This window comes from Mesorhizobium sp. LEGMi-168a, from assembly GCF_058312955.1.
The window spans coordinates 1-54028 of the sequence record NZ_JBZEGV010000029.1 but is presented as its reverse complement, the minus strand read 5'-3'; the positions used below and the strand labels follow the sequence as shown (position 1 = coordinate 54028).

65 protein-coding genes (1 of these 65 cut by a window edge) are annotated in these 54028 nt (G+C 64.5%); 42 read left to right on the top strand and 23 right to left on the bottom strand.

Annotation, left to right across the window (positions count from 1 at the left end):
* Positions 1–857, top strand: the 3' portion of a protein-coding gene (locus AC4FWB_RS27930; protein WP_491029457.1) for a cytochrome-c peroxidase. The gene continues 391 nt to the left of window position 1, outside the view; 857 of the gene's 1248 nt are visible here — the last part of the coding sequence; the start codon falls outside the window, past its left edge; it ends in the stop codon at positions 855–857.
* Between the two features lie 145 nt (positions 858–1002).
* Positions 1003–1197 carry a hypothetical protein gene (locus tag AC4FWB_RS27925; RefSeq protein ID WP_491029456.1) on the top strand — a complete coding sequence of 65 codons (195 nt, stop codon included), beginning with the start codon at positions 1003–1005 and terminating at the stop codon, positions 1195–1197.
* An 89-nt stretch (positions 1198–1286) separates the two neighbouring features.
* Here AC4FWB_RS27925 and AC4FWB_RS27920 read toward each other — a convergent pair whose 3' ends face one another.
* Positions 1287–1874 (bottom strand): dihydrofolate reductase family protein, encoded by a 588-nt coding sequence (locus AC4FWB_RS27920; protein ID WP_491029455.1) that lies wholly within the window; start codon positions 1872–1874, stop codon positions 1287–1289.
* A gap of 102 nt (positions 1875–1976) precedes the next feature.
* Here AC4FWB_RS27920 and AC4FWB_RS27915 point away from each other — a divergent pair, with 102 nt between their 5' ends.
* The 5 genes from AC4FWB_RS27915 (at position 1977) to AC4FWB_RS27895 (ending at position 8661) form a co-directional block, all read left to right on the top strand.
* A complete protein-coding gene (locus tag AC4FWB_RS27915) occupies positions 1977–2393 on the top strand; it encodes a winged helix-turn-helix transcriptional regulator (protein ID WP_491029454.1) in 417 nt (138 codons plus the stop codon).
* A gap of 261 nt (positions 2394–2654) precedes the next feature.
* Positions 2655–4772 carry a TonB-dependent siderophore receptor gene (locus AC4FWB_RS27910; protein WP_491029453.1) on the top strand — a complete coding sequence of 706 codons (2118 nt, stop codon included), beginning with the start codon at positions 2655–2657 and terminating at the stop codon, positions 4770–4772.
* Between the two features lie 22 nt (positions 4773–4794).
* On the top strand, positions 4795–5679 hold the full coding sequence (locus AC4FWB_RS27905; RefSeq protein ID WP_491029452.1) for an iron-siderophore ABC transporter substrate-binding protein: 885 nt from the start codon (positions 4795–4797) through the stop codon (positions 5677–5679).
* Positions 5669–7618, top strand: coding sequence for a Fe(3+)-hydroxamate ABC transporter permease FhuB (gene fhuB / locus AC4FWB_RS27900; RefSeq protein ID WP_491029451.1), 1950 nt, complete (start codon positions 5669–5671; stop codon positions 7616–7618). Before AC4FWB_RS27905 ends, fhuB begins: the two co-directional genes overlap by 11 nt.
* A 320-nt stretch (positions 7619–7938) precedes the next feature.
* A complete protein-coding gene (locus AC4FWB_RS27895; protein WP_491029450.1) occupies positions 7939–8661 on the top strand; it encodes a 3-keto-5-aminohexanoate cleavage protein in 723 nt (240 codons plus the stop codon).
* A gap of 6 nt (positions 8662–8667) precedes the next feature.
* On the opposite strand, the gene AC4FWB_RS27890 is transcribed toward AC4FWB_RS27895, so the two are convergent.
* The 3 genes from AC4FWB_RS27890 to AC4FWB_RS27880 all read right to left on the bottom strand — a co-directional run bounded on the left by AC4FWB_RS27890 (position 8668) and on the right by AC4FWB_RS27880 (position 11027).
* The gene (locus tag AC4FWB_RS27890; protein ID WP_491029449.1) at positions 8668–9069 is read right to left on the bottom strand and encodes a GFA family protein; all 402 of its coding nucleotides are present in this window, start codon (positions 9067–9069) and stop codon (positions 8668–8670) included.
* 24 nt (positions 9070–9093) lie between these two features.
* Positions 9094–10152, bottom strand: a complete 1059-nt coding sequence (locus AC4FWB_RS27885) for a Gfo/Idh/MocA family protein (RefSeq protein ID WP_491029448.1) — start codon at positions 10150–10152, stop codon at positions 9094–9096.
* 89 nt (positions 10153–10241) lie between these two features.
* A complete protein-coding gene (locus tag AC4FWB_RS27880) occupies positions 10242–11027 on the bottom strand; it encodes a ThuA domain-containing protein (protein ID WP_491029447.1) in 786 nt (261 codons plus the stop codon).
* A gap of 444 nt (positions 11028–11471) precedes the next feature.
* Between AC4FWB_RS27880 and AC4FWB_RS27875 the strand changes: the two genes are divergently transcribed.
* Complete coding sequence (locus tag AC4FWB_RS27875; protein ID WP_491029446.1) at positions 11472–12227, top strand: bestrophin-like domain; 756 nt, start codon at positions 11472–11474, stop codon at positions 12225–12227.
* 2 nt (positions 12228–12229) lie between these two features.
* Here AC4FWB_RS27875 and AC4FWB_RS27870 read toward each other — a convergent pair whose 3' ends face one another.
* The 7 genes from AC4FWB_RS27870 to AC4FWB_RS27840 form a co-directional block, all read right to left on the bottom strand.
* A complete protein-coding gene (locus tag AC4FWB_RS27870) occupies positions 12230–13471 on the bottom strand; it encodes a glycosyltransferase (protein WP_491029445.1) in 1242 nt (413 codons plus the stop codon).
* Positions 13472–13760: 289 nt separating this feature from the next.
* Entirely contained in the window at positions 13761–15389 is a 1629-nt protein-coding gene (locus AC4FWB_RS27865; protein WP_491029444.1) for a DUF2778 domain-containing protein, read from the bottom strand.
* Between the two features lie 653 nt (positions 15390–16042).
* The gene (locus AC4FWB_RS27860; protein ID WP_491029443.1) at positions 16043–16522 is read right to left on the bottom strand and encodes a DUF2231 domain-containing protein; all 480 of its coding nucleotides are present in this window, start codon (positions 16520–16522) and stop codon (positions 16043–16045) included.
* A 154-nt stretch (positions 16523–16676) separates the two neighbouring features.
* Positions 16677–17936 (bottom strand): NAD(P)/FAD-dependent oxidoreductase, encoded by a 1260-nt coding sequence (locus tag AC4FWB_RS27855; protein WP_491029442.1) that lies wholly within the window; start codon positions 17934–17936, stop codon positions 16677–16679.
* Complete coding sequence (locus AC4FWB_RS27850) at positions 17933–18634, bottom strand: methyltransferase domain-containing protein (protein WP_491029441.1); 702 nt, start codon at positions 18632–18634, stop codon at positions 17933–17935. Before AC4FWB_RS27850 ends, AC4FWB_RS27855 begins: the two co-directional genes overlap by 4 nt.
* The gene (locus tag AC4FWB_RS27845) at positions 18631–19698 is read right to left on the bottom strand and encodes a type III polyketide synthase (RefSeq protein ID WP_491029440.1); all 1068 of its coding nucleotides are present in this window, start codon (positions 19696–19698) and stop codon (positions 18631–18633) included. The genes AC4FWB_RS27850 and AC4FWB_RS27845 overlap by 4 nt, the downstream gene beginning before the upstream one ends.
* Before the next feature lie 283 nt (positions 19699–19981).
* Positions 19982–20140: a hypothetical protein gene (locus AC4FWB_RS27840; protein WP_491029439.1), complete on the bottom strand. Its 159-nt coding sequence runs from the start codon at positions 20138–20140 to the stop codon at positions 19982–19984.
* Between the two features lie 160 nt (positions 20141–20300).
* On the opposite strand from AC4FWB_RS27840, the gene AC4FWB_RS27835 reads away from it, so the two are divergent.
* From AC4FWB_RS27835 to AC4FWB_RS27750, 18 genes are all read left to right on the top strand, one after another.
* Positions 20301–20960: a cation efflux transmembrane domain-containing protein gene (locus tag AC4FWB_RS27835; protein WP_491029438.1), complete on the top strand. Its 660-nt coding sequence runs from the start codon at positions 20301–20303 to the stop codon at positions 20958–20960.
* A 31-nt stretch (positions 20961–20991) separates the two neighbouring features.
* Entirely contained in the window at positions 20992–21459 is a 468-nt protein-coding gene (locus AC4FWB_RS27830; RefSeq protein WP_491029437.1) for a hypothetical protein, read from the top strand.
* A 126-nt stretch (positions 21460–21585) separates the two neighbouring features.
* A complete protein-coding gene (locus AC4FWB_RS27825; protein WP_491029436.1) occupies positions 21586–23022 on the top strand; it encodes a multicopper oxidase family protein in 1437 nt (478 codons plus the stop codon).
* Positions 23023–23053: 31 nt separating this feature from the next.
* Positions 23054–23494: a DUF411 domain-containing protein gene (locus AC4FWB_RS27820; RefSeq protein WP_491029435.1), complete on the top strand. Its 441-nt coding sequence runs from the start codon at positions 23054–23056 to the stop codon at positions 23492–23494.
* A 37-nt stretch (positions 23495–23531) separates the two neighbouring features.
* Positions 23532–23972 (top strand): DUF411 domain-containing protein, encoded by a 441-nt coding sequence (locus AC4FWB_RS27815; protein WP_491029434.1) that lies wholly within the window; start codon positions 23532–23534, stop codon positions 23970–23972.
* Between the two features lie 102 nt (positions 23973–24074).
* Positions 24075–24722, top strand: coding sequence for a DsbE family thiol:disulfide interchange protein (locus AC4FWB_RS27810; protein ID WP_491029473.1), 648 nt, complete (start codon positions 24075–24077; stop codon positions 24720–24722).
* 13 nt (positions 24723–24735) lie between these two features.
* Positions 24736–25134: a hypothetical protein gene (locus AC4FWB_RS27805; protein ID WP_491029433.1), complete on the top strand. Its 399-nt coding sequence runs from the start codon at positions 24736–24738 to the stop codon at positions 25132–25134.
* A gap of 13 nt (positions 25135–25147) precedes the next feature.
* The gene (locus AC4FWB_RS27800) at positions 25148–25498 is read left to right on the top strand and encodes a hypothetical protein (RefSeq protein WP_491029432.1); all 351 of its coding nucleotides are present in this window, start codon (positions 25148–25150) and stop codon (positions 25496–25498) included.
* 45 nt (positions 25499–25543) lie between these two features.
* The gene (locus AC4FWB_RS27795; protein WP_491029431.1) at positions 25544–26218 is read left to right on the top strand and encodes a TlpA family protein disulfide reductase; all 675 of its coding nucleotides are present in this window, start codon (positions 25544–25546) and stop codon (positions 26216–26218) included.
* A gap of 25 nt (positions 26219–26243) precedes the next feature.
* Positions 26244–26870: an SCO family protein gene (locus tag AC4FWB_RS27790; protein ID WP_491029430.1), complete on the top strand. Its 627-nt coding sequence runs from the start codon at positions 26244–26246 to the stop codon at positions 26868–26870.
* Between the two features lie 10 nt (positions 26871–26880).
* Entirely contained in the window at positions 26881–27357 is a 477-nt protein-coding gene (locus tag AC4FWB_RS27785; RefSeq protein ID WP_491029429.1) for a copper chaperone PCu(A)C, read from the top strand.
* 49 nt (positions 27358–27406) lie between these two features.
* Complete coding sequence (locus AC4FWB_RS27780; RefSeq protein ID WP_491029428.1) at positions 27407–27979, top strand: SCO family protein; 573 nt, start codon at positions 27407–27409, stop codon at positions 27977–27979.
* A gap of 59 nt (positions 27980–28038) precedes the next feature.
* Positions 28039–28824, top strand: coding sequence for a DsbA family protein (locus AC4FWB_RS27775; RefSeq protein ID WP_491029427.1), 786 nt, complete (start codon positions 28039–28041; stop codon positions 28822–28824).
* A gap of 28 nt (positions 28825–28852) precedes the next feature.
* Positions 28853–29587, top strand: a complete 735-nt coding sequence (locus tag AC4FWB_RS27770) for a cytochrome c biogenesis CcdA family protein (RefSeq protein ID WP_491029426.1) — start codon at positions 28853–28855, stop codon at positions 29585–29587.
* A gap of 20 nt (positions 29588–29607) precedes the next feature.
* Positions 29608–30165 carry a hypothetical protein gene (locus tag AC4FWB_RS27765; RefSeq protein WP_491029425.1) on the top strand — a complete coding sequence of 186 codons (558 nt, stop codon included), beginning with the start codon at positions 29608–29610 and terminating at the stop codon, positions 30163–30165.
* Positions 30166–30882: 717 nt separating this feature from the next.
* Complete coding sequence (locus AC4FWB_RS27760; protein ID WP_491029424.1) at positions 30883–32403, top strand: multicopper oxidase family protein; 1521 nt, start codon at positions 30883–30885, stop codon at positions 32401–32403.
* Positions 32400–32963 carry a cytochrome c gene (locus AC4FWB_RS27755; RefSeq protein WP_491029423.1) on the top strand — a complete coding sequence of 188 codons (564 nt, stop codon included), beginning with the start codon at positions 32400–32402 and terminating at the stop codon, positions 32961–32963. Before AC4FWB_RS27760 ends, AC4FWB_RS27755 begins: the two co-directional genes overlap by 4 nt.
* A 184-nt stretch (positions 32964–33147) precedes the next feature.
* Entirely contained in the window at positions 33148–33570 is a 423-nt protein-coding gene (locus AC4FWB_RS27750) for a hypothetical protein (protein WP_491029422.1), read from the top strand.
* Positions 33571–33700: 130 nt separating this feature from the next.
* Here AC4FWB_RS27750 and AC4FWB_RS27745 read toward each other — a convergent pair whose 3' ends face one another.
* Positions 33701–34183, bottom strand: a complete 483-nt coding sequence (locus tag AC4FWB_RS27745) for a DUF2127 domain-containing protein (protein WP_491029421.1) — start codon at positions 34181–34183, stop codon at positions 33701–33703.
* A gap of 105 nt (positions 34184–34288) precedes the next feature.
* Here AC4FWB_RS27745 and AC4FWB_RS27740 point away from each other — a divergent pair, with 105 nt between their 5' ends.
* From AC4FWB_RS27740 to AC4FWB_RS27715, 6 genes are all read left to right on the top strand, one after another.
* On the top strand, positions 34289–34765 hold the full coding sequence (locus AC4FWB_RS27740) for a phosphatase PAP2 family protein (protein WP_491029420.1): 477 nt from the start codon (positions 34289–34291) through the stop codon (positions 34763–34765).
* A 95-nt stretch (positions 34766–34860) separates the two neighbouring features.
* On the top strand, positions 34861–35094 hold the full coding sequence (locus AC4FWB_RS27735) for a hypothetical protein (protein ID WP_491029419.1): 234 nt from the start codon (positions 34861–34863) through the stop codon (positions 35092–35094).
* A 104-nt stretch (positions 35095–35198) separates the two neighbouring features.
* Positions 35199–35345: a hypothetical protein gene (locus tag AC4FWB_RS27730; protein ID WP_491029418.1), complete on the top strand. Its 147-nt coding sequence runs from the start codon at positions 35199–35201 to the stop codon at positions 35343–35345.
* 85 nt (positions 35346–35430) lie between these two features.
* On the top strand, positions 35431–35985 hold the full coding sequence (locus AC4FWB_RS27725) for a dihydrofolate reductase family protein (protein WP_491029417.1): 555 nt from the start codon (positions 35431–35433) through the stop codon (positions 35983–35985).
* 586 nt (positions 35986–36571) lie between these two features.
* On the top strand, positions 36572–36787 hold the full coding sequence (locus AC4FWB_RS27720; protein WP_491029416.1) for a hypothetical protein: 216 nt from the start codon (positions 36572–36574) through the stop codon (positions 36785–36787).
* Positions 36788–36898: 111 nt separating this feature from the next.
* On the top strand, positions 36899–37603 hold the full coding sequence (locus AC4FWB_RS27715) for an SOS response-associated peptidase (protein ID WP_491029415.1): 705 nt from the start codon (positions 36899–36901) through the stop codon (positions 37601–37603).
* On the opposite strand, the gene AC4FWB_RS27710 is transcribed toward AC4FWB_RS27715, so the two are convergent.
* Positions 37600–37860 carry a hypothetical protein gene (locus tag AC4FWB_RS27710; RefSeq protein WP_491029414.1) on the bottom strand — a complete coding sequence of 87 codons (261 nt, stop codon included), beginning with the start codon at positions 37858–37860 and terminating at the stop codon, positions 37600–37602. The genes AC4FWB_RS27715 and AC4FWB_RS27710 overlap by 4 nt on opposite strands.
* Before the next feature lie 4 nt (positions 37861–37864).
* On the bottom strand, positions 37865–38125 hold the full coding sequence (locus AC4FWB_RS27705; RefSeq protein WP_491029413.1) for a hypothetical protein: 261 nt from the start codon (positions 38123–38125) through the stop codon (positions 37865–37867).
* A gap of 137 nt (positions 38126–38262) precedes the next feature.
* Between AC4FWB_RS27705 and AC4FWB_RS27700 the strand changes: the two genes are divergently transcribed.
* Positions 38263–38442, top strand: a complete 180-nt coding sequence (locus tag AC4FWB_RS27700; RefSeq protein ID WP_491029412.1) for a hypothetical protein — start codon at positions 38263–38265, stop codon at positions 38440–38442.
* 68 nt (positions 38443–38510) lie between these two features.
* Here AC4FWB_RS27700 and AC4FWB_RS27695 read toward each other — a convergent pair whose 3' ends face one another.
* The 3 genes from AC4FWB_RS27695 to AC4FWB_RS27685 form a co-directional block, all read right to left on the bottom strand.
* The gene (locus tag AC4FWB_RS27695) at positions 38511–39950 is read right to left on the bottom strand and encodes an FAD-binding oxidoreductase (RefSeq protein ID WP_491029411.1); all 1440 of its coding nucleotides are present in this window, start codon (positions 39948–39950) and stop codon (positions 38511–38513) included.
* 203 nt (positions 39951–40153) lie between these two features.
* Positions 40154–40627 carry a nuclear transport factor 2 family protein gene (locus AC4FWB_RS27690; protein ID WP_491029410.1) on the bottom strand — a complete coding sequence of 158 codons (474 nt, stop codon included), beginning with the start codon at positions 40625–40627 and terminating at the stop codon, positions 40154–40156.
* Positions 40628–40695: 68 nt separating this feature from the next.
* Positions 40696–41343 carry a hydrolase gene (locus tag AC4FWB_RS27685; RefSeq protein WP_491029472.1) on the bottom strand — a complete coding sequence of 216 codons (648 nt, stop codon included), beginning with the start codon at positions 41341–41343 and terminating at the stop codon, positions 40696–40698.
* 126 nt (positions 41344–41469) lie between these two features.
* Between AC4FWB_RS27685 and AC4FWB_RS27680 the strand changes: the two genes are divergently transcribed.
* The gene (locus AC4FWB_RS27680; RefSeq protein WP_491029409.1) at positions 41470–42399 is read left to right on the top strand and encodes a LysR family transcriptional regulator; all 930 of its coding nucleotides are present in this window, start codon (positions 41470–41472) and stop codon (positions 42397–42399) included.
* A gap of 107 nt (positions 42400–42506) precedes the next feature.
* Here AC4FWB_RS27680 and AC4FWB_RS27675 read toward each other — a convergent pair whose 3' ends face one another.
* Both AC4FWB_RS27675 and AC4FWB_RS27670 read right to left on the bottom strand, forming a co-directional pair.
* Positions 42507–43439 carry a dimethylarginine dimethylaminohydrolase family protein gene (locus AC4FWB_RS27675; RefSeq protein ID WP_491029408.1) on the bottom strand — a complete coding sequence of 311 codons (933 nt, stop codon included), beginning with the start codon at positions 43437–43439 and terminating at the stop codon, positions 42507–42509.
* A 24-nt stretch (positions 43440–43463) separates the two neighbouring features.
* Positions 43464–45056, bottom strand: coding sequence for a zinc-binding metallopeptidase family protein (locus tag AC4FWB_RS27670; RefSeq protein WP_491029471.1), 1593 nt, complete (start codon positions 45054–45056; stop codon positions 43464–43466).
* A gap of 83 nt (positions 45057–45139) precedes the next feature.
* On the opposite strand from AC4FWB_RS27670, the gene AC4FWB_RS27665 reads away from it, so the two are divergent.
* The 5 genes from AC4FWB_RS27665 to AC4FWB_RS27645 all read left to right on the top strand — a co-directional run bounded on the left by AC4FWB_RS27665 (position 45140) and on the right by AC4FWB_RS27645 (position 50303).
* Positions 45140–46036 carry a LysR substrate-binding domain-containing protein gene (locus AC4FWB_RS27665; RefSeq protein WP_491029407.1) on the top strand — a complete coding sequence of 299 codons (897 nt, stop codon included), beginning with the start codon at positions 45140–45142 and terminating at the stop codon, positions 46034–46036.
* A gap of 314 nt (positions 46037–46350) precedes the next feature.
* Entirely contained in the window at positions 46351–47445 is a 1095-nt protein-coding gene (locus tag AC4FWB_RS27660; RefSeq protein WP_491029406.1) for an ABC transporter ATP-binding protein, read from the top strand.
* A gap of 81 nt (positions 47446–47526) precedes the next feature.
* The gene (locus tag AC4FWB_RS27655) at positions 47527–48639 is read left to right on the top strand and encodes an ABC transporter substrate-binding protein (protein ID WP_491029470.1); all 1113 of its coding nucleotides are present in this window, start codon (positions 47527–47529) and stop codon (positions 48637–48639) included.
* 22 nt (positions 48640–48661) lie between these two features.
* Positions 48662–49495 (top strand): ABC transporter permease, encoded by an 834-nt coding sequence (locus tag AC4FWB_RS27650; RefSeq protein WP_491029405.1) that lies wholly within the window; start codon positions 48662–48664, stop codon positions 49493–49495.
* Positions 49496–49499: 4 nt separating this feature from the next.
* Positions 49500–50303 (top strand): ABC transporter permease, encoded by an 804-nt coding sequence (locus AC4FWB_RS27645; protein WP_491029404.1) that lies wholly within the window; start codon positions 49500–49502, stop codon positions 50301–50303.
* Positions 50304–50380: 77 nt separating this feature from the next.
* On the opposite strand, the gene AC4FWB_RS27640 is transcribed toward AC4FWB_RS27645, so the two are convergent.
* From AC4FWB_RS27640 to AC4FWB_RS27630, 3 genes are all read right to left on the bottom strand, one after another.
* On the bottom strand, positions 50381–50521 hold the full coding sequence (locus AC4FWB_RS27640) for a hypothetical protein (RefSeq protein WP_491029469.1): 141 nt from the start codon (positions 50519–50521) through the stop codon (positions 50381–50383).
* Positions 50522–50614: 93 nt separating this feature from the next.
* Complete coding sequence (locus AC4FWB_RS27635; RefSeq protein WP_491029403.1) at positions 50615–51154, bottom strand: cytochrome b; 540 nt, start codon at positions 51152–51154, stop codon at positions 50615–50617.
* Positions 51155–51385: 231 nt separating this feature from the next.
* Positions 51386–51745 (bottom strand): ArsR/SmtB family transcription factor, encoded by a 360-nt coding sequence (locus AC4FWB_RS27630; RefSeq protein WP_491029402.1) that lies wholly within the window; start codon positions 51743–51745, stop codon positions 51386–51388.
* Positions 51746–52193: 448 nt separating this feature from the next.
* Here AC4FWB_RS27630 and AC4FWB_RS27625 point away from each other — a divergent pair, with 448 nt between their 5' ends.
* Together AC4FWB_RS27625 and AC4FWB_RS27620 are read left to right on the top strand one after the other, a co-directional pair.
* Positions 52194–52391: a hypothetical protein gene (locus tag AC4FWB_RS27625; protein ID WP_491029401.1), complete on the top strand. Its 198-nt coding sequence runs from the start codon at positions 52194–52196 to the stop codon at positions 52389–52391.
* Positions 52392–52514: 123 nt separating this feature from the next.
* Positions 52515–52760 (top strand): DUF982 domain-containing protein, encoded by a 246-nt coding sequence (locus tag AC4FWB_RS27620; RefSeq protein WP_059186167.1) that lies wholly within the window; start codon positions 52515–52517, stop codon positions 52758–52760.
* A 251-nt stretch (positions 52761–53011) separates the two neighbouring features.
* On the opposite strand, the gene AC4FWB_RS27615 is transcribed toward AC4FWB_RS27620, so the two are convergent.
* Positions 53012–53176: a hypothetical protein gene (locus tag AC4FWB_RS27615; RefSeq protein WP_491029400.1), complete on the bottom strand. Its 165-nt coding sequence runs from the start codon at positions 53174–53176 to the stop codon at positions 53012–53014.
* Between the two features lie 295 nt (positions 53177–53471).
* On the opposite strand from AC4FWB_RS27615, the gene AC4FWB_RS27610 reads away from it, so the two are divergent.
* Entirely contained in the window at positions 53472–53714 is a 243-nt protein-coding gene (locus tag AC4FWB_RS27610) for a DUF982 domain-containing protein (RefSeq protein WP_126101033.1), read from the top strand.
* Positions 53715–54028: the final 314 nt, after the last annotated feature.

The following is a 54028-nucleotide window of genomic DNA, read 5'->3' as shown; positions in this document are numbered from 1 at the left end:
CGACCGGCGGGCTGACCTGGGATGGACGCGCCGACCATGGCAGGGACCAGGCGAGGATCCCGCTGCTCTCGCCCTTCGAGATGGGCAATGAGGACGAAGCCGCCGTGATCGCAGCGCTTCGCAAGGCGCCTTACGCCGATGCCTTCAAGGCGGCGTTCGGCGCGGATGTGCTCGACCATCCGCAAGATGCCTTCGACGCCGCGGTCGAGGCGCTCGGCACCTTCGAGCAGAGCAGCGCCGATTTCTATCCCTATTCCAGCCGCTACGACGCCTTCCTTGCCGGCAAGGCCCAATTGACAGCGCAGGAGCTGCGCGGCCGCGCGCTGTTCGAGGATGAAAACAAAGGCAATTGCGCGAGCTGCCATTTGAGCGAGCCGGCCAATGACGGCGAGTCGCCGCAATTCACCGATTTTGGCCTGATCGCGATTGCCGTGCCGCGCAACCCGGCGATCCCGGCCAATGCCGATCCGAACTATTTCGATCTCGGGCTCTGTGGCCCGCTGCGCACCGATTTCAAAGGGCATAGCGAATATTGCGGCCTGTTCAAGACGCCGACACTCCGCAACGTCGCGCTGCGCAAAAGCTTCTTCCACAACGGCTATTTCCACACGTTGCGCGAGGCGGTGGCCTTCTACGCCAGCCGCGATAGCGACCCGGGCCGCTGGTATCCGAAGAACGCCGACGGCACGATCAACAAATTCGACGACCTGCCAAAGGCCTACCGGGGAAACCTCAATACCGACCCGCCCTTCAACGGCAAAAAACCCGGCGACAGGCCGGCGCTGACCGACACCGAGATCGACGACATCGTCGCCTTCCTCGGCACCCTGACCGACGCCGACCAGGCGGGGCAGTGAAGGCGGCGCGTTGTCCGAGCGCATTGTGCGGATTTGCCGTCCGGCATCGAATCGAAGTAATCGGACGAAAGCGTATGTGGGCTAGATCATAGGAACGCCGTGAAACGCCTGCAATATTAGAGGCTCTTCATGGAAGGAGTCTCGGATGAGATTCGTCGCGTTACAGGACCCGACCGACCGTTGGACGGTGTTTGATACGGCCAATGAGGAGCCCGCCGAATTTGGCGGCCGCGTACTCATTGGCCTGACGTCGCATGAAGCCCTGCGGCTCGCGGCCGCGGCCAATGATGAGGCGGGATGCCGGAAAATCAATGTGCTGGGGTCCCGTCAAGGCCAGTAAGGGGGATCCCGGACAGTTCCCTCTCCTCCCGGAAAAGCGCAAGCGAACAAGCGGTTGAGACGGCGCGCTGCCAGATCGATTCAGGTCACTCATCCGGCCGGCGCGTAGCGGTTCACCACCATGCCGCAGGCATAGGCTTTCGAGCCGATGAGCTTCAGCCCGGCGAAGCCGCCCTGGTCGAAGATGCGGCGACCGCTGCCCAGCACGGCCGGGTTGATGAAGAGCTGGAACTCGTCGACCAGGCGGGCGGCGATCAGCGCCGAGGCGAAGCCGGCGCCGCCGAACACGGCGATGCTACCGCCTTCGCCCGCCGTCAACGCGTTCACCTCGCGCGGCAAGTCACCGCTGGCGACCCGCGTGCGCTCCCATCGCGACGCCTTCAGCCTGTCGCTCAGCACCACCTTCTCAGCTTCGACGATGCGCTGGGCAAAGGCATAGAAGCGGTCCTTTGGGTATTTCCTTGCCGCATTGCCCCAGTGGTTGAGATAGCCCTCCTCCGCCATCTTGCGGCTGAGCAGAATGGTGTCGGCGGTTTCGAACACGGCGTTGAAGTCCTGCTTCAACTCGTCGTCCCAGTCGCTCTCGTCGCCCCATTCCCAAAGTTGCCAGCGATGGTCCTCATCGGCGCCGACGAAGCCGTCGACCGACATCTGCATCTGCAGGATGAGCTTTTTCATCCGGAATCCTCCTCGTTGAAAATGATTTACTTTCGGAACCATTTGACGCATGGCGATAAATGATGTCAATAGTAAAGTGATTTAAAAATGGAACCATAATCCATGTCGACCCGGGATCGGTCGGGCTGCCCGATCAGCCTCTCGCTCGAACTTTTAGGCGACCGGTGGACGCTGCTTATCATCCGCGACATGGTCTTCGCCGGGAAAAAGCACTTTCGCGAGTTCCTGCTGTCGGACGAAGGCATCTCGTCGCGGACGCTCGCCGAACGGCTGCAGACGCTGCAGGACGAAGGCATCCTCACCCGCACCGAAGATCCCTCACACGGGCTGAAGGCGATCTACCGGCTGACCGAGGCCGGCATCGACCTGCTGCCGGTGCTGGCGACGCTGGGCGCCTGGGGGAGCAAATATCGCAAGGCGGACGGTGAGTTGGCGCGGATCGCCAAGGAACTCTCGGCCGGCGGCGAGCCGGCGCTGGAGCGGATGAAGGAAAAGCTCAGGGCGGAGCATTTGGGGTAGGCCGAGGCGCTGCGCTGCTAATCTCCCCCCTCGAGGGGGAGATGTCGCCGAAGGCGACAGAGGGGGTCGCCGGGCGTGGAGCGCCGACGCCTTCTTTCACCAAAAGGCGCCGAGCCCAGTCTGACCGCCCCCCTCTGGCCTGCCGGCCATCTCCCCCTCAAGGGGGGAGATCGCCAAACCCTTTTTGCCCGACAAATTAAAAGTTGACTCTTTTACTCATCTTGCATAGCGCTGCGCGCAGCGAAGATGGGGATCAGGGTGATGACGAACAGGCGCGTTCTGGCGGGGCTTTTGCTGGCGACGACTTTCCTGCATGCGCCGCGGGCGCTGGCGCAGGAGAAGCAGGAAGTGCTTGCACCGATCCAGGTCGAGGGCCAGGCCGGCGATGGCAGCGCCGACTTCGACGGCTACAAAGCAAAGAAGGACGCCGGCGCAAACAAGTCCGACCAGCCGCTGGAAAAGACGCCGCAGGCGGTGAGCGTCATCGGCACCCGGCAGATCGAGGACCAGGCCGCGCGGTCAGTCGTCGAAGCCACGCGCTATTCGCCGGGCATCCGCTCCGAAACCTTCGGCAACGACACCCGCAACGACTGGTTCCTGATCCGCGGCTTCTCCTCGCAGGTCAGCAGCTACTTTCTCGACGGGCTGCAGCTGCAGTCGAGCGACAGTTTCGCCACCTGGAAGGCGAACCCTTATCTGCTCGACCGCATCGATGTCTTGCGCGGACCGTCCTCGGCGCTCTACGGCGCCTCGAATCCGGGCGGCCTCATCAACCTCGTCTCCAAGCGGCCGGCCTTCCAGAACCGCGGCGAAACGGCGATCGGCGTCAACGAGTTCGGCAATGTCTGGACCGGGCTCGACGTCGAGGGCGTCAACAAGGACGGCACGCTCGCCTACCGCTTCATCGCCACCGGCAATTACGGCGGCACCCAGGTCGACTATACCGACAATGACCAGTTCGCCATCATGCCGGAGGTGACCTGGAAGCCGGACGAAGACACCAGCCTCACCGTCTACGCCAACGTCTCGAAGCTGAAGACGCGCGGCCAGAATTTCCTGCCCTATGTCGGCACCGTCGTCGACGCGCCCTTTGGAAAAATCCCGCGCGACCTGTTCACCAGCGAACCCGGCGTCGACAAGTTCGAGCGCTCGCAGCAGATGATCGGCTACGAGTTCGAGCACCGCTTCGACAATGACGTGACGGTCCGGCAGAACCTGCGCTACGGCCATCTCGATGTAGACTTCCGCAACGTCTATGGCGAGGGCTGGCTGAACAACGATCCGGCGAGCGGCATGCTCGACCGTGCCAATTTCCTGTCGAAGCCGGACCTCGGCCTGTTCACCGTCGACAACCAGGTCGAATGGAAGACGTCCACAGGACCTATCGACCATACGCTGCTTCTCGGTCTCGACTACAAGCGCTTCGACCTGCATGACGAATCGGGCTTCGAGGATGCGCCGCCGTTCGATGTGCTCGATCCGGTCTATAACGGCGCGCCGCCGGTCACCTCGCGTTACGACCAGTCGAACACGCTGCAGAGCCAGACCGGTCTCTATGCGCAGGACATGATGCAAATCGACCGGCTGAACCTGGTGTTCAGCGGCCGCTACGACGATGTCCAGACCAAGGTCACCGACCGCCCGACCGGCGTGCGCACCAGCTATTCCGCCGATGCCTTCAGCGGCCGCGCCGGCGCGATCTACAATTTCGACAACGGCATCTCGCCCTATGCCTCGATCTCGCGCTCGTTCCTGCCGCTGACCGGCACGGACACGGCCTCCGGCGATGCCTTCAAGCCGGAAACGGCGGTGCAATACGAGGTCGGCGTCAAGTATCAGCCGACATGGCTGAGCGACGTGATGCTCACCGCATCGCTGTTCGACCTGACGCGCGAAAATGTCGTGACCAGCGACGGCGTGCTGTTCAACCGGCAGATCGGCAAGGTCAATTCGCGCGGCATCGAGCTCGAGGCCGTCGGCCAGCTCACGCCCGACCTGAAGCTGACCGGCGCCTATACCTGGTATGACCTCAAGATCAAGGAAGGCAACCCGGCCGAGATCGGCAAGGTGACGACCGGCACGCCGGAACAATTCGGCTCGCTTTGGCTCGACTACGCCGTCCCGTCCGACCGGCTTCAAGGCGTCACCCTTGGCGGCGGCGTGCGCTATGTCGGTTCCTCTTTCGCCGACGCGGCCAACACGCAGAAGGTGCCGGACGTCGTGCTGTTCGATGCCGCGATCCGCTACGAGAAGGACAATTTCAAGGCCGCGCTCAACGTCTCCAACCTGTTCGACAAGGCCTATGTCGCCTCCTGCAACATCACCTGCTTCTACGGCGAGAGCCGCGAGATCAGCCTGACGATGGGCTACAAATGGTGACGGCAGCAGCCGGTCGGCGCTCGTGATCGCAAGGCTTCTGGCATTCCTGATTGCGTTGCTGGCGGCGCTGCCGGCGGTGGCTGCAGAGCCCGTGCCTACGCATGCCAAGCGCGTCGCGACCGTCGACTGGGGCACGGCCGAGACGCTGCTGGCGCTGGGCATCACGCCGCTCGGGCTTGCCGAAACCGCCGGCTACCGCGACTGGGTCGGTGCCCTGCCCCCCGACATCGCCGAGCTTGGCCTGAGAGCCACGCCCAGCCTCGAATATCTGGCGGCGCTGAAACCCGAGGTGATCCTGTCGACGCCGCAATTCACCGCCATCGAGCCGGTGCTCGGCAAGATCGCGCCGGTCATCAGCCTCGCCACTTTCACCGACGATCTTGAGCCCTACCGCCATGCGCAGGAGAACACGAGACGGCTCGGCGCACTCACCGGTCGCGAGCAGGCGGCGGGCGATCTCATCGCCGCCACCGACGCCCGGATCGCGAAGCTGAAGGATGCTGTCGGCACGACGCAGACCAAGCTCGTGCTGGTGCTCTACTTCCAGGACGACCGCCACGCCTGGGTATTCTGCCGCGGCAGCCTCTTCGACGACGTGATGAAGCGCGCCGGACTGACGAATGCCTGGATGGGCCGTGGCAATTTCTGGGGTTTTGCCAATGCCGGCGTCGACCAGCTTTTCGCCATCCGCGACGCCGCCGTGCTGGTGATCGAGCCGGTGCCGCCCGCTGTCCGCGCCAAGCTTGCGGCGCGCGACGGGCTGCTCGGCCAGTTGCCGGCCTTCGCGCCCGGCAATTATGAAATCCTGCCCAGCGTTTGGGGTTTTGGCGGCCTGCCGTCCGCCGTACGCTTCGCCGATCTGCTTCTCCAGCACATTGAGCTTTTCGGGCGCGGCCATGCTTCATGACCGCCGCCGTCTGGCGGTCTTTTTCGCGGGCGGCGCCTATCTGCTGCTGGTCGCCGGGCTGATCGTCCATAACATCGCCGATATCCAGGGCAGCGAGGCGGTGCGCGCGCTGCTCCTCGATTACGCCTATTGGCCGCGCCTTACGGTTTCGCTGCTGGCGGGCGCGGCGCTCGGCCTGGCCGGCGTCTTGATGCAGCAGGCGCTGCAGAACCCGCTTGCGGCGCCGGAAACGCTCGGCGTCAATGCCGGCGCGCATCTGGCTTTGACCGTCGGCCTGCTCGCCGCGCCCGCCCTGCATGCCGCGCATCCCGAGTTGCTGGCGATCGCCGGCGCCTTCGCCGCCTGGGGGCTGATCGCGGCGATCGGCTGGCGGCGCCGCGCCGACCCGACGGCGCTGATCCTCTCAGGCTTCGTCGTCAGCTTCGCGCTGGGCTCCATTTCAAGCCTCTTGATGCTGCTCAACCAGCAATATCTCGCCTCGATGTTCATCTGGGGCGCCGGCTCGCTGGTCGAGGACGGCTGGACCGGGGTCGAGCAATTGGCGCTGCGTGTCGCCATCGGCGCGATCCTCATTGCCGCCCTGGCGCGGCCTTTGCTCATCCTCGGCTTCGGCGACCAGCAGGCGAAAAGCCTTGGCCTGTCGAAGCTCCTGAAGCCGCTGCTCATTGCCACCGCCGTGCTGCTCTCGGCAAGCGTGGCGGCCGCCGTCGGCATCATAGGTTTCGTCGGGCTGGCGGCGCCGCATCTGGCGCGGGTGCTCGGCGCGGGAAAACTCGGCGAGCGGCTTGTCGCCGCGCCGCTGGCTGGCGCTGCGCTCGTGCTCCTCGTCGACCAACTCATCCAGCGCCTGCCGCCCGACCAGGCTGCAAACCTGCCGACCGGCGCCGTCACGGCGCTGATCGGCGCGCCGATGCTGATCTTTTTGCTGCGGCGCGTGCCGCGCCTGATGCTGGAGACAGGCGGCGGGCTTGCGGCGAGCCTCGGCAACGGCGGCGCAAAGCGGTCGGCGGTTGTGCTCGCCGCACTGGCGACCGCGCTGGCGCTGGTGCTTGCGCTCGCCTTCCTCCTCGGTCGCGGGCCGGACGGCTTCGGCTTCTATCCGGGAGCCTTCCCCTGGCGCCTGCCGCGCGTCGTGGCGGCCTGCGGCGCGGGTCTCGGCCTCGGCGTCGCTGGCTGCCTGGTCCAGCGGCTGTTCGCCAATCCGATGGCGAGCCCGGAAATCCTTGGCATCGGCGGCGGCGTCGCCATGGGGCTGATCGCGGTGCTGCTGCTCTTCGCCGATGCCAGCGCCGGGCTTCAGCTTTTTGGCGCAATTGTCGGCGCGTTGGCAGTGACCGGAGCGATCCTTATGCTTGGCCTCGACCGCGGCTTCACGCCGGAGCGACTGCTTTTGACCGGCATTGCCATCACGGCGCTGCTCGACGCGTCGAGCCTGCTGTTCCTCGCGCTCGGCGATCCGCGCTCGGGCCAGGTGCTCGCCTGGCTGAGCGGCTCGACTTATTGGGTGGAGTTGAATTTCGCTGTTGTCGTGCTCCTGGCCGGCCTCGCCGGGCTGGCGCTCTCGGCGCTTGCATGCCGCTGGCTGGAGATCCTGCCGCTAGGGTCGAGCGTGGCGACCAGCCTCGGTATTCCGCTGCACGCGGCGCGGCTCGCCGTGCTGGTGCTGGCGGCGATCACGACGGCAGCCGCGGCGCTGGTCGTCGGCCCAATGAGTTTCGTCGGGCTGCTCGCGCCGCATCTGGCCGGGCTGATGGGCCTGCGCCGCGCCGGCCCGCAATTGTTTGGCGCCGCGATGGCGGGGGCGGCGCTGGTGGTGTTCGCCGACTGGATGGGGCGCATCGTGTTTGCACCGACGGAGCTGCCGGCAGGGGTGCTGTCGGTGCTGATCGGGAGCTTGGCGGTGATGGGCGTGGTGATGGGGAGGCGGGCGGCGCGCTGAGTTTGCGAGCGTCCGCGCTGCCAAGGTTCGTGCTCTACGGCGCCCCCCTCTGTCCTGCCGGACATCTCCCCCACAAGGGGGGAGATTGGCAGCTTAGGCGCCGGCCATCTTTCTGCAAACGTTAGAGATTGGCGAAAGCCGAGGCGACATCCGATCTCCCCCCAAGTGGGGGAGATGTCCGGTAGGACAGAGGGGGGCGCGAAGGATCGCGGCGTTGCTGGGATTGCCGCACAATATCCCAGTCAGCAGTGTTCACTATCTCCATTCCTGCCAAACCCACTCTGCGCTAGACTACAACAGCCGCAAAGGACAGCTTCGCCATGATCGTCCAGGCCTGCATCAACGGCGCGCGTACTGCCGATTTCCACCCTGCCCTGCCGCTCGACCCCGACGCCATGGCGCGCGACTGCGCGGCCTCGATCGCGGCGGGCGCGGCCGAGCTGCATGTGCATGCGCGAGGCGCCGACCGTCAGGAAAGCCTCGCCCCGGAGCCGATGGATCGGACGGTGGCGGCGCTGCGCCGCGCCTGCCCCGGCACGCTGATTGGCGTCTCAACCGGCGCCTGGATCGAGAAGGACGACAGGCGCACGCTTGCGGCGATTGCCGGCTGGCATGAGCTGCCCGACTATGCCTCGGTCAACCTCAGCGAGGCGGCTGCGCCCGAAGTGATGGAGACCCTGCGTAGCCGCGGCGTCGGCATCGAGGCCGGGCTCGCGTCGATCGGCGATGCGCTCCGGCTCGCCAGCCTCGACCATGGCGGGCGGGTGCTGCGCGTTCTGATCGAGATTTCCGAGCAGACGCTGGACGAGGCCTTCCCGGTTGCCGAAGGCATCGAAAAGGTGCTGCAGCGCGAAGGCATCCGGCGCTCGATCCTGCTGCATGGCGAGAACGCGACGGTGTGGCCTTTCGTCGAGCGCGCAGCGGCACGGAAGTTTTCCACCCGTGTCGGGCTGGAGGACGGCAAGGAGTTGCCGGACGGCAGTGTCGCGGCAGGCAACGCCGCGCTGGTTGCGGCGGCGGTGGGGATTTATCGCAGGACGTAAATTGGCTCAGCCGATCTTTGCCAACGGCTCGGCGTTTATCTCGACCCACTCGCAGCGCCGGCTGTCGTGGTAAAAGGACTGGAAGGGCGGCGGGAACGACGGGTCGGCGAAGGCGCCTACCGGAATGGCGGTAAGGCCGGGCTGCGTGTCTATCCGGTAGTGGACATTGCTCCCGCAGTCCGGGCAGAAGCTGTAGATGACGCGGCCGCCCTGCTCGCCGACGCGCGTGAATTGCGCTGACCGCCCCTCGATCGAAACGTCACCTTCCGCAAACCGGACATTGTAGCTGAAGGCGCTGCCGGTGCGCCGCTTGCAGTCGAGGCAGTGGCACACCGAAATGCGCACCGGCTCGCCCACGCAAGTGGCCGACAGTTGACCGCAGGAACATTCGGCGCGACGCGTGACCATTCTGGCTCCTCCCCTCTTCACACGCTACTGCGTGTCGGCGTTGGCTCTCAGCTCGGCGCGCTTCTCATCCGACACTACGGCAAGGTCGAGCACCTTCTGCAGGCCCGCCGCGTGGCGGAAGTTCGGCTCGGTCTGCGCGCCGCTCTTCACCGCATCGACGAAGCGCTGGTAGTTGGTGGGCACCGTGCCGGCGTCGAGCTTTTCCCACTTGGCGTTCTCAACATTCTCGCCAACGCAAGCCTTCAGCATCGAACCATCAAGGTTGTGCACCACCTCGATGCCGCCCTTGTCGCCATAGATGCGCAGCCTGAGCTCATTGAGGTGGCCGGTCGCCCAGCGGCTGGCATGCACCAAGCCGAAGGCGCCGTTGGCGAAATCGAGCGTCATTGCGAAACTGTCATTAGCGTCAAGGCCGTATTCGCCGATGCGGTTGCCCGGCGCCTTGTCGAAGGCGCGCAGGCGGCAGAAGACATGGTCGATGTCGAGGGCGGCGCCATAGCTGGCGAAATCGAGGATGTGGATGCCGACATCGCCGAGCACGCCGTTCGAGCCGTGGCCGCGCGACAGCCGCCACAGCCATTTCGTATCGGTGCGCCAATCGCCCCAGAATTTCGACACCAGCCAGCTCTGCAAATAGGACGCCTCGACATGGCGCACCGTGCCGATCTCGCCCGCCTGCACCATCTGGCGCGCCTTCTGCAAGGGCGCGACATTGCGATAGGTGAGGTTGACCATGTTGACGACGCCGGCGGCTTCCGCGGCATCGGCCATCTCGCTCGCCTTGCCGAAATTTTCCGCAAGCGGCTTTTCGCATAGCACCGGCTTGCCGGCGGCAATCAGCGCCATGGTGGTCGGGTGATGGATGCGGTCGGGCGTGACATTGGCGACCGCGTCGAAATCGCCCCAGTCGAGCGCCGCCTCCAGCGAGGTGAAGCGCTTCGGGATCTTGTAGGCGTCGGCGTATTCGCCGACACGGGCCGGATCGACATCGACCGCGCCGACGATGTCGACGCCCTCTATGGCGCTGAAGCGGCGGGCATGTTCCTGCGCCATCCAGCCGGTACCAAGTATCAAAAGCCGCATTTTGTTTCTCCGAGCGAATTGGTTCGATTCAATGATAGGAGGCGGACATGGTTTATTCCAGACGGAAAACCGCTGCGCATCTTATGGAATTAGCGGAATCCGCCCTCGCCGGCCGCGTGCAGCTTGCCGCCGCGCTCGACGATCGGCTCCAGCGCCTTGTCGACCGGCACGTTCGGCGCGGTGAGGATGGCCGGCTTCGCCCCTTGCGGGTTATGCGCCCACCTCACCGCGTTGCGCAGCACCTTCTGCACCGTCGCGTCGTGATAGGTCGGATAGGTCTCGTGTCCAGGGCGAAAGTAGAAGACGTTGCCGGCGCCGCGCCGGTAGGTGAGGCCCGAACGGAACACCTCGCCGCCCTGGAACCAGGAGATGAACACCGTCTCCAGCGGCTCCGGCACGGCGAACTGCTCGCCATACATCTCCTCGTATTCGATCTCGAAGAACTCGCCGATGCCTTCGGCGATCGGATGGCTGGGACTTGTCACCCACAGCCGCTCGCGCTCGCCGGCCTCGCGCCATTTCAGCGTGCAGGGCGTGCCCATCAGCCGCTTGAATATCTTCGAGAAATGCCCGGAATGGAGCACGATCAGCCCCATGCCTTCGAAGACGCGGCGCGCCACGCGCTCGACCACTTCGTCGGCCACCGCGCCATGGTCCTTGTGGCCCCACCAGACCAGCACGTCGGTCTCGGCGAGGCGGGCCTCGGGCAGGCCGTGCTCGGGCTGCTCGAGCGTCGCGGTCGAGGCGGAGATCGCCTTGTCGGCGGCGAGCGCGTTGGCAATGGTGGTGTGCATCCCTTCCGGATAGATGCCGGCGACCACCTCGTTGGTCCGCTCATGGATGTTCTCGCCCCAGACGACAGCGCGTATTGTCATGGATAGCCTCGTGAATGATTGTGAGGGTGGAGCCGCCCCGCGCCATAGATAGCGTCTTCGGCCGGTATTGGAAGCGGTTTTCGACGATCGGTTGTTCGGCCAAGGCGTGCGGAGAAAATCTGAAAGGTTGGCGGGACAGCGCCCCCCTCTGTCCTGCCGGACATCTCCCCCACTTGGGGGGAGATCAGACGTCACGCCGACTTTCGCCAATTACTGGCGTGGCAAGAAGAGCGAGGCGCAAAAGCTGCCAATCTCCCCCCTCGTGGGGGAGATGTCCGGCAGGACAGAGGGGGGCGCGAAGGAACGCTACCTTTACAAATTTCCATGCTGACGTGGACCCGAAACCACCCTTCCCGACCAACAACATACACCCTTATGCTCCCGCTTTGATTCAACCTCCTCCACCCAATTGGCAAGCGTCCCTTCCCGTGCGCAATATCAGGCATGGGCGAAGTGCTTGTAGGAGCAGCGATCTTTGCTTGTCTGGCCGGGGCGTCGCTGGTCAGCCTAATGGTACACGAGCGCTTCCCCGCTCACCACTTGCAGGACGACACCAGCGTGGTGGTGCGGCTTGCCGCGAACCTTTTCGTGGTGATGTCCTCGCTGATGCTCGGCCTGATGATCAACTCGGCCAAGAACACATTCGAGGCCATCAACGGCAACGTCCACACCTTCGCGACCGATATCATCCTGCTTGACCGAACGCTCCGACACTACGGACCGGAGGCGGACAGCGCCCGGCAATCGCTCACCGCCTATGTTCAGCGCGTCGTCGACACCTCGACCGCCGACAGCGACACAACCGTCGTCCCGAACAGGTTGTCGGAACTGCTGCTCAATCAGGTCGGCGATATACTGGCGGGATTGACGCCCACGGATGCCAAGCAGACAGCCGCGCAGCAGGCCGCGACACAGCAACTGCAGAAGCTGATCGAGCAGCGCTGGATACTGGCCGAGCAGTCCGAAGGCGCCATACCGGCGCCGCTGATCGCCCTGCTTGTCGCCTGGCTGACGTTGATCTTCGCCAGCTTCGGCTTCCGGGCGCCGCGCAACGGCACCATCGTCTTTACGTGCCTCATTTCCGGGGCGCTGGTGGCGGCGGCGATCTATCTGATCATCGACATGGACAGCCCCTTCTCCGGCCCGATCCAGGTCTCGCCGGCGCCCCTGCAGAGGGCGCTGGCGGAACTGACGCAGTGAGATCACTGGCGGTTTAACATATCGACCAGCAGCTTCGCCGCCGCCGCCGCGCCATCGGCGCGGACCGAGCGGGCGACCGCGCTTGCGCGAGCCCGGGTTTCCGATGCAAGCGCCACCTCGAGCGCCGCAGCCAGTGACTCCACCGTCGGCGCCGGCCCGTCATGCGCGACGCCGATGGCAAGCTCGGCCACCCGCCGCGCCCAATAAGGTTGGTCGCCGATCTGCGGCACCACCACTTGCGCAGCCCCTGCCCGCGCGGCGGCGACGGTCGTGCCGGCGCCGCCGTGATGCATGACGGCGGCGGCGCGGCCGAACAGCGCCTGCTGGTTGACGTCGCCGACGGCAAAGCAATCTTCGCGATCGTCGATCAGGCTGAGCCCCGCCCAGCCATGCGCGATCACCGTGCGCCGGCCCATGGCGCGGATCGCCTCGATCGCGGCGCGGGCGGACTCCTGCGCGACCGCAATGGAGCCGAAGCCGACATAGACCGGCGGCGAGCCGGCCTCGAGGAACACTTCCAGCCCGTCAGGAAGCGGCCGTTCGTCCGGCAGTATCCAGGCGCCGGTCTGCATGGCTTCGATCAGGTCCGAGGGCAGCCATGGCCCGAGCGTCGGGTCGCAGGCAAGCAGAACAGGATCGCCGAAGACATAATCGCGGACATTGTCCAACGGATGCAAGCCGAGCGATGCGCGGAGGCCGTTGATCGCGCCGCCAAACAGCGCGTTCTTGGTCGCGATATCATGGTCCCAGAGCGCTCTATTGTCGGTCACCCCGGCCGGCAGCGGATGGCCCGGATATTCATAGGGCCGGTTGTGCGCCGACGGCAACCAAATCGGACAGAAGGTGCCGAGGGTGTAGGAAATACCCCGCTGCTCGGCAACCAGCCGCGCGGCGGCACAGGAAGGAAAAAGGCCGCACGCCACCACGGCATCGCAGCCTTCGGCGGCGGCCATGAGAGTATCGTATTGCCTAGCGACGATTTCCGCCGCCTGGCCGGAGATGAGTTCGGCCACGCCATCGGGCGATGCCGATGCTCTGCGCCGCGTCATCTCCTTCACCCATTCGCGCACCGGCGCGAAGGCCGGCGCCAGCGGCACGCCGGCACGGGCGCACAGAGCGGCAAACTCCTCATCACCGGGGACGCTCACCCGCACCTCGACGCCGAGCGCGTGCAGCGCCGCCCCGAGGGCCACCACCGGCTCCACGTCGCCACGCGAACCGTAGGTCGACAATAAAATCCGCATTCGGGAACTCCCTTTTCCAGAAATCGAGGTCAAGGGCAGCGTACATACGGCATGGCCCGGGTCTTGCCGCAAGCCCGGAGGGCGCCATATATGCTTTCTGGGAGGGGGAATTTTCCCTTCGCTCGTCCGCAACTTGATGGAATTGATCGCTGCCGCGCCTGCAAGCATGGCGAAGACATCAAGCGCGTGCGCCGATCGTCCTCCGCGCCGATGGCGGCAACGACCGTAAATTGTCAGAGATCGAAGGCAGGACCGGCAACAAAGCTGCTGCCGGCATAATGGCGGTGGGTTAGCCTTGGCGCCCTTCTTGGGCAACCTGGGTGGGCGACCTGGTCAGGCGCGGCACCACGACGAGGCGCTTGATCTTGCCTTTCTTGTAGGCGGCAAGGAAGCGGTGATAGTCCTTGAAGACGAGGCAGCCATTGGATTCGGCGCGGCCGCCGCGCAGCATGTAGGTGTGGGCGAGCAGGCCGTCGCGGCCATATTTGTTCTTGCCGCTGGTCGGCGTCAGCCGGATCGCCTCGACGCCGTGGAAGCGCGATTCACGCATCGACAGATTGTAGGTGTCGGGCGGTGTCGGGCCGACATTCTTCTTGTCGACGAAGCGCGGCTGGTCGACCATCGAGCCATACCCCGAATGCGCCTCGAGCTTCGAGCCGTCCGGCATATAGACCGTCTTGGCCGAGATGTCGTAGACGGCGACGCCATTGCCCGTCGAAGGCCCGTTGAACAGGCCCCAGAAAGCATTGCCGAGACCGCCGCGCTCGGGCGTGTCCGGCTTGGCATAGGCGAGCATCTCGGAAGGCTGCGCCTTGCCGCGCTTGGTCGGCGCAGCATTGACTGGTTTCGAGCCCTGCACGCCCGGAAGCGCCTGGTCGGAGTTCCTGAGCGAGCGCGGCGACTGCGGGCCTTCCGCGGTATCGGTGGAGGCGGGCTCGGGCTTTGCCGGTTCCGGCTTGGCAGCTTGGGGCTTCGCCGATTGGGTTGCCTGCGACTGGGCCGCCTGCGGCTTGGCAGGCTCCGGCTTCCTCGCGGCATTCTGTTCGGGCGCCTCGGTTGCGCGGTCCAGCGTCGTGCGCGGCCTCAGGCCAGGCACGGCGATGCTGTCGGGCAAATCATCCTGTCGCGGCAGCGAGGCGACCTGCACTTCGCCCTGGTTTGCGGCGGCTTGCCCCGAGCCTTCAGTATCGTTCGAGCCGCCCGCCAGATCGGGCGCATCGCCGTTGGCGAGCGCGACGGCGGCGGGCACGTCGACCGTTTCTTCGGGCATGGCATTGGCGAGCGCCAGCGCCAGTTCGGACGCACGCTGGACGTCGACCTGATTTGAGCCGAAGCGTGCCTCCGCCGGGCCGCTCAAGGTTGGGCCGGTCTGGGTCGGGTCGGTCTGGGTCGGATCGGCCACGCCGCCGAAGCGGCTCGCCGACGGCAGGCTCGCAAGCAGGAAAGGCGCGCTCTCGGCACGCTGGAAGGCATCGGCAAGTTTCTGCGGCGAAAGCCCGGCGCGCTTGATGACGCTGTCGAAACGGTCGCCGACATCCGCGGCGGACGCCTCCAGAACGACCTTCTCACGCGCAACGTCGATCTTTTCAAGCGCGACGCTATCCGGCGCCGCAGGCTTCAGGCGCGCCGCCTTGCCGTCATGGGTTACAGTGGAGTGCGCGAAGCTGGTGGCGAGACCGAAACAGCCGGCATCGCAGCCGCCGGTGAGCGAGCCCTTCTTGTAGCCGCCGGCCGCGGCAAGACGCGGCGCCCAGGCATTGGCAAGCTGCCGGCGCTGGTCGGCGAGCGCGATGTTGCGCGGCGCAAGCAGGCTTTGCGGCAATCCATTGGAAGCGGCGGTAAGCGAGGTGCTCACCGAATGGAGGCCGGCCAGCGTGGCCGCCGACCACAGGGCGAGCGCGGCGCCGACAGCAGGCACCACAACCCAACGATGACCACCAGATTTCTTCGAAGCTACCCCCTCTTCAGGAGTGTCACCCCGGTTCTTCAAACGCAAAAACGCCATACGACCACTCTCAATCGGCATGCCGGTTTGCGGACCTGGCACCCGTCACGATCACAGTTCGCCTGGTGCCCCCTGCACCTTCACGCGTCTGTTGCCGATTGATTCAAAGGATGGACAAAGATGGTTAACCAATCCCTCCACCAGCCGCCAATCTGGCGACGGTCCATACGAAAAAAGAGCCCTCCATGGTCTCCGCCACGGTAAAAATGCTCTCCCTCGCCCGCTTTTGCTGCCCGTTTTTGCGGGCCGAGTCAAGCAAACGCGAAGGTTTTGCCCTTTCGGACGATCGCCAGCTAAAGACGGATTGAGGTTAAAAAGCGGCAGGAAAAGCGTGCAGCGGCGAGGTGCGACATCGCCGGCGGCGGGGAACGCGGGGGCGAACTCTCGCGTCAGAACGAGTGGGCTCGGCGCCGGCCGGAAATCAACGAAAGGGCCGGCAAAACCAGGTCGCAGGCCAATGTCCCGGGGCTGCGCAGCGCTTTGGAGCCGTTCAGCCTTTGAATCGCCGAACCGCTCTAACTATTTGTTTTTGCGCAATTGCGGGCACCCAGGCAAGCGCCCGGCGTTCAGCGCGTTTCGTCCGATCCGTCGGCGACGCCGACATGATACCGATAGACCATTCCCCAGCCTTTCCAGCCGGTGAACAGAAGGATGATGACAACGATCAGCGACAGGACTAGGCCGACCGGCACCACCGCCGCCTCTGCCTGGGTGTATCGCAAGTACCAATTGTAAAGCTCGATCAGGACGACAATGACGTTGCCGCCGGCATGAAGCCATACGTCCCGGAGACTGCGGATCTGAGCATCGCCCAGTATATCGGTCAGGCCGGCAAGGGCGGCCAGCGCAGCCATGATCAAACCTGCCCCGAGGAGCCAGAGCGTAGGGGTAACCCAGGCCGGATTGCCGGTTCGCCAGAAGACAAGGTCGCAAACGAAGGTCGCGACGAAGAAGGCGATCGGGAACGGTATCAGCATGGCATGGACAGGGTGGCCGGCAATGCTTGCCGTGCTGTGCGGATTGTGGGGGATCGTTTCGTGGGCCATCGTAATGCCTCCCGGAGGCGTGGCGAGCGCCGCCTCAGGCCACAGCACAACGCATCACGGGCTTGGCGGCAAAAAGCCGGATACATATCGAACTCCGATAGGTCCGGAATGTTCCATAACCCCATTCCATAAGCTTTTTCGTATCCGGGGGCGTCTATCGGCCCAGGACCGCGCGCCCATCGGCCAAACCGGGGATGGGCTTCGTCTTGCCGCTGAGCCGCGCCCCCAAGGTCAGTGCCTGCGGAAAATTGCGGACGACCGCCTCCATCAATGCCGCGCCGCCGGGGCCAAGAGCGATGCGGGCGATGGCCTCAGCGGCAAGGACCCGCGTCGAGAACAATCCTCGCCAGGCCGCCTCGTAGCGCCTGCCGGCGGCCTCGCGTGCCCCCTGCCCGCTTGCCGCCTCGCCGAGCTCCAGCGCCAGGAGCCAGCCGGACTGAAGCGCCATCGATATGCCCTCGGCGATGATCGGATGCGATTCGCCGGCGGCGTTGCCGACGCGGAAGATGTCCTTTTGGTAGCCGGCGCGGATGCCTGGCCGGATCGGGCCGGCGGCAAGCCACGGGCCGTCGAGATGGGCTTGCTCCAAGGCTTTACGCGCGCCCCGGCATGTCGCCATGAGATGATGCTCAACGGCTTCGGCCGCCGAGACATGGCCGCCGCGTTGGCGGGCGAGGCTGCCGCGCAGCCGGGCGAGCCTGTCGCGCCTTATGCAGCAGGAGATCGACAGGCGGCCATGGTCGGCGAACACCATGCCGCCATAGCCGCCGGGAAACGTCAGCAGCGGCATCAGGTCGGGCGGCAGCGACGCCCCGGTGAAATGCGCCTTGAAGCCGAGCAGGTCCGAAGGGTGGCTGGACTTCTCGAGTTGGCTTGGCAGCGGTCCCGGCTCCCACGAGCCGTGCGCGGCGACGATCACCGGCGCCCGCAGGATCGTCGCCTCGTCGCCGGACTTTTCGCCTGTTGCCTGGATCCGCACGGTTTGGCAGTCGCCGTCGCGTTCGATGGCGACGGCGCGGTAGGGCTGGAAGACTTCGGCGCCGGCCGACCGCGCCGCATCGAGCAGCAGGGTATCCAGTATGTCGCGGCCGAGCGCGCGGCCGAAGCCGTCCTTTGCAGCGGACCCCGATCTCGCGCCCGGCATCGGCGCCTCGATGCTGGTGGCGCCGGAAAAGAGGCCGACGCGACGGATTTCTGGACCGGCATCAGTGCGCCAGGCACCGCCGATCTCCAGCCGGTCGAGAAGTGCCAGATTGCTTGCCGAGATGTATTCGCCGCACACCTTGCGGCGCGGAAACGCGCTCTTCTCCACGGTCGCGACGGCCCATCCGCGACGTGCAAGCGCCAGCGCCGCTGATGTGCCCGCCGGACCGGCGCCTACGACGATCGCATCGTGGGTGGATGGCCGCCTCAAGGTGTTGCTCCGGCGAAGACGTGGGAGAAAGGCCCGGCGCGGCGTTCCTCGAGCGGTCTGCCGCCGGCAGCGCTCCAGAGGTAGGAAAGCTCGCTGCCGCGGAAGCCGGCGCGCACGCTCTGCGCGGCGTCATGCCTGGTGACGTCGTTGGCGCCGATGGCCCAGAGGAGCCGCGCCGCGGCGAGCGCCAAGCCCGCCCGCAGCGGCTCCGTCGCCAGGATGAGCGGGGCCTTGCGCCGCAAAAGCGAAAACAGGCGCAGCAGCCCGGCATTGTCGAAATGATGCAGGAAAAGGTTGACCGTGATCGCGTCGAAGGGCCTGCCGTCCTCCTTCTCCGCCCAGTCGAAGACGTCGGCAGTGATGGTTTCGAGCGTCCATCCCAGCCCGGCGAAATCGGCCGCGAGCTTTGGCGTGACGAGACCGACGCGATCGAGCATCGTCAGTTCCACCTCGCGCCAGTCCCTTGCCATGCGCCGGGCCACTTTCAGCATGAAGGTGCCGTCGCCGGCGCCGATCTCCAGAATGCGGCCGGGCGGCTTCGGCAGAAATTTCCGCATGAGCGAGGCCATTATCGGCGCCTGGAACATCAGCGCGTTGATGCGGGCGAGATCGCGGCGTGAGCGAATTGCCCGCGCATCGTCGGCGTCGAGCCCATCCAGGATTTCCGGGACGAGGCTGCGGCAGGCGAGCGCGGTCATGCGATGGTCCTGAACAGCATGGTTTCGGCCGTCAGCCCGGGCCCGAACGACATGCCGCAGCCGAGCAGTCCACCCGGCTTCTTCAGCATCTCTTCCATCACGAACATGACGGTCGGCGACGACATGTTGCCGTATCGGCGCAGCACCTCGCGCGACGGCTTGAGCGCGGCGGGCTCAAGGTTCAGCGCCCTCTCGACGGCGTCGAGAATGGTGCGGCCGCCCGGATGCACGGCCCAGAGGTCGATCGCCTCCGGCGCTCGGCCGCCGAGGATAGCGTCCTGGCTGCTGCGCAGCGCTTGCTGGACCGCCGCCGGCACCTGGCCGGAAAGAAACATATCGAAGCCGTGGTCGCGGATATCCCAGGTCATCAGTTCCCGCCGCTCGTCCGCGACGGTGCAACAGAAGGAGTCGAGCTCGATGCCGGGCGGCTCGGCGGTGACGAGGCTCGCCGCGCAGCCATCGCCCCAAAGGCAGAAGGACAAAAGCTTTTCCAGCTCGCTGGTTTCCCTGATGTGCAGGGTGCATATCTCGATGTTGACCAGCAGGACCTTCGCCCGTGAGTCGGAGCGGACGATGTGGCGGGCAAGCTTCAGGCCGTTGACCGCCGCGTAGCAGCCCATGAAGCCGATCATCGTGCGTTCGATATTATCTGGCAGGTTGCAGCGCCGAACCAGGTCGAGGTCGATGCCGGGCGCCGAGAAACCGGTGCAAGAGGTGACGATGAGGTGGGTGATGCGCGATGCCTCGTCGCCGAGGTGGAGACCGTCGACGGCGTTCTGCGCCAGGACGGGCGCGGCCTCGGCGAACATCGCCATTCTGGCGGCCGTTCCGGGAAACGCGCCGCGCCTGAAGGTTCCGGCAAGGTCAGCCGCCGGTCCTTCGGGGTCGAGAGCGGGCGCAAAGCAGGAAAAGCGGTGCTCGATGCCGGCGAGGCCAGCCATGCGTTCAAATATCCTCTTACGATCGGCAGCGAGCATCGAAGCCGCGTAGCGCAGGTAGAACTGATGAACTTCGTGCTCCGGAACCGCTGTCGCAATCCGGTTGATATAGGCGTTGGCGGGCATGTACTGTCTCCCTGGGCTTCGGGCACGGTGCGCGCTGCTGCCGGAGGGGTTTCTTGCTCATGGGCGCCGATGTCGGGCGCCAGGCGTTGAGCGTTGCCTGTTCGATAAACGTTTCGGAAAACCCGTTTCTTCCAGGGCGTATGATCCCGAGCCAAAAACTTCGCAAAGGATCAGGCGCAAAATCAAAGTGTTACAGTCCTTTCCGCAAGCGAAAGGCGCGCCGTGCCGCAAGACCATGGGGCCGGCACGAAGCTTCAGCCTGTCAGGCAAAGCTTCAGGCCGATCACTTGCTGCCCTGCACCGCTCCGGGCACGATCAAGGCTCCCTGGTCGCGCTCCGAATATCTGAAGCCGATGAAGAACAAGGCGATGATGATGAGGCAGAGCGCCAGCACGATGGCGATGGCTCTTCCCTGATTTTCGGCAGGCGGTTTGTCTTCCATGGCGGTTCGCCTCGCACATAAACCCTGGGAGAGCGGCAAGGGTTCCAAGCTCTGAGCGCGTTCGCTGAATCTGCAAAAAGGCGGGTCGGCACCGCTCGGAGGTTTCCCGTCGCCTATGGCATAGAACTCCCCTATACTTTGCGAAACCATGGAGGTTGCCATGGGCGCTGAATGCTGTGGACTACATCACGATCCGCCTACCTTGAGAAACACATCGCACAGGAAGGCTCTTTGGGCGGTACTTGGTATCAACGCCGTAATGTTTGCGGTTGAAATCGGCGCCGGCGTCGCTGCGGGTTCCACCTCGCTTCAGGCAGACGCGCTCGACTTTCTTGGAGATGCCGGAAACTACGCCATAAGCCTCTTTGTGGTTGGCATGGCCTTGCAATGTCGCGCCTTAGCCGCGTTTGCCAAAGGCATAACCATGGGCGTTTTCGGCCTGTGGGTGATTGGCGCCACCATCTGGCACGCATTGCAGGCAACCTTGCCGGAAGCTTCTACAATGGGTGCAGTCGGATTTGCCGCGCTGCTGGCCAACGCCGCCTCATTTGCGCTCCTGTGGGCCTTTAGGGGTGGCGACGCCAATATGCGCTCGGCATGGATTTGCACCCGCAACGACGTGCTCGGCAATCTGGCAGTGTTGTTGGCTGCGTTGGGTGTTTTCGGCACGGGCGCTGGCTGGCCGGACATCGTAGTCGCAGCCATCATGGCGGGCTTGGCTCTTCAGGGTGCAATCGTCGTCCTGCAACAATCGCGCACCGAACTTGAGCTAGGCAGACGCGGTGCTCACAAAGGAAGCGCTGATCAGATTTCAAGCTGAAGACGCAATCGCATCGGACGAGACGGTCTTGATGTCGCAGCAGTCGGCGATCACGGGCTTGGGACTTGCAAAAGCCGGGCTTTGCCGTCAGCTTAGGCGAATGATGGCCCGGCTGTCGCCAAAACATATGTTCGTCATGCTGCTCGCGGTCTTCCTGACCACGGGGTTCAGCCTGTCCGCCACCCAGGCGAGCGTGATGTCGGCGACGATGACGGCAGGCGACGGGTTGACCATGCCTGCCGGCCCCGGCATGGACAAGATGGCCGATGCCGCCATGAAGGGTGACTGCAAGGGGTGCCTCAAGGGTGCCGGCGGTGACAGCAAGGGGATATACTGCCTGCCGACCTGCATTGCGCCGGCGCTTGCGGTGCTGCCACAGAACCTCGACATGACGACAACCCCGCTGCCGTCGCAAATATCGCCGCTGCCGGCACCGTTCCTGCACGGGCGAAGTTCCTTACCCGACCCATACCCTCCAAAACCCAGCGCTCTCGTCTGACGCCGTTTCAGCCGTCCCACGGCTGATCTCCGGCGTGCGGTCGCCCGCTCGCGTTGCTGCGCGACCGGGCGCGGACAGCAATCAATCGACGGCTCGCCGTCGATCGAGATCGCAAAGGGCATAGAGGTGAATACCAATTCCAGTCTTTTCCTGTCGCGCCGCAGCCTGCTGCTAGCGGCGGCGGGGGCTGTCGCATCGGCGTCGATGCGCCCCGCGCAGGCATCCGCCGTCGACGAGCGCCGCCTCAGGGTTGCGCCGGGCCAGGCCCGGTTCGCCGGCGCCGATGGCCCGCAAACTCCGGTGTGGGCCTATGACGGCTCGATCCCCGGCCCGACGCTACGCCTGCGGCAGGACCAGCCCGTCCGCATCATTGTCGAGAACGGGCTCGACGAGGACACTACCGTCCACTGGCACGGCATCCGCTTGCCGAACGCCATGGACGGCGTGCCGGGCCTCACCCAGCCGCCGATCGGGCCAGGGCAAAGCTTCGTCTATGAGTTCACACCGCCCGATGCCGGCACCTTCTGGTATCATCCACATACCGACAGCCTAGTGCAGATCGGCCGTGGCCTCGCCGGACCGCTCATCGTCGAGGAGGCCACGCCGGTCGCCGTCGACCGCGATCTCGTCTGGCTGCTGCAGGACTGGCGGCTGACGGCCGACGGCCAGATCGCCGGTGGCTTCGGCGGCGCGATGGACGCGTCGATGTCCGGCCGCGTCGGCAATCTCGTCACCATCAACGGCACGGAGCCGGCTGACCAGGACGTGAGGGCCGGCGAGCGCGTCCGGCTGCGGCTCGCCAATGCCTGTCTCGCCCGCATGATGGCGCTTCGCTTCGAGGGCCACCGCCCGATCATCGTCGCCATCGACGGCCAGCCTTGCGACCCGCACGAGCCGGAGGACGGACGCCTGGTTCTGGCGCCGGCCATGCGCATCGACATCATGCTGGACATGCAGGGCGACCCCGGCAGCCGGCACGCGGTGGTCGACGATTTCTACGACGGCCTCGCCTATACGCTGACGACGCTTGCCTACGACAGCGCGCCGCCGGTCAGGGCGCATCCACTCGGCGCCCCCCTTGCCCTCCCGCGCAATCCGCTGCCGACGCCCGACTTCGCGAACGCCGTGCGGCAGGAGATCGTGCTGCAAGGCGGCATGATGGGCGCGGGCAAGCTGAAAGGCCTCGGCGGGATGATGGGCATGGGAATGCCCGGCATGAACGGCGGCGCCGCCTGGGCGATCAATGGGATGTCGATGACCGGCGACGGCCATGCCGGCATGGCGCCGCAGTTCACGCTGAAACGCGGCGCCACCTGCCAGCTCACCATGCGCAACGAAACCGCCTGGTGGCACCCGATGCATGTGCACGGGTTCAGCCTGTCGGTCCTTTCCCGCAACGGCTCGCCCGTGCCGCATCGGCAATGGCAGGACACGGTGCTGCTCGCGCCGAGGGACACAGTCGAATGCGCCTTCGTCGCCGACAATCCCGGCGACTGGATGCTGCACTGCCATGTCGCCGACCACCAGATGGCCGGCCTGATGACCGTGTTCCGCGTGAGCTGATTTTCGACCTCGTCAAACCAAGGAGATGGAAATGAAACTGACCTATCGCCTCGCCGCCCTCGCCGCACTGATTGCAACGCCAGCGCCGGCACTCGCGGCGACGATCAACGCCGTGATGTACAAGAACCCCAGCTGCAGCTGCTGCGAGACTTACGCCGCCTATCTCGAGCAGAACGGCTTCAAGGTCGAGCTCAAGCCGACCAACGACCTGTCCCAGGTAAGCGCCGGGCTTGGCGTTCCCCCACAATTGCAGGGCTGCCATTCGGTCGTGGTCGGCGGCTACGTGGTCGACGGTTTCGTGCCGGTCGACCTGGTCAAGAAGATGCTCGCCGAGCGCCCCGCCATTACCGGCATAGCGATGGCCGGCATGCCGATGGGCTCGCCGGGAATGGGCGGCCAGAAGACCGAAACGTGGAAGATCTACGCCTTCACCAAGGACGGCAAGGCGCCGACCGTCTACGCGACGGAATGACGGCCGATCCCGAGTTCCGAAACCAATGGAGATTGCAATGAAGCTGACCTATCGCCTTGCAGCCCTTTCGCTGCTGATCGCGACGCCGCTGCCCGCGGTCGCCGCGACGATCGACGCGGTGATGTACAAGAACCCGCAATGCAGTTGCTGCGAGGCCTATGCCGCCTATCTCGAGCAGAACGGCTTCAAGGTCGACGTCAAGCCGGTCAACAACCTGTCCCAGATCAGCAGCGACGCCGGCGTGCCGGCCAACCTCGAAGGTTGCCACACGATGATGGTCGACGGCTATGTCGTCGACGGCCTTGTGCCGGTCGATATCGTCAAGAAGCTGTTGACGGAACGGCCCGCGATAACCGGCATCACGCTGGCCGGCATGCCGACCGGCGCGCCCGGCATGGGCGGCGAGAAAGCCGGGACCTGGACGGTCTACGCCTTCACCAAGGACGGCAAGGCGCCGACCGTCTACGCGACGGAGTGAAAGGGCATGGCGATGTTTGCCAGAACCCGGCTTGTCATGACCGTCGCGCCGGCGAGACACGTGCCGGCGGACCGTGAAATCCCGATCGGACGGCGGCGCATCATGACGGGCGGTGACATCGTCCAGTCCAACGCGGGAGCGACGGCCATCCGGCGCTCCACGCCGCGACGGCTTGCCGTCTTCCTGCCGGCATTGGTTTTCGCCGGCATGGCCGTGCTGCTCAGCTGGGGACTTACCCGCAACGCTTCGGATATTCCGTCAGCGCTGATCGGCAAGCCGGTGCCCGAATTCAGCTTGCCGCCGGTCCAGGGCCGCTCGCTTGGCCTGTCGAGCGGCGACCTTCGCGGCGAAGTCTCGCTGGTCAACGTGTTCGCGTCCTGGTGCGTTGCCTGCCGCGAGGAGCACCCCGTCTTCCTGCGACTGGCGGCCAGCAAGGCCGTGCCGCTGCACGGGCTGAACTACAAGGACCGGCCCCAGGACGCCGAGCGCTGGCTGGACACGCTGGGCGATCCCTACACGCGCACCGGCGCCGATCTCAACGGCCGGGTCGCAATCGACTGGGGCGTCTACGGCGTCCCGGAAACCTTCATCGTCAGCGCCGACGGGCGCATCGCCTACAAGCATATCGGGCCGGTGACGCAAGAGGCGCTCGACAAGATCATCCTGCCGCGGGTCGAGCGCCTGCGCGCCGAGGCGAGAGAGCGGCGAGGAACGATCGAATCCTCCGCGGACCGCTCGACCGCCAATTGAGAAAGGAAAAGGCATGACCACGACCGAATTGACCCGAACCAACAAGGCCTCGCCCAGTGCCGCCGTCCGTCAGGCTATCGGCGGCCGCCGCGGTCTGATCGCCGCCGCAGCAGCCATCGCCGTCGCCGGCATCGCCTTCAACTGGACATGGCTGGTCGCAGCAGGCATCGCGCCGCTGCTCATCAGCGTCCTGCCCTGCGTCGGCATGTGCGCGCTTGGCCTATGCATGAACAGAATGACGTGTGGATCGTCGGTCCCTCGGCCGCCCGCGAGCGACATCGCGCCCGGAGAAACGGACCAGTTCCAGCTTGCGGCTTCGTCCGACAAATCGGGTGTCCCGGAACTGGTCGCTTCCGCCTCGGTCGGACCAGCCCGCGCCGCCGACAAAAGCTGCTGCCACAACGCTCGATGAAAGGAGAACCACCATGCGTAAACCTGCACAGACACTCGTTCTTGCCTCGGCCTTCGCCGGCATGATCGCCCTCACCTCGCCCCTTTATGCCGAGGAAGCCTCGCCTGCTCCGTCCCAAGGAAACGATATGATGGGCGGAGGCAATATGATGGGCGGGAACAACATGATGGGCGGCGGCAACATGACGGGCGGAGGCGACATGATGGGGATGATGAACATGATGTCGCAGATGAACCAGATGATGGGGATGATGAATATGATGACGCAGATGAACCAGATGATGGAGACCTGCAACAGGATGATGCAGAGCACCATCGACAAGGACCATGGCGCACCTCCTGCCGCGCCCGGGAAGAAAGGGTGAAGGTGTTCGGTCATCATCCAGGTCGAGCGGGACATGCGAGCTGAAATGGAGCCGAACACCGATATTCCAAGCAAGGAGGGACCCGGGCGTCGCCCCGGTTTCTCCACCCCAGTTGTTTCGCTGGCCATCATGCTCGCGCTGTCAATGGTCGTCGCGGCGGTGCTTTCTTACGAGCTTCTGCGGACACCATCGGATTCGGCGCCGATCCCGGCCGTATCGTCGGGAAGCGGGGTTGAAGCTCGACAGGACTTGCAGTTTTCGTTCCGGGATCAGCCCGTCGACCTGCCGGAAATCAACTTTGTCGATGGCGACGGCCGAGCTCTCTCGCTGCGGGATTTCCGCGGCCGGCCTATCCTCCTCAACATCTGGGCAACCTGGTGCGTGCCCTGCCGCAAGGAAATGCCGTCGCTCGACCGCTTGCAGGCGAAGTTCGATCCGTCGCGGTTCCTCGTCCTCACTTTGTCGATCGATCAGCGAGGCGTTCCCGCCGTCAAGAAATTCTACCAGGAGCTTGGGCTCAAATCGCTCGGCATCTATGTCGATCAACGCGGAGCCGTTCTGGGGCTGGCAGGAGTTCCGGGTGTGCCGACCACCCTTTTTCTTAACAGCGAGGGGCAGGAAATCGGCCGGAAGATCGGGCCTGCCGAATGGGACAGCGCAGAAACAATCGCCGTGCTTCGGAAACATATGAGCCTGCCCGCCAATGAGAGTGCAAGATGATGCCCTTTGCCGAAGGAGCCGGGGCATGACCCGCCGCGTCAAATGGCTCACCATGCTTCTCGCGATTTTCCTCGCCTTCGACGCGACCGCGTTGACGCTGCTGATCGTGCGGAGATCGTCGGAGGTCGCCATATCCTGGAAGGGCGGCTCCATAGGAACCCCGGATATTGGCGGACCCTTCACCCTGGAGACGACCGACGGCAAGACGGTCACCGACCAGACCTACCGCGGCAAGTGGATGGTTATCTACTTCGGCTACACATTTTGCCCCGATGCATGCCCGACTGCGCTCAGCAACATGAGCGTGGCACTCGAGAAGCTTGGGGAAGACGCCGGGAAAATCCAGCCTATCTTCATCACCGTCGATCCCGACCGCGACACGCGCCAGGCGATGTCTGCCTTCCTGGAGTCCTTCGACCGTCGCATTGTCGGGCTGCGGGGGACCCCGACGCAGATCGAGGCAACGGCTAAGGCCTATCGCGCATTTTTCGAGCTGCACAAGGAACAGGGCGCCAACTACCTCGTGGACCACAGCGCGTATTTCTATCTGATGGACCCGGACGGCAAGTTCGCCGACGTGATGGAGGGCGCCACGCCCGGCGATCAGATCGCGGACGAGTTGCGCACGCTGATCGATGAACATTCGACATAGGAGCAGACCGATGAAATCCACCATTGCAGCCCTGGTTTTTGCGATCGGCAGTTTGATCGCCGCGGGCGCCGGCGCGGCTTCAGGCGGCATCGCGGTCGAACACGCCTGGGCTCGCGCATCCCCTAGGGGCGCCGTGACGGGCGGCGCCTACGTGACGATCGTGAACAATGGAAGCAGCGACGATCGCCTGCTCAGCGTGTCGAGCCCGGCGGCCGAGCGCATCCAGTTCCACTCCGAGACCAACGACAACGGGGTGGCTAAGATGGTCCAGCTTCAGACGATCGACGTGCCTGCCGGGGGCTCGTTCGCCTTCAAGCCCGGCGGCACCCATATGATGATGACCGGACTCAAGCAGCCGCTCCGGGAGGGCGAAAGCGTCCAGCTATTCCTGACGTTCGAAAAGGCCGGCGTCGTCGAGGCGACGGCCCGCATCGGAAAGATCGCCGCGATGGTCGATCCCGGCAATCAGGCGAACAATGGCAACTGAGATGCTCGGACCCCGACAAGCGGCAGACACAGTCCAGCAACTGCCACCGATGCGGTGGCCCTGGGGCCTGACCGTGGCCGGGCTGTTGCTCGTGGCCGCCGTTACCTCGGTCTTTTGGCTGCATCAGCGCCAGGCGCCGACCATCGGCGGCCCGTTCCAATTGGTCAACGCAGCAACCGGACGCCAAGTCACCGACCGGGACTATCGCGGCAAGTGGCTGCTGGTCTTCTTCGGCTACACGCACTGTCCCGATGTCTGCCCGACAACGCTCGGCAGCATCGCCGAGGCCATGAGCCAGCTCGGGCCGCTAGCCGGCCAGATCCAGCCGCTCTTCATCACGGTCGATCCTGAGCGCGATACATTGCCGGTGCTCGTCGACTACACCAGCGCCTTCGATCCACGGATACTGGGCCTTTCCGGCAGCGCCGACCAGATCGCGAGCGCGGCGAAGGCCTATGGCATCTACTATGCGAAGCGTGCGATGGGCGACGACTATTTCATGGACCATACCGCGAGCGTTCGTGTCGTCCGACCCGACGGGTCCTACTCGTCGTCTCTTCTTTCGACGGCGGGGCCGTCCGACATCGCAAAACGCCTGCGCAAACTGCTCGAAGGAACCTGACGGCCGTCGACACATGGCCGCCCGAGGGACACAAGATGGATAACAAGGAGAGATGCAACATGATCACCGAAAAGGCACGCCGATATGGGCGCCGGCTTGTCCTCGCCCTTCTCGTTGCCGGATTGACCGGATGGTTCCTGCTCGGCCCGACAGGCGCTGAGCGCCCTGCGATGGCGGCCGGCGAAATGTCCCAGGACCAGCTAGACCAGCGCATCCACGATTATATCCTCGCCCATCCCGAGGTTCTCGTGCAGGCCCTGCAAAGCCTCGACCAGCGCCAGCGCGAGGCCGAGGCCGCCGAGGCAAAGGCGGTGCTCACTTCGCGCGCGGACGATATCTTCCGCGACAAGCAGAGCCCCGTCGGTGGCAACGCTGAAGGTAACGTCACCCTGGTCGAGTTCTTCGACTACAACTGCCCCTATTGCCGCCAGATGGCGCCGGTCATGGCACAGGCCGTTGCCGAGGATCCGCAGCTCAGGATCGTCTACAAGGAATTCCCCATCCTCGGCCCGGATTCCGTATTCGCGGCCAAGGCGGCGCTCTCGGCCGAGAAGCAAGGCAAGTACGCGCAATTCCACAAGGCGCTGTTCGACTCCAAGACGAGGGTGACCGAGGCGATCGTGCTCAAGATCGCCGTCGAGACCGGCCTCGACGTGGCGCGCATGAAGAGTGACATGCAGAAGCCCGAAATCCAGACACTGATCGACCGCAACGCCGAGCTGGCGCAGGCGCTGAGAATCACCGGAACGCCGGGCTTCGTCGTCGGCGACCAGATATTTCCCGGCGCCACCAATCTTGAGACGATGAAGAAGCTGATCGAGCAGGCCCGGGCGCAACCGAAATGAGGCGCGCGTCGGCAAGCAGGAACCTCTGATGCCCGAACTGTCCAATATCGGCGTGCTGAGCGCATTCGCAGCGGGCATCGTCTCGTTTCTCTCACCCTGCGTGCTGCCGCTGGTGCCGGGTTATGTTTCCTATGTTGCCGGCAGGACACCGATGGACGGGCCGGCCGATGGCGCGGCCCGCCTGTCGGCGGCTGCCTTGAGCCTTTGCTTCGTGCTCGGGTTCTCAACCGTCTTCATCGTGCTGGGCGCCAGCGCCACGGCGCTCGGCCGGCTGCTGCTCGGCTACCGTGTCGAGCTCAATCTCGTCGGCGGCGCCATCGTCATCCTGTTCGGCCTCTTCCTGATCGGGTTCGTCCGTCCGGGCTGGATGATGCGCGAGGCGCGTTTTCATGCGACCTGGCCGGGCGGCCGCGCGATCTCCGCCTACGCGCTCGGCCTTGCCTTCGCCTTCGGCTGGACGCCCTGCATCGGTCCGATCCTCGGCTCGATCCTGACCATGGGCGCGGCCTCCGCCACCGTGAATGACGGAGTTGCCCTGTTGGCGATCTATTCGCTCGGGCTTGGCGTCCCATTCCTGCTTGCAGCGCTGTTTACCGATGGCCTGGCGCGGCAGCTCAAGGCGATGCGCAAGGCCGGCCGGCTGCTGCAGCCGGCGGCCGGTGGCATCATGGTCATCATGGGGCTCGCCATGATCACCGGCCAGATGTCGACCTTCTCGTTCTGGCTGCTGGAGCGGTTTCCAATATTCACGCGCATCGGCTGAAGGCCGGGAAAGGATTTTCAATGACCTCTGTTTCGAACCTATCGACCAAGGCGTTTCGCGTGATGATGGCAATAGCCGGGCTGATGGTCCTGCTCGGCTCAAACGTCACGTTCGCCGCCGACGATCCAGGATTGGCCAAGCGTTTCGAGGATCTAAGCAAAAACGGCAACAGCACCTGCTCGGCCAAGTTCACGGACTCGATCGCTACCATGCCGGCGATGGCGCGCATCAAGGGCTCGTGCTGCAGCCCGATGAACCTGAAGCGCTATAAGGAGCAGACAGAGGGCCTGGTCAAATACCGCGACATCGTCATCATCCCGCAGGACCCGTACGACATTCCGGCGGCCACCGCGCAGCGGGCGGCGGCCTATTACGATCTTCAACTCAGCGCAGACGAGCAGAAGGCCTATGATTACGCGATGGCCAATTCCGAGGAGAAAGGCCCGTGCTGCTGCCAGTGCTGGCGCTGGAAAGTATATGGCGGACTGGCGAAGTACCTGATCCACGAGCACGGCTTCACCGGCAAGCAGATCGTGGACGTGTGGAACCTCTCCGACGGCTGCGGCGGCGAAGAGTAGAGCCGGGCGACGCTTCGGCCGGTTCAACAAGCGCTCTATTCCTGCTTCTTGAAAGGAGCGCTTGACCTTCCGGTCGCTGGAACCGTTAACCTCATTGCGAACTTCCGGAGGTCGTCCAATGACACACCGAACCCTGAATTTCGAAAGGCAGCTATTGGCTCTGTTCAGACAGGCCTTTCGGCAAGGCAGGTCGGATGTCGCGGAGCATTTGCTGCGAGCGCTGGAGGCGCTGGACCAAAGCAACTCCGTTTCGAAGCTGCCGCCCGGCCAGCATGTTTTGGCCGAAGCCTATTATGAACTCATTCGCCGATAGTATCGGCGAGCGCTGATTGACCGGCAAGCCACCAACGTCGTGGTCTGGTCGAGTTCGCCTTGACGGAGCCCCAGGGCGAACTAGTTCACCTGCAATCGCCGGTGAGCCGGCTGCAGGAATGAACGGCAATGATGGACGGTTCAGGCAGCATGTGGATGATGGGCGGCATGGCGCTCATCTGGGTTCTGTTGTTGGTCGCCCTTCTGCTGGCCATTGCGGCGCTCGTCAAATATTTACGGAGCTGACCCGATCGATAGATTGGCGCCGGCCTGCCGTTTCCGCGATCGCCAGCGTTCAATGCTTTATCCAGCGCCGCCCTTGACCTTCCAGTTGCTGGAACCCTTAGCTTGGGGAAAGAAGGTCGCCAGCGGCGGCGCCTCCCAATCACGATCAGGAGAAAAAAGATGCATCGACGCGGCTTCCTGGCGGCAGGCCTGGCAACGGTTCTGACGGCCCCCAGCGCGCTGGCGCAGATGAGGATGGACGGCATGTCCGACATGGATTCCATGCCGGGCATGGGCGGCCATGCCGGCCATGACATGGGCGCGATGGCACAAGGCCCCGCAAAGCTGCCCGAAGGCGAGGCGTTGCGCGAATTGCCGCTGCTTGCCAACGAGGCCGGCCGGCCCGGCCTGTTCAAGGCGAAGCTGACGGCGGCGCCCGCCTCGGCACGTTTTGCCGCCGACCAGGACACGCCGATCCTCGCCTATAACGGCACGAGCCCGGGGCCGCTGATCGAGGCCTACGAAGGGGACCGCGTCGAGATCACTTTCGCCAACCGAATCGAGGGCGAGCAAAGCACCATCCACTGGCATGGCATGCCGGTGCCGGCCGACCAGGACGGCAATCCGATGGACCCGGTGGCGGCGGGCGCGGATCGCGTCTACGCCTTCGAGTTGCCGGTGGGCAGCGCCGGCTCCTACTGGTATCACCCGCATCCGCATGGCAAGACGGCCGAGCAGGTCTATCGCGGCCTTGCCGGCGCCTTCGTCGTCAAGGCGAAGGCCGATCCCGTGCCGGCGGTCTATGGCGACACGGTGCTCATGTTCACCGACCTTCGCCTTGCCGCCGACGGCTCGATGCCCGGCAGCGATATGAAGGACCTGATGAACGGCCGCGTCGGCGACCATGTGCTGGTCAACGGCCAGAAGAATCCGCGGCTGGCGGTGGCGATGGGCGCGAAGCGGCGCCTGCGGCTCTACAACGCCACTAATGCGCGCTTTCTCAGGCTGGGCTTTGCCAACGCCGCGATGACGGTGATCGGCAGCGACGGTGGCCTGCTGGAGAAGCCGGTGGCGGCGGACGAGATCCTGCTCAGCCCGGCCGAGCGCGTCGAGCTGGTCGTCGCCTTCGACCGGCCGGGCGCCGCGACCCTCACCACGCTCGATTATGACCGCGGCTGGATGGGGCCGGGCCGGCCCGCCGACGCCGGACTGACGCTGCTGACGGTCGATGTGTCGGAAACGCCTGCGGAAGCGATGCCGCCGCTGCCCGAGCGGCTGCGGCCGATCACGCCGCTTGGGGCTCCCACGGTCAGCCGCCGCCTCGTCTTCACCGAGACCATGGCGATGAACGCCACCGGCATGGAGATGGGCTTCCTGATCAACGGCAAGGCCTTCGACATGGCGCGGGTCGACATCGTCGCCAGGGCCGGCGAGACCGAACTCTGGGAAATCGTCAACCAGGCCGACATGGACCACCCGTTCCATGTCCACGGCACGCAGTTCCAGGTGATCGAGCACGAGCGCAACGGCAAGGTTTCGAAGCCGCCCTATCTCGCCTGGAAGGATACGGTGAACGTGGCGCGCGGCGAGACGGTGCGGCTCAAGCTGCGCCAGGAGCGGCAGGGACCGCGCATGTATCACTGCCACATCCTCGAGCACGAGCAGCTCGGCATGATGGGCATTGTCGACGTGCAGGCATGAAGTCCGGCATCGTGTACACGGCAGCGGTGCTGGCGTTCGCCGGCTCGCTGCTCGCCGGTCCGTCGCTGGCGGAGGGTCCAGGCAATGCAATCGTTAAGGCGCGCCAGGCCTCGATGAAGGAGATGGCGGCCGCCGCGAAGGCGATCGCCGAAATGTTCGACGGCAAGCGCGCCTATGAGCCGGCGGCCTTCGGGGCGGCGGCGGGCACGCTCAGCGCCCGCACCGGCCCTGCCCTGATCGCCGAATTTCCCACCGGCTCGCTGGGCGCGCCGTCAGGCGCCAAATCGGAAATCGACCAGGCCCGGCCGGAGTTCGAGGCGCTCGCCCGTCATATCGGCGCCCTCGCCGACGCGCTCGCCGCCAAGGCGAAGACAGCGCCGGCCGGGATCACCGCCGACATGCGGATGACCGGTCCGCCGATGGATGGCGGCAGCCTGCTCGGCAAGCGGCCGGGCGCCGCGCAAGCCGATCCGGCCGGCATGCCGGCCGAACATCTCCTGCACCTCATCCTGCAGGACTGTTCGAGCTGCCATTCGAAGTTCCGGCAAAAGCAGCAGTGATGCGCACGAGCAGCCCGGCCATTTGTCTTACGCAATTCCGGACGGAAAACCGCTACGCACTTTTCCTGGAATTGCTTGGTCCTGGAATTGCTCTTGGCCAGCGCCGTTCTGCACATTTAAATCAGAACGTGCTAATGTTGCGTAGCCATGCCTATCCGTGCATGGCAGGTTTAGGGAGGATGCGATGAACAAGATGAATCGCAGGTCTGCAATCGCTCTCGGCGTGACGGCCGCGACGATTGCGCCCCTGTTCGCAACGGCAACATTCGCCAAGACCAAGAAGTACGGTCCGAAGGAAGGCAAGGAGATTGCGCCCGGCGTCAGAATGGTGGAGGTCGGCACCGGCAATTCCGATATTCCCGCCTACAAGAGCATCTCCATTGTCGACGCGGTCTTTCAGCCCGGAGCACACGTGCCTCCAACCGTGATGACCAACGACATGGTATGCACGATTACGTCGGGTGCATTCACCATCAAGAAGGCTGACAAGGAGTTCAAGCTGAAGGTCGGCGACGTCTACACCTGCTCGAAGGGCAAGACCGACGAGGCGACGAATACGAGCAAGGAAGTCGGCGTGCATCGCATCGCCATCCTGGTGCCCGCGTAAAAAACCGGAGCGGTGCAGTTTTCGATATAATGGCTGAACCGCTCCAACTATTCGTCTGAGGCAAAGAAGCTGGCATCGCGGCTCGCCAGGCCCGGTGAAGCATACCGTGAAGACGCGGGTGCCCCGACGCTCAGCCGGCCATATGGCGGCGCACCGCCTTCCACTCCTGCCAGATCAGCCACATGACGATCGCGTCGAAGACGGTCAGCGCCAGCAGGCCGGGCGAGTGCGTGTAGGAATAGCGGTAGACCTGGTAGACCATGAAGGCGCCGAGCGCGGCGAGCGAGGCCGGATAGGACCACAGCTTGCCGCGCAGCAGGCCGACGACCAAAAACAGCTTAATCAGGCCGTGGCTGAGCAGGTAGAAGGCGTAGAACTCCTTGCTCGCGACGGAGAAGTGGCTCGCCATCTGCGACAGATAGCCAGCTATGAAATCGTTGGGATCTTCGATCAGCTCTTCCTGGGTGACCATGTTGACCCAGGAGGCGATGGTGTCGGTGGTGACGACGTATAGCAGGACGCCGCCGATGCACTCGATCAACGCATGGGCACCTTTTAGCCATACGCTGACCTCAAAGAGTTGGTGAATGCGATGCTCGTCGGCGGGCTTCAACGATCAAACCCCACTATCGGCCAGGGAAACCAGATAAGAATGGACGCTTCTCTCACTCATTGGATCAATTCGGCTGCCGGCGTCAGCCCGCTCCTTGATAGGACAATGATCGCCATCTCACAATTCGGCGTGCCGATGATGGTGCTTGCGGTCGCCCTGCAATGGTGGTCGAGGACAGACCGTTACCATGTGCGCCATGCCTGCCTGTCAGCCGGCCTCTCCTTCCTGCTGGGTCTTGGGATCAACCAGATCATCCTGCTCTTCATCCACCGGATCAGGCCCTACGACGCCGGCGTCACGCATCTCCTCATCGCGCCCAGCGCCGACTGGTCCTTCCCGTCCGACCACGCGACGGCAAGCATGGCCATCGTCGCGGCCTTCGCCATGCAGGCGCTGCCGCGCCGCACGCTCGCGCTGTTCGCCGCGGCGCTGCTGATCTGCTGGTCGCGGCTCCATATCGGCATTCATTATGCCGGCGACGTGGTGGGCGGCGCCGTCAGCGGGGTCGCGGCAGCCCTGGCGGTGCGGCTTGGCTATCGCGAGAATTCACGGCTCGATGCCTTCGCGACGAAGATCCTTTAAAGGCTCCCGCTCCGATTCGGTCGGCGCGCATCACAAAAGTGACGTTCTGGCCGCGCTATATGCTGGGTTCATGCAGCAAAGACAGGGTTCTGGTCATGAACGCCAGCGAACTGCAGGCCGTAGGCGATACGCTGATGCGCCTCGTCACCCCCGACATGACGCCGAAGGAACTGGTCAAGGCCGTCCGCAAGGTGCATCCCGATGCCAAGAAGAAGGACATCGCCCGCGCCGCCTTCCACGCCATCATCGCCAATGCCGACCAGGATCTCGGCAAATCGAGAAATCTGCAGGCCTTCGGGCTTGCCGAGCGCACGCAACAGGCGGAATAGCGACTACCGACGATAGCTGCAAATTGCACCGATCGAATTGTGAGAAAATTAATCAGCGATTTCTAATATTCCAGGTCACCCGGCAACAATTGCGGCGACAGCCCATGACCAAGAACCTCGGCAACGCCAAGCCCCTCTCCCCTGAGGGGCAAGCAAAATCCTCGCTGTTCGGCAGGATCGCACCGGCCCTGTTCCCGCTGGTCGTCGCAGCGCTGGGCTACCTCGTCGGCAAGCAGTTTTTCGGCTTCTGATCAGCGGCCGGCTTTCACCTTCATACACCGATTGCAAAATGCAATTGGTTATGCATCCTTGGCCATCAACAGCGGAGGCGCGCCGATGGCCAGGATCGTCTATTCCATGCTGATGTCGCTGGACGGCTATATTGCCCGGCCGGACGGCAACATCGGCCTGCCGGTGCCCGAGGAAGAACTGCACCGGCATTTCAACGAGGACATGCGGCGGACAGCGATAATGCTCTGCGGGCGGCGCCTGTATGAGACGATGCGCTTCTGGGACAGTCCGGATCGGGAGACCGGTGCCGACGAGGTCGAGCGGGACTTTGCCCGTGCCTGGCGCGAGACGCCGAAGATCGTGTTTTCGACGACGCTCAGCGAGGTCGGCGCCAATGCCCGGCTGGCTGATGGCGACGCCGTGGCGGTGGCGAGGTCGCTGAAGGCGGAGACGGATGGCCAGATCGGCGTCGGCGGCGCCGAATTGGCCGGGCACCTGGCCGATGCCGGCCTGATCGATGAATACCGGCTCTACATGCATCCGGTCGTGCTCGGCGGCGGCAAGCCGTATTTCCAGCATGGGCTGTCGCTCTCGCTGGCGCCGCTTGGCACGGAGCGCCTCTCGCAGGGCGTGACGCTGCTGCGCTACGCGCCTGCCTGAGCGGACAAGTTCGATGCGGGCGGCCGAAACAGGATCAGCAAGGCCGCCGCTTCGGCCGTTTGCGCCGCCCCTGCTGCTTTGGTCCTAGGGCCTAGGTCGTTCTTGCCCTTGCATGAGCGCAAGCGCATCTTCGAGATAGCCGGCAGGCTCGCAAACTCCGGTCAGGCCCGGCCGCCGAACCCAATACACCCCCCCAGGCTGCCGGGCCGCCGGCGCGGGCGTTCGCCGCGCAAGCAAATCCTTCAACCGCATCACATCCGATCCGAAACCGGCTCCGCCGCCGTGCCGGATATGTCGGCATCGGCTCGCAACGTTCGAGCCGCGCTGCCGTATCGCTGCGCGGGCCGAGCGCCAGGCCGAAGTCGAATTCTACCGAGCACGCCAGGCCAACGCTTCGGAACCTGTCTTTTTCTCGTATGGCCGGCAGTTTCTCGATATTTTTATTTCCCGATATCAAATCGGCGTTTGTCCGGCGACTGTTCTCCTACTAAAGACCAAGGCACGGATGCTTGCGGCAACCCTTTAGGCGTTAAATCGTATTGTTGTTCGAGGATGCAATTCTTGGGGCAACGAGCTGGAGCTGCACATGGTGGCAGGCGAACCAGACAATGTCCGCGTGAAATTCATCAACGGCCAATGGCTGGTGCGCGTCGTCGAAGGCGGCCGGCTCACCCATCAGCTGTTCGACATCCACGCGGAAGCCGAAGCCTTCGCCGAGGAGGAACGCCATCGGTTGGGGCTGCCGGGCGAGCCGCCGGCCGCGGAGCCGATCGAGGCAAGGCGGCGCGGCGGGCGGCGCTGATACAAACCCACACGTAAAGCGACTGGCGCGGTTGGCTCAGCCTTCGCGACCGGTTGGTTTGCGCTTCGCCCGAAAATGCGGGAAACAATCGGTGGACGGGGAACGCTGCCGATGTGCAATCTTTACAACATCACCACAAGCCAGGAGGCGATCCGCCAATGGACGCGCGCGCTGCGCGACATTGCCGGCAACCTCGAACCCTCGATCGATATCTATCCAAACCAGGCCGCACCCGTGGTGCGCAATGCCGCCGACGGCAGCCGCGAGCTTGCCAATCTGCGCTGGGGCATGCCGACGCCGCTGGAGCGAATGCGCGGCAACGCCGATTCCGGCACCACCAACATCCGCAACCCGCAATATGCCCACTGGCTTCCCTACCTCGGCGTCGAGAACCGCTGCGTGGTGCCGGTGACGAGCTTTGCCGAACCCAACCCGACACCCGGACAGAAGGACCCCGAGACCGGCGTGCAAAAGAATTTCTGGTTCGCGCTCAGCGAAGAGCGGCCGCTGTTCTTCTTCGCCGGCCTGTGGACGCCCTGGCACGGCGTGCGCAAGGTGAAGGAAGGCCCGGGCGACCACGAGCTTTACGGTTTCCTCACGACCAGGCCCAATACGCTGATCGCGCCGATCCACGAGAAGGCGATGCCCGTGATCCTAACCACGCCGGAGGAGACCGAATTGTGGCTCACCGCGCCGTGGTCGGAGGCGAAGAAGCTGCAGCGACCAGCGCCGGACGACGCGCTGGTGATCGTCGAGAAGCCGGCGACGCAGATCAAGGTCCCCGCCCAGCCGCCGGCGCAGGGGTCGTTGTTTTAGCCCCTCGCCTTCTGCAGCACCCAGATGTAGCCCTTGGGCGGATGGTCCTGGTCGATGAACTGGGTCTTGACCTCCGTGTCCTTGCGGCCGCAGCGCTTGCAGCGGAAATGGACGGCTTCGAGCGGCTTGTTCCAGCCCACCACCTTGGCCACGTCGTTCGCCTTGAAGCGGCCGACGTGGTAGCAATGGCGGCATTCGACGACGAGCAGCATGTTGGCCTTGGCCGCCCGGCCAACGCTGTCCATGGGTCCGGCCATTTTCTCATGTCCGGTTTGAATAGTCCTCGGGCAGTGGCAGGAGGCCGAGCCAAGCGGCGCGGAAATCGGGCTCCCTGCCCGCGACCGCGCTCATCACCTCGTGCAGCCTGTCCACCAATCCATTGAGCCGCCAGTACATTTCGCCATTGGTCCTGAGGTTGAGCTGCGCCGCCAGCACGGTCTGTCGCAGTTCCAGCGCATCGCGAATGATCGCCTCCGCGTCCGACCGGAACAATCTGTCGTAACGGCTTTTCCGTCTGCCCAATGCGGCTCTCCCTGATCCTGAGCAACCGCCCCATCTCCTGACAAAATAGGAACTCATTCCTCGCGAAGTCAATTCGCTCTTGACATTTTTGTTCACTTTTTGTTCACATGCTAATGGAAGCCATCGGAGCACCCGCCATGGATCACATCGTCAGGCTGGACAGCCGCCAGGAAGCGGCGCTTCAGGCGATAGCCGAGCGCTTCATCGCCGAGCATAAGGGCGACGCGGTGAAGGCGCTGAAGGAGATGATCGTGCTCAACGGGCATCTGCAGGAACGGCTGGATGCTCTGAGTGTGCCGCGTAGGGCCACGCGTTGATAGCACGGTGAAAAGCGAGGCCTGGCGACGGCGCGGCCGACCGCGCCGTCGCGGAAAGATGCCTGGCCTCAGGCGGCCCGCAGCCCTTCCTTGGGGCGCAGGTTCTGGTTCATGCGGAACAGGTTCTGCGGGTCGTAGCGCTGCTTGATCTCCAGCAGCCGGCGATAGTTGCCCCCATAGGCCGCTTCGACCCGGTCGGTCTCGTCCTCCGGCATGAAGTTCACATAGGCGGTGCCGGCGGCATAGGGCTTTGATGCTTCGTAGATGCCACGCGCCCAGTCTATGCAGGCCTTGTCCATTGCCGGCTCACGCCAGCGGGCGTGGACGTTCATGACGAAATGCGAGCTGCGCTGCGGAAACGCCGTGGCGTCCACCTTGACGCGGCCCGCCGCACCGCCGACATGGCCGAAGAATATTTCGCATTCGGGACCCGGCAGCCGCGATATCGCCGCTGTGGTGACCTCGATCGCGCTGTCGGAAAGCTCGGTGAAGTCGTGGCTCTTCCAGTAGTTGCGGGCGCCGGGCGCAAGCAGCGGGTCGAAGGCCTGCTGCCAGCCGGTGAACGGATTGGAACCGACGACATCGGCGATCGGCTTGCCGATGGCGCGTAGCTTCTGCGTCGCCTTTTCGCCGGCCTGGATGTCCCCGCAATAGCACATTGCCAGCACCAGCACCTCCTTGCCGTGCCATTCGGCCGGCAGGAAGGGCAGCGGCGGCGCCTGCCGCATCACCACCCAGCAGGTCAGCTCGTCGGGCGCGGTTTCGAGCGCCGCGCGATATTCCCGAAGCACCTTGCCGGCATCGGCGAAGGGATGGACGACAAGCCCCGACAGCACTTGTGGTCCGAACTGGTGCAGTTGGAACTCGAACGCCGTGACGATGCCGAAATTGCCGCCGCCGCCGCGCAGCGCCCAGAACAGGTCCGGGTTTTCGCTCAGGCTGGCGCGCAGCAGCTTGCCGTCGGCCGTGACCACGTCGGCGGAGATGAGATTGTCGATGGTCAGCCCGAATTTGCGGGTGATCCAGCCGAAGCCACCACCCAGCGTCAGGCCCGCAATGCCCGTGGTCGAGTTGATGCCGGTCGGCACCGCCAATCCGAAGGCCTGTGTTTCCCGATCGACATCTCCAAGCGTGGCGCCGGGCCCGACCCATGCCCGCTTAGCCGCGACGTCGACCCGCACCGATTTCATCCGCGACAGGTCGATCATCAGGCCGCCGTCGCAGACGGCGCTGCCGGCGATGTTGTGGCCGCCGCCACGCACGGAGACGAGGAGCTTGTTTTCCCTGGCGAAATTCACGGCGGTGACGACATCGGAGGCGCCGACGCAGCACACGATCAGCCCGGGCCGCCGATCGATCATGCTATTCCAGATGCCGCGGACTTCGTCGTAGGCGGCGTCGCCTTCCCGCAGAACCGTGCCGCGTATTTGTGCCGTAAGTGCTTCGAGGGCTGCCGCGTCGACTTTTGTCTTGCTGCGTTCAAGCGTGGTGAGGCTCAAGCTGTCCATGATTTCCTCCCAGATTTGCCTGTGAGCCGATTGTCCCCCGTCGGATTTTCCTAACCGGTCAGTGTGCGCTTACATTAGGGATCGCGCAAGCATTGGCCCTGGGTGAGCAAGGCTTGGGGCGTTGCATGCATTGAGCGCCTGATCGGGCCTGCAGGCGAGGTGCGGAGCCGGTCAGCCCGGCGGCAAACCCTCATCCCTGCGCCTCAACCCGACTGTCCCGGATCCGGCAGCTCCCGTTGAAAACGGGCGAGCGTGTTCAGGCGCGGCACCGGGTCGAGGAAGACGTGCAGCGACTTGATCCGCCCGCCTTCGACATGGGCGACGTCCGTGCCGGTGGCCGCCACTGGACCGGCAGGTGGCCCGGCCCGCCAGAAGAGCCGGCCGACGCCATTGTGCCCGACAGCGCGCCCAGCCGGGCTGAAGACGAAGCCGGGCGGCATGCTGGTGAGCAGACTGCCGATGGCGGACGAGATCTCCTCCCATCCGCTGGCAACGGCCTGCAGTTCGTAAAGGACGGCATCCTCGGCATAGAGTTCACGCAGTGCCGCACGACGGCGGTCCTCGTCACGCTCGCCGAAAACCCGAACGAGATTGGCCAGCATCAACGCGTCGAAATCGACGGAGCCGGCCGTCTCCGCGGATCGGTTGTCGCCCTTCTGCTTTGAACTGGCCATCATGGTCGTGCTCCGTCGAAGGTTGGATGAGAGTCTCGGCGTCCGCCGCGTCGTGAGCAGGCGCGATCCGTTCAAGCGGCGCTGGTCTTGTTGCCGAGAAGCTGCATTTCCCAGGCGAAGGCGACGCCGCTGTTGCCGCCATGGTCGGCAAGAACGCCTGCCAGGGCGATCGCGCTTTCCTCCCGTGCCCAGTCGCGCTGCCATTCGGCCGCCACCGCCATCCAGGTGATCGGAACGGCGCCCGCGGCCACCATGCGGCGAACCGCCATGTCGTGGGATTCGGCCGAGACGCCGCCCGAAGCGTCGGTGACGATGAAGACGTCATAGCCGTCCGCGAGCGCCTGAATTGTCGGCATGGCGAGACAGATCTCGGTCCACAGCGCTGCCAGGATGAGCTGCTTGCGACCCGTCTTCCTCACCGCATCGACCACACGCTCGTCCTGCCAGGTGTTGATGAAGGTGCGGTTGATCGGCTTCTGCTGCGGGAAGACATCCTGAAGTCCCTTGATCAGGTAGCCGCCGCGTTCCTCTATCACCGTGGTCAGGATCGTCGGCACATCGAAGACCTTGGCCGTCTTGGCCAGCCCGATGACGTTGTTGACGATCATGGTAGGCTCGTGGCTGTTCAAGTTGGTGAACTGGTAGGGCTGATGGTCGATCAGCACCAGGACGCTGTCCTCAGGGCGAAGCAGGGCGTCGAGGCCGTTCTTGGGCGCGATGGATTTGGTCACAGGGCATGATCCTCATTGAGATTGCATTGTCGCTCCGGATATGGCCTGTCTATTGCCCCAAAATTAGTGGGTAATCGCTTGAATTATCTGCAAGCATTGCTTTAAAATTCGACTATGGAGACGTTGGCCAATCTCGAGTCCTTCGTGCGCAGTGCCAGGACGGGCAGTTTTTCGGCGGCGGCACGCGCGCTGGCGCTGACGCCGGCCGCGATCAGCCGCAACGTGGCGACGCTGGAGCGCAATCTCGGAACCCGGCTGTTTCACCGCAGCACCCGCAAGCTGACCCTGACCGAGGCCGGCGAGTTGTTCCTGCAGCAGATCGGCGCCAATTTGGAAGGGCTTCAGGATGCGATCGCCGGCATGGCGACGGACAAGGGCGAGCCGGCAGGCGTGCTCAAGGTCAGCATGACCCTGATCCTCGGCCTGAGCCACATCATGCCGCTGCTGCCGGAGTTTCTCGGGCGCTATCCGCGCATACGGCCCGACTGGCAGTTCGACAACCGGCAGGTCGATCTGATCGCAGAGGGGTTCGACGCGGCGATCGGCGGCGGCTTCGAGCTCACACCCGGCCTGATATCGCGCGAGCTCGCGCCTATGCATGTCATCGCGGTCGCATCGCCGGAGTATATGAAGGGGCGGACCGCGCCCACCGACCCGACGGACCTTGCCCAGTTCGACGGCATTGTCCTGCGCTCTTCTCGAACCGGCCGCCTGCGTCAGCGCGTCATGCGCGACGCCGCTGGCAAGGAGATTGCCGCCGTATTGAAGGAGACAATCGTCGTCAACGACCCGGCGGCGATGTCGCGGGCGGCCTTGCTCGATCTCGGCGTGGCGCTGATCGCCATGCCGGAAGCGCTGCCCTACCTGGAGAGCAAGGCGCTGCTGCGCCTCGTTCCTGATTGGTATGCAGATCTCGGCTCGATCTCGCTCTATTACGCGAGCCGCACCCTGCTGCCGGCCAAGACGCGGGTCTTCGTCGATTTCGTGCTGGAGGCCTTTCGGCGGGACCGTCTGGCCGAGCGTTTCGCCGGGAACCTCAGTTAAAGCTCGCCGATCCGCTCTGCCTCGCTCCGTTGCCGAGCAGGACAAAGGGCGCTGTCCCGCCAGCATAGGGGCATTTGCGCCCCGCACGCCATAAAGCGAGCCGCGCCCTACGCCTTCACGCGCTTCAGCGCCTGGGCCATGCAGTGGATGCCGCCGCCGGTCTTGGAGATTTCGCTCATGTCGACGGCCGCAACCTCGAAGCCCTGCGCCTTGAGCTTTTCGATGAGCGTCTTGCTGGAGGTCGGCGCGATCACCCTGTCCTTGCCGAGCGACATGAAGTTGCAGCCGAGCGCCATCGTGTCCTGGAAGGGCACGTCGATGATCTCGTGGCCCTTGCCCTTCAGCCAGTCGACGATGCCGGGCTCGGTGCAGGCGAGGCAGACGGCGGTGAGCTTTTCGGCGATCGGCACCACCATCAGGTCGATGTGGACATAATATTCGTCGATGAAGGCGATACGGGTCTCCCAGCCTTCCTTGTCGAACCAGGCCTGCACTTGGCGCGCGCCCTCTTCCTGCGTGCGGGCGCCGCCGCAGCCGATCAGCACCACGCCCTCCTCGATGACGTTGAAGTCGCCACCCTCGAAAGTACCGGCGGTGACCATGTCGTAGATCGGGATGCCGAGCTTTTCGTAAGTGCGGATGGCGGCGTAGTTCTCGCCGCGCCGCCACCAGTTGGCCATGGCGGTGATGAAGGCGCCGTAGGGCGTCATGACGCTGGAGTCGCGCGAATAGACCTGCATCGGCAGTTCCGGCGTCGGCTCGTGCCAGTGGATGTTGACGCCGAAATGCTCGTAGGCCGCGACGAGGTCCTTGTGCTGCGCCTGCGCGATCTGGATGTTGCAGGGCGCCTCGCGCAAGTGCTTCCTGGACAGCGAGCTGGTCGAGAGATGCCGCAGGAAATTGGGCGAGCCGAGCAGGACGTCGGTCAGGACATCGGTTTCGTTGGCGAAGCCCCAGGCGGTGAGCGGCTTGGTGCCGCCGGCGGGATTGCGGCGCTGCAGCGAGAACGGCTCGGCGACGATGCGGTCATGGACGGTCATGGGGTTCTCCTCGATTGATATTTGTCATGCGGTGGAAGCGGCCGGGATCCACCAGTCGCGGCCGCGCGGCGTGGTGACATATTCCGGCCAGCGGAAATTGATCGGCGGTTCGTAGTCGCAAAGCGGCGCGATCCAGTTCGAGCCGCCGACCCCACCGCCGGTGCGGGCGACGAACTCGTCCATCGCGGCATCGCGCGCGGCCTTGTCCTCGAGCAGGCGCAGCGCGGTGAGCGCGACCGTCTTCGAAGCGCAGGTCACCATCGGATCGATGGTGGCAGGGATTCCGCCCAGCGCGTTCATCACCCAGGCCGGATAGGCATAGCCGTTGGCCGAACGCAGCGCCGGGCGGGCTACATAAAAACGCGACGTCGGCGCGTGCCAGCTCATGTCGGTGTAATCATCGGAGGTCGAATTGGTTTGGGACGGCGGCAGATCGCGGCGCAGGATCGCCTCGGCCTCCTGCGGCGAGATCAGCCGCTCCAATTCGTCGATGAACGGGTTTTCGGTCGCCTCGCCGCCGGCATTGACCTGGACCTCACGGGCGATCGCTTTCGCCTCCTCGCTCCATTGTGGCGCGCCGACCGTCGAAAGCGCCTCATAAGTAATTTCGGCCATGGCGTGGTTGGCGAGGCCGGGCCGCGACTTCGACACCCAGTGGCGTTCGTAGCGGCAGCCGCTCATCTTCGCCGCGGCTTCCGCGTTGCGGTCGAGCACGGTGGTCACCTGCTCGGCCATGGCAATGGTCGGCACGCGGATCATGTACTGGATCTCGGCAAGCCCTGCCGGCAAATTGTCGGCCGTCGCCTGGCCAGCGGTCAGGATCGCTTCGCTGATCGACCAGCCGCCCTGGTGCGTCAGCATGGAATCGCGCAGCGCCTTGGAGGCCATGTACATCATCATCAGCGCGTCGTTGGCGCCGGGGGCGCGGACCGCCGAATGCGCCTGCGGGATCGGTGCTGCATCGCCGGCGCGCCCCCAGCTTTCCGGTTCGTCGCAGACGAAGCGATAGATCATCGCGTAAGCCGCGCCGCAATGCGTGTCCCAGCGTGCCGTGTTGCAGAGCGGCAGCATATAGAAGGGATGGAAAGAGATCATGCCGGCGAGGCCGTCATAATAGCCCTTGGCCGCGTGGATCGGCTTCGACCCCCTCACCTTCTCCGCCGGCTCGCCGGTGAAGCGCAGCGTGCCCTTTATGTCGTGCTCCAGCATCGCAGCCTTGGCGGCGAGCAGGCCGCCGAGGCTGCCGATGCCAAGCCCCGAATGCGGATCGGTGTGGCCGCCGGCCTCGGTGCCCAGGCCTTCGCGCGGCCGCTTCACCGTTGCGGCGTCCTGGCAGTTGCCGGGCACGGCGTCATATTCGGCATACATGCCGACGGTCGGACCGTCGCCATTCGTCCAATGAGCGCAGAAGGCGGTCGGCATGCCGCCCGAGCCTTCCTCGACCGAAAAGCCCTCGCGCTTCAGCCGGTCGACATACCAAGCCGCAGATTGGTACTCGCGCCAGGCGGTCTCGCCGAAATCGAAGATGGTGCGCGTCCAGGCCGACAGCAGCGGCTGGATGCCGTCGATGCAGGCAAGCGCGGTCTCTTGCGCCGAGGTCGTCACCGGTTTCTCCATAGGCCCAAGAAAAGCAGTGAAGCGGCTCATCAAAAAGTGATATGTTTTCCCGGCTCGTGCAAATTCGGTTCACCTGAGGCCTCTTGCGAATACCTTCCACGCAGGCGCTGCGCGCCCTCGACAGCTTCGCCCGCCACGGCAGCGTGTGGCGCGCCGCAGACGAGCTTCACCTCACCCGAAGCGCGGTCTCGCATCAGCTCCGGCTGCTTGAGCGCGAGCTTGGCTTCGATCTTCTGGAGCGTATCGGCAAGGGCGTGGCGCTGACGCCGCGCGGCCAGCGTTACGCGGCCGATGTCAGGAAGGCGCTCACCGTGCTCGGCGACGCAGTGACGCAAAATACCGGAACCGGCGTCGGCGGCTCGTTTGCCGTGTCCTGCACGCCGGGCTTCGCCTCGCTGTTTTTGTCCACGCATATCGCGGAGTTCCGGCAGATGTATCCGGACGTGGCGCTGCACATATTGACGCCGCGCCGCCTCGACGACGTCTCCAATCCGGAGGCCGATGCCTTCATCGCCTTCGGCGTCGGCAACTGGCCGAACCGCGCGGTGGAGCTGCTTTGCGAAGTCTCCTTCACGCCGCTCTGCAGCCCGACGCTGCTCAATAAGGTCGGCGGCTTTTCCAAGCCCGCCGACGTGCTGCGCGCCAATCTGCTGCATCTCGGCGACACCGAGGACTGGGCGCGCTGGCTGGCGCTCGCCAAGGTGGAAAATCCCGACACCGAGGGCGGCATCTTCTTTTCCGACATGAACCTGGTCTTCTCGGCAGCGATCGCAGGCCAGGGGATCGCCATGGGCGACGAGCTGACCGGCCGCCGGGCGCTGAGCGAGGGCAGGCTGGTCAAGCCGTTCGACACAGCGATCCCCTCGCCGCGCTCCTATTTCCTGGTCTTCGAGCATGCCAAGGCTGGGCATCCGGTGCTGAATGCGTTCAGCGGCTGGCTGAGGTCGAAGCTGTCGGAGAACAGGCTGGCGACCTATTGAGATTAGCTGATCTCCCCCCTTGTGGGGGAGATGGCCGGCAGGCCAGAGGGGGGCGCTGTCCCGCCGGCCTGTCAGCCATTTTGCACCCACCTGTCGGCGATTGGTCCCGATAACGGACACCACAAAGGTCGCATTCCTTCGCGCCCCCTCTGCCCTGCCGGGCATCTCCCCCACAAGGGGGGAGATTGGCGCTCCAGCGTCACCGCTCATGTCCTCACCCGTGAATCAAATTTGCCGATCAGGCGAAAACTATTCGGTTGCGGTGAGCCCCGGCCGTGCCTACGATTTGAACCGACCGTAAGGACAGAGGCAGGATGCAGCAACCCGGCCGGGCCGCAGAAATCAAGGCGAACGGGATCGGCAAGAGCTTCGGCTCGTTCCGGGCGCTGGACAATCTGACGCTAGATATCGGCCGCGGCGAGTTTCTGACGCTGCTCGGGCCGTCCGGCTCCGGCAAGACCACTTTCCTGATGATCCTGGCCGGCTTTGTGCAGCCGAGCGAAGGCCGGCTTTTCAGCGACGGCGCCGACATCACCGACCGCCCGGCCGAGCAGCGCGCCGCCGGCATGGTGTTCCAGGGCTATGCGTTGTTCCCGCATATGAGCGTCGAGCAGAACATCGCCTTCCCGCTCAAGGTGCGCAAGAAAACGGCCGCCGAGATCAAGCAGCGCGTCGGCGAGATGATCGAGCGCGTCGGCCTCAGGGGCCATGAGAAGAAGCTGCCGGCGCAGCTTTCCGGCGGCCAACAGCAACGCGTGGCGCTGGCGCGTGCGCTGGTATTCGAGCCGGGCGTGCTCTTGCTCGACGAGCCGTTCTCGGCGCTGGACAAGAGCCTGCGCGGCCAGATGCAGGCCGAGATGAAGCGGCTGCACCAGGAGACCGGCACCACCTTCGTCTTCGTCACCCACGACCAGAGCGAGGCGCTGGCGCTGTCGTCGCGCGTCGCCATCTTCAACCACGGCAAGCTTCTGCAAGTCGGCAGGCCGGACGAGGTCTACGACCGCCCGGCCAACCGCTTCGTCGCCGAGTTCCTGGGCGAGATCAACATGCTGCCGCTGAAGGGCGTCACGCCCGCCGACAATGGCTCGACGGGTCTTTGCGAAGACCGCGCGGTCAACATGCGTTGCAAAGCCGAGTTGATCAAGGGCGACGCCATCCTCGCCATCCGGCCCGAGGACATGTCGATCGCGCCGGAGGCTTCGACCGGCGAGAACGGCATAGCCGCGACCGCCGTCGCCTCGACCTATCTCGGTGCGGCGACCAAGCTCGACCTCACCACGCGCCAGGGCGCGAAGGTCACCGTTTCGGTGCCGAACGAGGTCGCGGCTGCAGCGCTCAGCAAAGGCAATTCCGTCTGGCTGACCTGGCCGGCGGAAAAGGGTTTCCTCCTTCCGGACGGAGGACAATGAGCACCGAAGCGGCCTGACATCGCCGCACCGGCTTCCGGACCAGACCAACTAAAAACAAGGGGAACTGACATGAACGACGATATGAACAACACGCGGAAACAGGCGATCGAGTCTCTTTCCGAGAGGACCAAACGCGGCGAGATCTCGCGCCGGCAATTCGCGCAGCTTGCGGGCCTCGTGCTTGCCGGCACGCCGATGCTGTTGCGCTCGACCCAGTCTTTCGCCGAGACGAAAGGGCTGGTGCTGGTGAACTGGGGCGGCGACGCCATCACGGCTTACGACGCCGCTTACGGCCAGGCCTTCACCAAGGACACCGGCATTCCGGTCAAGATGGACGGCTCGGGCCCGACCGAAGGCGCGATCGCCGCGCAGTTCAAGAGCGGCGCGCCGACCTGGGACCTGGTCGACGTCGATCCGTTCTCGGCCATCACGCTGGGCGGCCAGGGCATGCTGGAGCCGATCGACTATTCGATCGTCGACAAGAAGAAGATGCGCGAAGGCTTCGGCTGGGAATATGCCGCGTCGACCTACTTCTTCTCCTATGTCATCGCCTACGACTCGCAGAAATTCGGCTCCAACGCGCCGACCGGCATGGCCGACTTCTTCGACGTCAAGAAATTCCCAGGCAAGCGCTCGCTCTACAAATGGGGCGTGTCGAGCTGGGAAGCTGCCCTTCTCGCCGACGGCGTCGCGCCGGCCTCGCTCTATCCGCTGGATCTCAAGCGCGCGCACGACAAGATCGCCGCCTTCAAGGAAAACGTCGTCTCCTATTGGGGCGGCGGCGCCGAGAGCCAGAGCGTGCTGCTCAACGGCGAAGCCTCGATGGCGATCGTGTGGTCGACGCGCGCCTCGCTGATCGAGCAGGATTCTGGCGGCCAGATCAAGTTCATCTGGGATCAGGGCCTGATCTCGCCCGGCGCGCTGGCGGTGCTGAAGAACAATCCCGGCGGCAAGGACGCGGCGATGAAGTTCATCGCCAGCACCCAGGATCCGCAGAAGGAACTGGTGATGTTCGAGAAGCTCGGCCAGGGTCCGGCAAATCCGGCGGCGGATGCGCTGATCCCGGCCGACAAGAAGCGCATCAACCCGGTCGATCCGGAGAACATGAAGAAGCAGATCGCGCTCGACATGGACTGGTACGCCAAGAACTACGGCAAGGCGCTCGACGAATACACCAAGATCATCTCGGCCTGACTAGGCGGAGACTCTTAGACTGATGAGAGGAACCCTCTCCGACAGGACGGGCGCGGCGCTGTTGATGGCGCCGCTGCTCCTATTCCTTGTCCTTGCCTACGCCTGGCCCTTCCTCGGCGTGGTGAAGTGGAGCTTCACCCTGCCGACGCCGGGGCTTGGCCAGTACCACGCCCTGCTCACCGACGACCTGGTGCAATCGGTGTTCATCCGCACGCTGCGCATCGCGGCCATCGTCACGGTTGTGTCGGTGACCGCCGCTTACGCCATCACGGTTGTCTGGGTGCGCGGCAGCCCGATGCAGCGCGTGCTCGCCGAATTCTGCATCCTGGTGCCGTTCTGGATTTCGGTGCTGACGCGCGCCTTCGGCTGGGTGGCGCTGCTGTCTAATCGCGGGCTGATCAACACCTGGCTGCAATCGATCGGCTTCATTTCCGAGCCGCTGACCCTCGTGCGCAACGAATTCGGCGTCATCGTCGGCATGTCGCATTTCCTCATCCCCTTCGCGGTGTTTCCGCTGGCCTCTGCCATGCGCAGCCTCGACGAGCGCGTGCTGCTCGCGGCGCGCGGCCTGGGCTCCAGCCGCATGCGCACCTTCTGGACGGTGTTCGTGCCGATGACGCGCTCCGGCATCATCGGCTCGGCGCTGATCACCTTCGTTTTCTCGCTCGGCTTCTTCGTCACGCCGGCGATCCTCGGCGGCGGCCGCAGCGTGATGATCGCCGAACTGATCTATCTGCGCATCTTCCAGAGCCCGGACTGGGGCCTGGGCGCGGCGATCAGCGTCGTGCTGGTGGTGTTCGTCGGCGCGCTGATGGCGCTTCTGTTCCGCTACGTCAAACCGAAGCAATTGGTGTAGCGCGATGCCCACATACCGTCCTGGCCCCGTCTCGCTGATCCTCGCCGTGCTTGTGGCGCTGTTCCTGCTCCTGCCGCTGCTTGCGGTCGTCCCGGTGTCGCTGACACCGAGCCGCATGCTGACCATGCCGACGGGCGAGCTGTCGCTGCGCCATTACCGCTCGCTGATCGAGGATCCGCGCTGGCTGGATTCCATCCTGCTGTCGATCCGGATCGGCGTGGTGAGCAGCGCGCTCTCCACCGTGCTGGCGCTCACCTTCAGCCTGGGCGTGTGGATGTTCCAGCCGCGCTTCACGGCAGCGCTGGTCGGATTCGTGCTGCTGCCGATGGTGGTGCCGCCGGTGGTCTCGGCCGTGACGCTCTATTTCCTGCTCACCTCGGTCTCCGGCATCTCGTCCTTCTTCGGCTACGACACCTGGCTGGGTGTGGCGATGGCGCATTCGGTGATGACGGTGCCCTTCGCCACCGTGCTGATCCTGGTCTCGCTCAGCCAACTCGACAGGCGCATCGACCTTGCCGCGCGCGGCCTCGGTGCAAGTGTGTGGGAGCGCGCGACGCGCGTCATCATGCCCAACATCAAGTTCGGCATCGTAACCGCTGCGCTCCTCTCCTTCGTGCTCTCCTGGGAGGAGATCGGTGTGACGCTGTTCATCACTTCGGTCAACGCCATCACCTTGCCGCGCCTGATGTGGATGGGCCTGCGCGACAATATCGACCCGGCGATCGCGGCGCTCTCGGTGATCCTGATCATCATCACCGTGCTGGTGCTCGCCGTGCGCGGCGTCATTACAAGGCGCCGCGCCGCGTAAGCCGGTTCAATCCCAGACGAAAGAGGCCCGCCGGGAGCGGCGAGCCTCTTGACGCGCCAAAGTGGAAGCTTGGCCCGTTATGATCCGGGGGTGTGGATCGCCTGGAAGTTTAGCCAATGGAGGTTCGGCGGGCGATTTACAAATCCGTAAACTTCGCGCCGGTAGGAGCGAGCATCTTCTTCCGAAAAGGACGTTCTATCAAAGCCTTGCCGGCACAGCCTGCCGCGCTGGCAGCCGCTCGCTCAACCAAATGTGATGGGACACGAGCCCTGACGGGAGGCGGAGCCTCCCGATGTCGTCGTCCCCGACCGCTATCGATTCCCCGGCAGCATTCTGGTCAGGATCGTGTCCCGACGGATGAAGTGATGATAGAGCGCGGCCAGCGCGTGTATGCCGGCCACGATCAGTATGCCGTTCGCGCAGAGCGAATGCAGTTCGCGAATGGTTCGTGCGGTCGCCCTGTCCGGAGCAATCGGCGCCGGGATCGTGAACAGGCCGAAGAAGCTCAACGCGTCACCCCTGAACCAGGTCAACAGGATGCCGAGGACGGGGATCGCGACGAGCAGCGCGTAGAGGGTGAAATGGCCCATCTTCGCGACCGCCCGCTCCGCGGCAGGCATCTCAACCGGCAGGCGCGGCGCTCCTCTCATGCCGCGCAGCACCACCCGCCAGAAGACGAGCGCGGCGAGCAGAAGCCCGAACGAAATATGCAGCCACCAGATAGTGTCGACGGTCGGGTCCCCACGGGGCAGCAGGTCTTCGCCATAGGTTAGGGCGTAGAGCAATAGGACCAGGGCAAAGAGCGCCCAATGCAGGAATTTCTGAGCGGAAGTGTAAGCGTCACTGGCCATTGAGCGCGGTCCCTGAAAGGTCGCCGCTATCTCAAACTCGTTCCAGGCGAACTTGTGACCGCTAAATTACGAATTTGTAATGGGAATTACGAATCCGGAGTATTCCGGCCGAACGGGCACAAAGCTGACATCCGGCGCCAAGCGGCCCGGCACCATCCTGTCCACATGCCGCGCCTTTAGCGCGAGCCGCGCAAGGCGAAGGCCCCCCGGCCTCGCCTGCGTCGCAGCCGATCAGGCGGCCTGCGGCCGCCGCATCCTCTCGACGAGAGCCTGCCGGGCCGGGCCGGCAAGCGGCCTGTCCATGGTCAGCAGGCCGTCGAGCAGGGCGAGGAGCTCACGCGCTGCGGACGACTTGCAGGAGTAGTAGACCATCTGGCGGTCGCGGCGGGTGTCGACTAGGCCAAACCTGCGCAGTTTGGCCAGATGCTGGGAGAGTGCTGACTGGCTGAGTTCGACCTTGTCGGCGAGCGTGCCGACCGACAGTTCGCTCTCGGCCAGATAGTTCATGATGAGCAAACGTTTCTCGTTGCCCATCACCGCAAGAAAGGCTGCCGCGCTTTCTGCGTTGGCGGTAAGTTTCTTCGTCACCATCGATTTCCCCATGTTCATGCTCTTCCGAGGCCATGGGGGCAATGGCATCAGAGTTCCAGAGCATTTGGTGGACCTGCTCCGACATGGAATCGGAACCTGCCCTGCTTCTTTGTTCGACCAAGATCCCTTCGTAACCCGGTTGCCACCACGTCGGGATATTGGCCTCGGACAGCGTGCGCCGCGTTGTTGCGTGGCGCAAGTTGGCGCAGACTCGGAATAATTCCGCGCCACTAATGAATACCAGCGCTTCGTTGTTTCAGCAAGGATATAGCGAAGCTGGCCCAGTATCCGGCCTGCTTCCCGCCAGATCATGACATGAAGAGCCTGCCAGCCAATGCGCTATGAAAGACACATGGCCACCGTTTCGGCGAGGACTCACCCACCTTTGCGAACCCGTGCTAATATTAGTCGGGGAAGAAAGGGGGACATGAGCTGAAGGAAGAAGCCCGTGTCCAACATTTCACGAAACACGTTTACACCCGCCGAGACGGCCCTGTTTGGGCGCGTCTTCGAGAGCGGTCGCGTCGCCGGGGAAACCGAAGAGCAGAAGGAGGCGCGCGCCTCGCGCATCATCGCGAACTACATGGCCGGCATCACCGACGAAATGGAGCTCGTCGAACTGTCTCGCAAGCCGCTCGGCAGATAGCGCAGGACCATGTTCGCGCTGCTCACATCCTGTTGAAATATCGGGATGAAACCTGCCGGGCAGTTGCGCGTTTCTCTTCCGCTCAACGCATCAGGGCGCTCACAACGCATCAGGGGTTTAGCGATGATCCAGGGATGGTTTTCCAGGCCGGTCGAAGTGGCCGTCGGCGTGGCAGGCTCGATCCGGCACATTTCCAACGCACAGCAGGCCGTCGAATTGCTGACGGGCCAATGGCGTGACGCCGGCAGCGCGCAGCATGGCGCGGCGCTACGCGCCTGCCGCCGGGCGATGAGCGGCGACGTTCCGGCCGACAATGCCAGGGAAGCTTTCATCAGCGCCGCGCGCGAAGCGCATGTGCTGGTCGAATAGGCCCAAGACGGTGCTTGATGCTGAAGCGCGTCGCACTGAAACAGCTTCAGGCGACATGCATTAAGTCTTTGTCTTGATGGATATCGTTGCCCCAGAACCGCTACACACTTCCGGGCGACATGCATCAGCTAGCGATAGAAGAGCCATAAAAGCACCGACACCGCGAACACTGCCGGAGAGAGCAGGATTGCGGCCCGCAGGACGCACATGACCAAGTGCAGCGGAGTGGGCATGCCTGGCGGTGCCGACACCTATCGGCTGCGCGAATTGACGGGAGACCGACGCGCCGGCCGAAACTGGTTCTTGCGATCCGCTTGCGCGTGCAAACGGCTTTGCCGGGCCTCCTCATAGAGCCCGAAAGCGGTCGCCATCAACGTGGCGGCGGTCATGGCGGATGCAAGCACGGCGATCAGCATGAGAGGTCTCCCCGCGTTTCAACGGCGTGTCGGATCTGATTATCGCCGCGGGCGACGGTGCAGCCAGTGACTTTGGTCACATGTTTTTTGAGCGCCGGGCCGTGTCGTGGCGGAATGAATCCGGCCCTTGAGCCGCCCCGCCCGGCGCATCGCCGATCTCAAAAATTCTTCGGAACATTATCGGCGGTGGATGGTTAATGCGCGGGTCCGCCAATCATCCCGGACCTGCATCCATCGGGCGCCCGGCCGGCGCCGCTGCCTGATCAAAAGACCACTATACGAAACGGAGGATGTGATGAACGACGTCTGGTTTTCCGAGCCGGTCGTGATCGATTTCGAGCCAAGCGGACAACACAAGGTCTCAAGCTGCTTCGAGGCAATCGAATGTCTCGACCAGCGCTGGCCAAGACGGGCGCGCGACCGCGCCTGGCGGTCGGCAAACCGCGTCTGCCGCGACGCGCTCGACGGCTTGAGAAGTCCCGTCGAAGCCCGCAAAACCCTGCGCAAGGCGGCGAAGGCCGCCGGCCTGCTGGGCTAGAGTCCGCCAATCTCAGACAGAAAAAATCGGCACCCGATCGTCCCGATTTGCCGCAAGCGTTGCGCGTAGCCGCCCGCAACTTGGGAGAAACTTCGGAACGTTGCCGTCGCCGGCCTGTTTTTCCCCTGTAGTCTCCTGACTACAGGGTTCCAGACCCAAGCCGAGCCCGTTCCGGCCTCCCATCGCCGGTAGGGCTATCGCATATGAGTGAAGAGGCGGAGTAGGTCTTGATCGGCCCATCGTGCTTTGAGTCGTTTGTGGCTGAGCGGGATGTTTTCGGGGTCGGCTCTGAGAACATTGAGCGTGAGGCGCCG

Coding starts and splice junctions, on each gene's coding strand:
- AC4FWB_RS27730 (WP_491029418.1), top strand. CDS start 35,199: ATGACCAAGAACCTCGGCAACGCCAAGCCCCTCTCCCCTGAGGGGCAA.
- AC4FWB_RS27875 (WP_491029446.1), top strand. CDS start 11,472: ATGGGCGAAGTGCTTGTAGGAGCAGCGATCTTTGCTTGTCTGGCCGGG.
- AC4FWB_RS27830 (WP_491029437.1), top strand. CDS start 20,992: ATGTCGCAGCAGTCGGCGATCACGGGCTTGGGACTTGCAAAAGCCGGG.
- fhuB (WP_491029451.1), top strand. CDS start 5,669: ATGCTTCATGACCGCCGCCGTCTGGCGGTCTTTTTCGCGGGCGGCGCC.
- AC4FWB_RS27680 (WP_491029409.1), top strand. CDS start 41,470: ATGGAGACGTTGGCCAATCTCGAGTCCTTCGTGCGCAGTGCCAGGACG.
- AC4FWB_RS27715 (WP_491029415.1), top strand. CDS start 36,899: ATGTGCAATCTTTACAACATCACCACAAGCCAGGAGGCGATCCGCCAA.
- AC4FWB_RS27610 (WP_126101033.1), top strand. CDS start 53,472: ATGAACGACGTCTGGTTTTCCGAGCCGGTCGTGATCGATTTCGAGCCA.
- AC4FWB_RS27870 (WP_491029445.1), bottom strand. CDS start 13,471: ATGCGGATTTTATTGTCGACCTACGGTTCGCGTGGCGACGTGGAGCCG.
- AC4FWB_RS27880 (WP_491029447.1), bottom strand. CDS start 11,027: ATGACAATACGCGCTGTCGTCTGGGGCGAGAACATCCATGAGCGGACC.
- AC4FWB_RS27690 (WP_491029410.1), bottom strand. CDS start 40,627: ATGATGGCCAGTTCAAAGCAGAAGGGCGACAACCGATCCGCGGAGACG.
- AC4FWB_RS27760 (WP_491029424.1), top strand. CDS start 30,883: ATGCATCGACGCGGCTTCCTGGCGGCAGGCCTGGCAACGGTTCTGACG.
- AC4FWB_RS27765 (WP_491029425.1), top strand. CDS start 29,608: ATGACCTCTGTTTCGAACCTATCGACCAAGGCGTTTCGCGTGATGATG.
- AC4FWB_RS27675 (WP_491029408.1), bottom strand. CDS start 43,439: ATGACCGTCCATGACCGCATCGTCGCCGAGCCGTTCTCGCTGCAGCGC.
- AC4FWB_RS27660 (WP_491029406.1), top strand. CDS start 46,351: ATGCAGCAACCCGGCCGGGCCGCAGAAATCAAGGCGAACGGGATCGGC.
- AC4FWB_RS27710 (WP_491029414.1), bottom strand. CDS start 37,860: ATGGCCGGACCCATGGACAGCGTTGGCCGGGCGGCCAAGGCCAACATG.
- AC4FWB_RS27910 (WP_491029453.1), top strand. CDS start 2,655: ATGACGAACAGGCGCGTTCTGGCGGGGCTTTTGCTGGCGACGACTTTC.
- AC4FWB_RS27895 (WP_491029450.1), top strand. CDS start 7,939: ATGATCGTCCAGGCCTGCATCAACGGCGCGCGTACTGCCGATTTCCAC.
- AC4FWB_RS27890 (WP_491029449.1), bottom strand. CDS start 9,069: ATGGTCACGCGTCGCGCCGAATGTTCCTGCGGTCAACTGTCGGCCACT.
- AC4FWB_RS27800 (WP_491029432.1), top strand. CDS start 25,148: ATGCGTAAACCTGCACAGACACTCGTTCTTGCCTCGGCCTTCGCCGGC.
- AC4FWB_RS27695 (WP_491029411.1), bottom strand. CDS start 39,950: ATGGACAGCTTGAGCCTCACCACGCTTGAACGCAGCAAGACAAAAGTC.
- AC4FWB_RS27735 (WP_491029419.1), top strand. CDS start 34,861: ATGAACGCCAGCGAACTGCAGGCCGTAGGCGATACGCTGATGCGCCTC.
- AC4FWB_RS27840 (WP_491029439.1), bottom strand. CDS start 20,140: ATGGAAGACAAACCGCCTGCCGAAAATCAGGGAAGAGCCATCGCCATC.
- AC4FWB_RS27655 (WP_491029470.1), top strand. CDS start 47,527: ATGAACAACACGCGGAAACAGGCGATCGAGTCTCTTTCCGAGAGGACC.
- AC4FWB_RS27805 (WP_491029433.1), top strand. CDS start 24,736: ATGACCACGACCGAATTGACCCGAACCAACAAGGCCTCGCCCAGTGCC.
- AC4FWB_RS27810 (WP_491029473.1), top strand. CDS start 24,075: ATGACGGGCGGTGACATCGTCCAGTCCAACGCGGGAGCGACGGCCATC.
- AC4FWB_RS27770 (WP_491029426.1), top strand. CDS start 28,853: ATGCCCGAACTGTCCAATATCGGCGTGCTGAGCGCATTCGCAGCGGGC.
- AC4FWB_RS27700 (WP_491029412.1), top strand. CDS start 38,263: ATGGATCACATCGTCAGGCTGGACAGCCGCCAGGAAGCGGCGCTTCAG.
- AC4FWB_RS27920 (WP_491029455.1), bottom strand. CDS start 1,874: ATGAAAAAGCTCATCCTGCAGATGCAGATGTCGGTCGACGGCTTCGTC.
- AC4FWB_RS27835 (WP_491029438.1), top strand. CDS start 20,301: ATGGGCGCTGAATGCTGTGGACTACATCACGATCCGCCTACCTTGAGA.
- AC4FWB_RS27755 (WP_491029423.1), top strand. CDS start 32,400: ATGAAGTCCGGCATCGTGTACACGGCAGCGGTGCTGGCGTTCGCCGGC.
- AC4FWB_RS27850 (WP_491029441.1), bottom strand. CDS start 18,634: ATGACCGCGCTCGCCTGCCGCAGCCTCGTCCCGGAAATCCTGGATGGG.
- AC4FWB_RS27790 (WP_491029430.1), top strand. CDS start 26,244: ATGACCCGCCGCGTCAAATGGCTCACCATGCTTCTCGCGATTTTCCTC.
- AC4FWB_RS27795 (WP_491029431.1), top strand. CDS start 25,544: ATGGAGCCGAACACCGATATTCCAAGCAAGGAGGGACCCGGGCGTCGC.
- AC4FWB_RS27820 (WP_491029435.1), top strand. CDS start 23,054: ATGAAACTGACCTATCGCCTCGCCGCCCTCGCCGCACTGATTGCAACG.
- AC4FWB_RS27650 (WP_491029405.1), top strand. CDS start 48,662: ATGAGAGGAACCCTCTCCGACAGGACGGGCGCGGCGCTGTTGATGGCG.
- AC4FWB_RS27780 (WP_491029428.1), top strand. CDS start 27,407: ATGCGGTGGCCCTGGGGCCTGACCGTGGCCGGGCTGTTGCTCGTGGCC.
- AC4FWB_RS27775 (WP_491029427.1), top strand. CDS start 28,039: ATGATCACCGAAAAGGCACGCCGATATGGGCGCCGGCTTGTCCTCGCC.
- AC4FWB_RS27725 (WP_491029417.1), top strand. CDS start 35,431: ATGGCCAGGATCGTCTATTCCATGCTGATGTCGCTGGACGGCTATATT.
- AC4FWB_RS27815 (WP_491029434.1), top strand. CDS start 23,532: ATGAAGCTGACCTATCGCCTTGCAGCCCTTTCGCTGCTGATCGCGACG.
- AC4FWB_RS27925 (WP_491029456.1), top strand. CDS start 1,003: ATGAGATTCGTCGCGTTACAGGACCCGACCGACCGTTGGACGGTGTTT.
- AC4FWB_RS27750 (WP_491029422.1), top strand. CDS start 33,148: ATGAACAAGATGAATCGCAGGTCTGCAATCGCTCTCGGCGTGACGGCC.
- AC4FWB_RS27670 (WP_491029471.1), bottom strand. CDS start 45,056: ATGGAGAAACCGGTGACGACCTCGGCGCAAGAGACCGCGCTTGCCTGC.
- AC4FWB_RS27740 (WP_491029420.1), top strand. CDS start 34,289: ATGATCGCCATCTCACAATTCGGCGTGCCGATGATGGTGCTTGCGGTC.
- AC4FWB_RS27845 (WP_491029440.1), bottom strand. CDS start 19,698: ATGCCCGCCAACGCCTATATCAACCGGATTGCGACAGCGGTTCCGGAG.
- AC4FWB_RS27635 (WP_491029403.1), bottom strand. CDS start 51,154: ATGGCCAGTGACGCTTACACTTCCGCTCAGAAATTCCTGCATTGGGCG.
- AC4FWB_RS27620 (WP_059186167.1), top strand. CDS start 52,515: ATGATCCAGGGATGGTTTTCCAGGCCGGTCGAAGTGGCCGTCGGCGTG.
- AC4FWB_RS27615 (WP_491029400.1), bottom strand. CDS start 53,176: ATGCTGATCGCCGTGCTTGCATCCGCCATGACCGCCGCCACGTTGATG.
- AC4FWB_RS27785 (WP_491029429.1), top strand. CDS start 26,881: ATGAAATCCACCATTGCAGCCCTGGTTTTTGCGATCGGCAGTTTGATC.
- AC4FWB_RS27915 (WP_491029454.1), top strand. CDS start 1,977: ATGTCGACCCGGGATCGGTCGGGCTGCCCGATCAGCCTCTCGCTCGAA.
- AC4FWB_RS27630 (WP_491029402.1), bottom strand. CDS start 51,745: ATGGTGACGAAGAAACTTACCGCCAACGCAGAAAGCGCGGCAGCCTTT.
- AC4FWB_RS27860 (WP_491029443.1), bottom strand. CDS start 16,522: ATGGCCCACGAAACGATCCCCCACAATCCGCACAGCACGGCAAGCATT.
- AC4FWB_RS27645 (WP_491029404.1), top strand. CDS start 49,500: ATGCCCACATACCGTCCTGGCCCCGTCTCGCTGATCCTCGCCGTGCTT.
- AC4FWB_RS27720 (WP_491029416.1), top strand. CDS start 36,572: ATGGTGGCAGGCGAACCAGACAATGTCCGCGTGAAATTCATCAACGGC.
- AC4FWB_RS27885 (WP_491029448.1), bottom strand. CDS start 10,152: ATGCGGCTTTTGATACTTGGTACCGGCTGGATGGCGCAGGAACATGCC.